General features: G+C 72.9%; 46 protein-coding genes and 2 pseudogenes (2 of these 48 running past the window's edge). 25 read left to right on the top strand and 23 right to left on the bottom strand.

Going from position 1 to position 57,147, the window contains the following annotated elements; genetic code table 11:
- Window positions 1–502, bottom strand: partial view of a DNA alkylation repair protein gene (locus ABTY59_RS19355; RefSeq protein ID WP_352020207.1) — the 5' portion only. The gene continues 146 nt to the left of window position 1, outside the view; only the first 502 of its 648 coding nucleotides appear in the window; its start codon is at window positions 500–502; its stop codon lies off the left edge, out of view.
- A gap of 80 nt (window positions 503–582) precedes the next feature.
- Entirely contained in the window at window positions 583–1,431 is an 849-nt protein-coding gene (locus tag ABTY59_RS19350) for a nitroreductase/quinone reductase family protein (protein ID WP_352020183.1), read from the bottom strand.
- A gap of 153 nt (window positions 1,432–1,584) precedes the next feature.
- Here ABTY59_RS19350 and ABTY59_RS19345 point away from each other — a divergent pair, with 153 nt between their 5' ends.
- On the top strand, window positions 1,585–1,989 hold the full coding sequence (locus ABTY59_RS19345; protein WP_352020206.1) for a MarR family winged helix-turn-helix transcriptional regulator: 405 nt from the start codon (window positions 1,585–1,587) through the stop codon (window positions 1,987–1,989).
- Between the two features lie 41 nt (window positions 1,990–2,030).
- Window positions 2,031–3,137, top strand: coding sequence for a calcium:cation antiporter (locus ABTY59_RS19340; RefSeq protein WP_352020182.1), 1,107 nt, complete (start codon window positions 2,031–2,033; stop codon window positions 3,135–3,137).
- Here the strand turns inward: ABTY59_RS19340 and ABTY59_RS19335 are convergent.
- Window positions 3,127–5,535: a penicillin acylase family protein gene (locus ABTY59_RS19335; RefSeq protein WP_352020181.1), complete on the bottom strand. Its 2,409-nt coding sequence runs from the start codon at window positions 5,533–5,535 to the stop codon at window positions 3,127–3,129. The two genes, ABTY59_RS19340 and ABTY59_RS19335, sit on opposite strands and share 11 nt — an antisense overlap.
- A 156-nt stretch (window positions 5,536–5,691) precedes the next feature.
- Between ABTY59_RS19335 and ABTY59_RS19330 the strand changes: the two genes are divergently transcribed.
- Window positions 5,692–7,200 carry a fatty acyl-CoA synthetase gene (locus ABTY59_RS19330; RefSeq protein ID WP_352020180.1) on the top strand — a complete coding sequence of 503 codons (1,509 nt, stop codon included), beginning with the start codon at window positions 5,692–5,694 and terminating at the stop codon, window positions 7,198–7,200.
- 13 nt (window positions 7,201–7,213) lie between these two features.
- Here the strand turns inward: ABTY59_RS19330 and ABTY59_RS19325 are convergent, their stop codons facing one another.
- The 3 genes from ABTY59_RS19325 to ABTY59_RS19315 form a co-directional block, all read right to left on the bottom strand.
- Window positions 7,214–7,594, bottom strand: a complete 381-nt coding sequence (locus ABTY59_RS19325; RefSeq protein ID WP_352020179.1) for a VOC family protein — start codon at window positions 7,592–7,594, stop codon at window positions 7,214–7,216.
- 23 nt (window positions 7,595–7,617) lie between these two features.
- Window positions 7,618–8,904, bottom strand: coding sequence for a phenylacetate--CoA ligase PaaK (gene paaK / locus ABTY59_RS19320; RefSeq protein ID WP_352020178.1), 1,287 nt, complete (start codon window positions 8,902–8,904; stop codon window positions 7,618–7,620).
- Between the two features lie 226 nt (window positions 8,905–9,130).
- Window positions 9,131–9,283, bottom strand: coding sequence for a hypothetical protein (locus ABTY59_RS19315; protein ID WP_352020177.1), 153 nt, complete (start codon window positions 9,281–9,283; stop codon window positions 9,131–9,133).
- 149 nt (window positions 9,284–9,432) lie between these two features.
- Here ABTY59_RS19315 and ABTY59_RS19310 point away from each other — a divergent pair.
- Together ABTY59_RS19310 and ABTY59_RS19305 are read left to right on the top strand one after the other, a co-directional pair.
- Window positions 9,433–9,843, top strand: a pseudogene (locus ABTY59_RS19310) (Crp/Fnr family transcriptional regulator); the annotation flags it as partial.
- A 58-nt stretch (window positions 9,844–9,901) separates the two neighbouring features.
- The gene (locus ABTY59_RS19305; protein WP_352020176.1) at window positions 9,902–10,678 is read left to right on the top strand and encodes a GNAT family N-acetyltransferase; all 777 of its coding nucleotides are present in this window, start codon (window positions 9,902–9,904) and stop codon (window positions 10,676–10,678) included.
- Between the two features lie 168 nt (window positions 10,679–10,846).
- Here the strand turns inward: ABTY59_RS19305 and ABTY59_RS19300 are convergent, their stop codons facing one another.
- Complete coding sequence (locus ABTY59_RS19300; protein WP_352020175.1) at window positions 10,847–11,188, bottom strand: ArsR/SmtB family transcription factor; 342 nt, start codon at window positions 11,186–11,188, stop codon at window positions 10,847–10,849.
- A 147-nt stretch (window positions 11,189–11,335) separates the two neighbouring features.
- Here ABTY59_RS19300 and ABTY59_RS19295 point away from each other — a divergent pair, with 147 nt between their 5' ends.
- Entirely contained in the window at window positions 11,336–12,340 is a 1,005-nt protein-coding gene (locus ABTY59_RS19295; protein WP_352020174.1) for a zinc-dependent alcohol dehydrogenase family protein, read from the top strand.
- A gap of 3 nt (window positions 12,341–12,343) precedes the next feature.
- Here the strand turns inward: ABTY59_RS19295 and ABTY59_RS19290 are convergent, their stop codons facing one another.
- Window positions 12,344–13,159 carry a pentapeptide repeat-containing protein gene (locus ABTY59_RS19290; RefSeq protein WP_352020173.1) on the bottom strand — a complete coding sequence of 272 codons (816 nt, stop codon included), beginning with the start codon at window positions 13,157–13,159 and terminating at the stop codon, window positions 12,344–12,346.
- Window positions 13,160–13,278: 119 nt separating this feature from the next.
- On the opposite strand from ABTY59_RS19290, the gene ABTY59_RS19285 reads away from it, so the two are divergent.
- Entirely contained in the window at window positions 13,279–14,799 is a 1,521-nt protein-coding gene (locus ABTY59_RS19285) for an alpha/beta fold hydrolase (RefSeq protein WP_352020172.1), read from the top strand.
- 187 nt (window positions 14,800–14,986) lie between these two features.
- Here ABTY59_RS19285 and ABTY59_RS19280 read toward each other — a convergent pair whose 3' ends face one another.
- A complete protein-coding gene (locus ABTY59_RS19280) occupies window positions 14,987–16,609 on the bottom strand; it encodes an acyl-CoA synthetase (protein WP_352020171.1) in 1,623 nt (540 codons plus the stop codon).
- A gap of 174 nt (window positions 16,610–16,783) precedes the next feature.
- Here ABTY59_RS19280 and ABTY59_RS19275 point away from each other — a divergent pair, with 174 nt between their 5' ends.
- The 7 genes from ABTY59_RS19275 (at window position 16,784) to ABTY59_RS19245 (ending at window position 22,376) form a co-directional block, all read left to right on the top strand.
- The gene (locus ABTY59_RS19275; RefSeq protein ID WP_352020170.1) at window positions 16,784–17,584 is read left to right on the top strand and encodes a crotonase/enoyl-CoA hydratase family protein; all 801 of its coding nucleotides are present in this window, start codon (window positions 16,784–16,786) and stop codon (window positions 17,582–17,584) included.
- A 48-nt stretch (window positions 17,585–17,632) separates the two neighbouring features.
- The gene (locus ABTY59_RS19270; protein WP_352020169.1) at window positions 17,633–18,595 is read left to right on the top strand and encodes a Zn-ribbon domain-containing OB-fold protein; all 963 of its coding nucleotides are present in this window, start codon (window positions 17,633–17,635) and stop codon (window positions 18,593–18,595) included.
- On the top strand, window positions 18,592–19,650 hold the full coding sequence (locus ABTY59_RS19265; protein WP_352020168.1) for a thiolase family protein: 1,059 nt from the start codon (window positions 18,592–18,594) through the stop codon (window positions 19,648–19,650). The genes ABTY59_RS19270 and ABTY59_RS19265 overlap by 4 nt, the downstream gene beginning before the upstream one ends.
- Window positions 19,643–20,809, top strand: a complete 1,167-nt coding sequence (locus ABTY59_RS19260; RefSeq protein WP_352020167.1) for a thiolase family protein — start codon at window positions 19,643–19,645, stop codon at window positions 20,807–20,809. Before ABTY59_RS19265 ends, ABTY59_RS19260 begins: the two co-directional genes overlap by 8 nt.
- Before the next feature lie 32 nt (window positions 20,810–20,841).
- Window positions 20,842–21,252 (top strand): ACT domain-containing protein, encoded by a 411-nt coding sequence (locus ABTY59_RS19255; protein WP_352020166.1) that lies wholly within the window; start codon window positions 20,842–20,844, stop codon window positions 21,250–21,252.
- Between the two features lie 242 nt (window positions 21,253–21,494).
- A complete protein-coding gene (locus ABTY59_RS19250) occupies window positions 21,495–21,995 on the top strand; it encodes a hypothetical protein (protein ID WP_024757478.1) in 501 nt (166 codons plus the stop codon).
- 15 nt (window positions 21,996–22,010) lie between these two features.
- A complete protein-coding gene (locus ABTY59_RS19245) occupies window positions 22,011–22,376 on the top strand; it encodes an RNA-binding S4 domain-containing protein (protein ID WP_352020165.1) in 366 nt (121 codons plus the stop codon).
- A 53-nt stretch (window positions 22,377–22,429) separates the two neighbouring features.
- On the opposite strand, the gene ABTY59_RS19240 is transcribed toward ABTY59_RS19245, so the two are convergent.
- The 3 genes from ABTY59_RS19240 to ABTY59_RS19230 form a co-directional block, all read right to left on the bottom strand.
- Window positions 22,430–24,628 carry a terpene synthase family protein gene (locus ABTY59_RS19240; protein WP_352020164.1) on the bottom strand — a complete coding sequence of 733 codons (2,199 nt, stop codon included), beginning with the start codon at window positions 24,626–24,628 and terminating at the stop codon, window positions 22,430–22,432.
- A gap of 159 nt (window positions 24,629–24,787) precedes the next feature.
- Complete coding sequence (locus tag ABTY59_RS19235) at window positions 24,788–26,719, bottom strand: N-acetylmuramoyl-L-alanine amidase (RefSeq protein WP_352020163.1); 1,932 nt, start codon at window positions 26,717–26,719, stop codon at window positions 24,788–24,790.
- 462 nt (window positions 26,720–27,181) lie between these two features.
- On the bottom strand, window positions 27,182–28,309 hold the full coding sequence (locus ABTY59_RS19230; protein ID WP_352020162.1) for an aminoglycoside phosphotransferase family protein: 1,128 nt from the start codon (window positions 28,307–28,309) through the stop codon (window positions 27,182–27,184).
- Window positions 28,310–28,540: 231 nt separating this feature from the next.
- Between ABTY59_RS19230 and ABTY59_RS19225 the strand changes: the two genes are divergently transcribed.
- Window positions 28,541–30,031, top strand: a complete 1,491-nt coding sequence (locus tag ABTY59_RS19225; RefSeq protein ID WP_352020161.1) for a DNA-binding protein NsdB — start codon at window positions 28,541–28,543, stop codon at window positions 30,029–30,031.
- A 180-nt stretch (window positions 30,032–30,211) separates the two neighbouring features.
- Here the strand turns inward: ABTY59_RS19225 and ABTY59_RS19220 are convergent, their stop codons facing one another.
- A complete protein-coding gene (locus tag ABTY59_RS19220; protein WP_352020160.1) occupies window positions 30,212–31,684 on the bottom strand; it encodes a PP2C family protein-serine/threonine phosphatase in 1,473 nt (490 codons plus the stop codon).
- A gap of 380 nt (window positions 31,685–32,064) precedes the next feature.
- Here ABTY59_RS19220 and ABTY59_RS19215 point away from each other — a divergent pair, with 380 nt between their 5' ends.
- A complete protein-coding gene (locus ABTY59_RS19215) occupies window positions 32,065–33,375 on the top strand; it encodes a hypothetical protein (protein ID WP_502995382.1) in 1,311 nt (436 codons plus the stop codon).
- Window positions 33,376–33,483: 108 nt separating this feature from the next.
- A complete protein-coding gene (locus tag ABTY59_RS19210) occupies window positions 33,484–34,692 on the top strand; it encodes a threonine synthase (RefSeq protein ID WP_352020159.1) in 1,209 nt (402 codons plus the stop codon).
- A gap of 107 nt (window positions 34,693–34,799) precedes the next feature.
- Here the strand turns inward: ABTY59_RS19210 and ABTY59_RS19205 are convergent, their stop codons facing one another.
- On the bottom strand, window positions 34,800–35,627 hold the full coding sequence (locus tag ABTY59_RS19205) for a chitosanase (RefSeq protein WP_403538245.1): 828 nt from the start codon (window positions 35,625–35,627) through the stop codon (window positions 34,800–34,802).
- Window positions 35,604–36,029 (bottom strand): annotated as a pseudogene (locus ABTY59_RS19200) (discoidin domain-containing protein); the annotation flags it as partial. The gene ABTY59_RS19205 and the pseudogene ABTY59_RS19200, both read right to left, overlap by 24 nt.
- A gap of 230 nt (window positions 36,030–36,259) precedes the next feature.
- On the opposite strand from ABTY59_RS19200, the gene ABTY59_RS19195 reads away from it, so the two are divergent.
- Both ABTY59_RS19195 and ABTY59_RS19190 read left to right on the top strand, forming a co-directional pair.
- On the top strand, window positions 36,260–36,781 hold the full coding sequence (locus tag ABTY59_RS19195) for a GNAT family N-acetyltransferase (RefSeq protein WP_352020158.1): 522 nt from the start codon (window positions 36,260–36,262) through the stop codon (window positions 36,779–36,781).
- A gap of 87 nt (window positions 36,782–36,868) precedes the next feature.
- Entirely contained in the window at window positions 36,869–37,798 is a 930-nt protein-coding gene (locus ABTY59_RS19190; protein WP_352020157.1) for a carbohydrate kinase family protein, read from the top strand.
- Here ABTY59_RS19190 and ABTY59_RS19185 read toward each other — a convergent pair.
- The 3 genes from ABTY59_RS19185 to ABTY59_RS19175 all read right to left on the bottom strand — a co-directional run bounded on the left by ABTY59_RS19185 (window position 37,776) and on the right by ABTY59_RS19175 (window position 40,181).
- Window positions 37,776–39,065: an ATP-binding protein gene (locus ABTY59_RS19185; RefSeq protein WP_352020156.1), complete on the bottom strand. Its 1,290-nt coding sequence runs from the start codon at window positions 39,063–39,065 to the stop codon at window positions 37,776–37,778. The genes ABTY59_RS19190 and ABTY59_RS19185 overlap by 23 nt on opposite strands.
- A gap of 192 nt (window positions 39,066–39,257) precedes the next feature.
- Window positions 39,258–39,611: a DUF805 domain-containing protein gene (locus ABTY59_RS19180; RefSeq protein ID WP_352020155.1), complete on the bottom strand. Its 354-nt coding sequence runs from the start codon at window positions 39,609–39,611 to the stop codon at window positions 39,258–39,260.
- Between the two features lie 210 nt (window positions 39,612–39,821).
- Complete coding sequence (locus ABTY59_RS19175) at window positions 39,822–40,181, bottom strand: SPW repeat protein (protein ID WP_352020154.1); 360 nt, start codon at window positions 40,179–40,181, stop codon at window positions 39,822–39,824.
- A 394-nt stretch (window positions 40,182–40,575) separates the two neighbouring features.
- Between ABTY59_RS19175 and ABTY59_RS19170 the strand changes: the two genes are divergently transcribed.
- Entirely contained in the window at window positions 40,576–40,983 is a 408-nt protein-coding gene (locus ABTY59_RS19170) for a cupin domain-containing protein (protein ID WP_352020153.1), read from the top strand.
- Window positions 40,984–41,164: 181 nt separating this feature from the next.
- Here the strand turns inward: ABTY59_RS19170 and ABTY59_RS19165 are convergent, their stop codons facing one another.
- Window positions 41,165–41,530, bottom strand: coding sequence for a hypothetical protein (locus ABTY59_RS19165; RefSeq protein ID WP_352020152.1), 366 nt, complete (start codon window positions 41,528–41,530; stop codon window positions 41,165–41,167).
- 153 nt (window positions 41,531–41,683) lie between these two features.
- On the opposite strand from ABTY59_RS19165, the gene ABTY59_RS19160 reads away from it, so the two are divergent.
- A complete protein-coding gene (locus ABTY59_RS19160; RefSeq protein ID WP_352020151.1) occupies window positions 41,684–43,126 on the top strand; it encodes a carboxylesterase/lipase family protein in 1,443 nt (480 codons plus the stop codon).
- 16 nt (window positions 43,127–43,142) lie between these two features.
- Here the strand turns inward: ABTY59_RS19160 and ABTY59_RS19155 are convergent, their stop codons facing one another.
- The gene (locus ABTY59_RS19155) at window positions 43,143–43,649 is read right to left on the bottom strand and encodes a DinB family protein (RefSeq protein ID WP_352020150.1); all 507 of its coding nucleotides are present in this window, start codon (window positions 43,647–43,649) and stop codon (window positions 43,143–43,145) included.
- A gap of 270 nt (window positions 43,650–43,919) precedes the next feature.
- On the opposite strand from ABTY59_RS19155, the gene ABTY59_RS19150 reads away from it, so the two are divergent.
- Together ABTY59_RS19150 and ABTY59_RS19145 are read left to right on the top strand one after the other, a co-directional pair.
- The gene (locus ABTY59_RS19150) at window positions 43,920–52,160 is read left to right on the top strand and encodes a SpvB/TcaC N-terminal domain-containing protein (RefSeq protein WP_352020149.1); all 8,241 of its coding nucleotides are present in this window, start codon (window positions 43,920–43,922) and stop codon (window positions 52,158–52,160) included.
- 115 nt (window positions 52,161–52,275) lie between these two features.
- Window positions 52,276–52,968 (top strand): RraA family protein, encoded by a 693-nt coding sequence (locus ABTY59_RS19145; RefSeq protein ID WP_352020148.1) that lies wholly within the window; start codon window positions 52,276–52,278, stop codon window positions 52,966–52,968.
- A gap of 20 nt (window positions 52,969–52,988) precedes the next feature.
- Here the strand turns inward: ABTY59_RS19145 and ABTY59_RS19140 are convergent, their stop codons facing one another.
- Together ABTY59_RS19140 and ABTY59_RS19135 are read right to left on the bottom strand one after the other, a co-directional pair.
- Window positions 52,989–53,426 carry an OsmC family protein gene (locus ABTY59_RS19140; protein ID WP_123458382.1) on the bottom strand — a complete coding sequence of 146 codons (438 nt, stop codon included), beginning with the start codon at window positions 53,424–53,426 and terminating at the stop codon, window positions 52,989–52,991.
- Between the two features lie 69 nt (window positions 53,427–53,495).
- Complete coding sequence (locus ABTY59_RS19135; RefSeq protein ID WP_352020147.1) at window positions 53,496–54,275, bottom strand: type 1 glutamine amidotransferase; 780 nt, start codon at window positions 54,273–54,275, stop codon at window positions 53,496–53,498.
- Between the two features lie 136 nt (window positions 54,276–54,411).
- Between ABTY59_RS19135 and ABTY59_RS19130 the strand changes: the two genes are divergently transcribed.
- Complete coding sequence (locus tag ABTY59_RS19130; protein WP_352020146.1) at window positions 54,412–54,927, top strand: hypothetical protein; 516 nt, start codon at window positions 54,412–54,414, stop codon at window positions 54,925–54,927.
- A 165-nt stretch (window positions 54,928–55,092) separates the two neighbouring features.
- On the opposite strand, the gene ABTY59_RS19125 is transcribed toward ABTY59_RS19130, so the two are convergent.
- Window positions 55,093–55,452, bottom strand: a complete 360-nt coding sequence (locus ABTY59_RS19125) for a class I SAM-dependent methyltransferase (RefSeq protein WP_352020145.1) — start codon at window positions 55,450–55,452, stop codon at window positions 55,093–55,095.
- 152 nt (window positions 55,453–55,604) lie between these two features.
- Here ABTY59_RS19125 and ABTY59_RS19120 point away from each other — a divergent pair, with 152 nt between their 5' ends.
- Window positions 55,605–57,147, top strand: partial view of a molybdopterin cofactor-binding domain-containing protein gene (locus ABTY59_RS19120; RefSeq protein WP_352020144.1) — the 5' portion only. The gene runs 830 nt beyond the window's last position; 1,543 of the gene's 2,373 nt are visible here — the first part of the coding sequence; its start codon is at window positions 55,605–55,607; the stop codon falls past the right edge of the window.

The raw sequence follows: 57,147 nt of genomic DNA, 5'->3' as shown, positions 1-57,147 counted from the left end.
CGATCCCGATCCGGGCCAGACAGGCGTTCATCGCCCACTGGAGCCGGTCGGGGGCGTCCTTCATCCCGGCCTCGATCTCGTCGAGCAGCGCGTCGAGATCGAGGCCCTCGGACTCCTTCGTCACGCGCGCGCCGGTCAGGGCCCAGCCCGCGCTCGCGACCACCGGATCCGGGTCGGCGAGCCAGGCGACGCGCAGTTCCTCGGCGTGCGGGCTCTTCTTCACCACGTAGTTCACGAGCCAGTCGTGCACCTTGGGGGCCCGGGTCTCGCGCACCATGCGGTCCAGCCGTTCGCGCTCGAACGCCTTCGGGCGGCAGACGAGGAGGGCCAGCAGCCGGGCGGCGGTGTCGTCGGTCTCCCAGAGCAGGAGCGCGAGGTCCTGCTGGGTCTTCAGCCGCTTCGCGAGCGCGCGCAGCTTGCCGAGGTTCACGCCGTGGTCGTCGCCGTGCCGCTCGTTGACCGCGCGTGCCTTGGGGTCGTCGAGCCCGGCCAGCTCGGCCATCACCTCGGCCAGTGCCGTCTGTGTCACCTCGGTCTCCTCTTCGTCGCGTGCGGCGTCCAGCCTAGGGGGTGTCTCGTCGATCAGGCCGGATCAGGGAGCGGGTCCAGGGCCGGGAGCAGCTGGGACTCCTCGTAGGCGAAGTGCTCCTCCAGGCGCGTCGCCAGGCGGTCGACCTCGGTGCGCAGGGTCTCCGGGGCGGCGCCTGAGCCCAGCAGGGCCTCCAGTTCGTCGACGGTGCGGGCGACCACCCGGTGCTCGCGGCGCATCCGGTCCAGGGCGTCGGCGAGGTCGGGGAACTGGCGTTCCAGCAGGTCGAAGACGCCGTCCTCGTTGTGGTGGTGGGCGTGGAGCGCGCCGCAGAAGGCGAGGCAGTGGCGGGCGAGCTGCCGGCCGAGGGTGGGCGCGGGGGAGTCCAGGCCCTCGCGGAGCGCGGCGAGTTCGGCGCGGAGCTCGTCGTGGACCTTCACCAGGTGGGCGGCGACGGCCCGGTGCCGCGCCGGGTCGGCGAGGTCCACCCGGTGCAGCGCGACGACCGGGATGACCCGGTCGGTGCCGGACCGGTAGGCGGCGAACGCGGGGTCCCGGGCGCACTGGTCCGCGTACAGCCGGTCCCGCTCCTCGCCCTCCGTCACCACCGCCCGTGCCGCGAAGCGTTCGACGGTGCCCTCGGGGGTGCCGAGCTCGACGGTGACGTGCGGGTCGGCGCGGAGGTTGTGGAACCAGGCGGGGTGCTTCGGTCCGCCGGCGTTCGAGGCGAAGACGAGGAGCCGCGCTCCGTCGCGTGCGCACACGACCGGGGTGGTGTGGGGGCGTCCGCTGCGGGCGCCGGTCGTGGTCAGGAGGAGTAAGGAGGCTCCTTCGAACATGCCGCCCACGCGGCCGCCGCCGGCGCGGAACTCCTCGATGACCCGCTGATTGACATCGGACATGACGGTGCCCTTCGGTAGCATCGATCACGACAGATCTATTTGCTTTGAAAGCAAAGCTAAATCGGAGGGTGCGGAGTGTCAATCGCGGACAGCGGCGACCGGCATGCCGTCGGGCCGGACGTGGACGAGGCCGTCCGCGCACTGCTGCTGCTCATGCCCCGGATGGTCGGGCGGGTCAAACGCATCAGGATCCCCGACGAGCTGCAGTCCCTCACGCTCGCGCCGCGCCATCTCTCCCTCCTCGCCTATCTGCTCTTCGACGGGCCCCTCGGTGTGAACGAGCTCGCGGCGCGCCTGGAGGTCGCCCCGACCACGGTGAGCCTGATGGTCGGCGACCTCGCCAAGAAGGGCGTTCTGGAGCGGGCCGAGGACCCCGCCGACCGGCGGCGGAAGATCGTCTCCATCGCCGAGGCGCACCGCCCCGCGATCGACGGCTGGCTGGGTCGCAGTGCCGGCGCCTGGCGCGCCGCCCTCGCCCCCCTCGGACCGGCGGAACGGAGGATGTTCGTCGAGACCCTCGCCGCGTACGAGAACGGTCTCGCGGACCACGGCGGCTGAACGAAACGGGCGAAAGGTCCACTTGTGGCAGGATACGGATCATGAGTTCGAGCACGGCGGCATTGACACGGCAGTGGACCACCTGGGGGCCGGTGGTGGCGGCGCTTGTGCTCGGCCTGGCCTGGGGGCGCGATCTCCCGGGCTTCGCGGTGGGGATCGTCGTCGTCTGCCTGTTCGCGGGAGTGCTCTCGGCCGTCCATCACGCCGAGGTCATCGCCCACCGCATCGGCGAACCCTTCGGTTCCCTCGTCCTCGCGGTGGCCGTGACCGTCATCGAGGTCGGACTGATCGTCATGCTGATGATCGGAGGCGGCGACAAGGCGACGAGCTACGCCCGGGACACGGTCTTCGCCGCCGTCATGATCACCTGCAACGGCATCGTCGGCCTCTCGCTGCTCGTCGGCGCGCTGCGCAACCGGATCGCCGTCTTCAACGCGGAGGGTTCCGGCGGCGAGCTCGCGGTCGTCTGCACCCTCGCGACCATGACCCTCGTCCTGCCGACCTTCACGACGAGCCACCCGGGCCCCGAGTTCTCCGCCGCACAGCTGGCCTTCGCCGCTGTCTCCTCGCTCCTCCTGTACGGGGTGTTCGTCGCCGTCCAGACGGTCCGGCACCGCGACTACTTCCTGCCGGTGCCGCGGCCGGACCGGGGCATCCCGGAGTCGGAGGACGAGCACGCCGAGCCGCCGACCGCCCGCGCGGCCTGGTTCAGCCTCGGTCTCCTCGTGGTCGCCCTCGTCGCCGTCGTCGGCAACGCCAAGCTCGTCTCGCCCACCATCGAGGACGCCGTCGCCTCCGCGGGCCTGCCCAAGGCGGTCGTGGGCGTCGTCATCGCGCTGATGGTGCTGCTGCCCGAGACGCTCGCCGCCGTGCGGGCGGCGAGCCGGGACCGCATGCAGACCAGCATGAACCTGGCCTACGGCTCGGCCATCGCCAGCATCGGTCTGACCATTCCGGCGATCGCCCTCGCCTCGATCTGGCTGGACGGGCCCCTGATCCTCGGCCTGGGGCCCCTCCACATGGTGCTGCTCGTGCTCACGGCCGTCGTGGGCGCCCTGACCGTGGTGCCGGGACGCGCCACTCTCCTCCAGGGCAGCGTCCATCTCTCGATCTTCGCCGCCTTCGTGTTCCTGTCGTTCAGTCCCTGACGACCACCACCCGCAGACCGGGCGAGCGCAGGATGTCCTTCTCGCAGAACCTGGAGGTCACCCAGCGCTCGCCCGCGTACAGCCGGGTCTGGTCGCTGTAGTGCGGCGACGCCGGGTTCGACGACTGGGAGTACGCGAGCAGGGTGCGGGCCACCGGGCACCGGCCGCCGTCCCAGCCGACCGCCTGGACGTGGCTGGTCCCGTGCGCGACCTCCACGTAACCGCCGCCCGCGGCGCTCCACACCGGCTCGGCCTTGTTCCAGACGCCGAGCGCCTCGGTCCCGCCGCTCACCGGGATCCGCTGCCCGTTCCGTACGACGAACTGGTGGGCGCCGAGCGGCGCGTCGAGGGCGATGCCCGCCGCCCGCAGCTCCGCCGCCGCGTCCCTGAGCGCCTGCGCGAAGCCGGGCACCTCCGTGTTCAGGGTGTGCGGGGTGCCGACCGGGTCGGCCGCCGAGAACGGCACCTTCCACTGGTCGGCCGGCTTCACCGAGCCCGTGAACCTCCGCCAGAACCGGTCGAAGAGCAGCGCGCCCCGGCTGTCCGTGTCCACCGTCCGGTCCCAGGCACCGATCACCCGGCAGACCTCCGGGTCCTCCGGGAGAGCCGACGCGCAGGCCCGCGCCGTGTCAGTCGCGGCCAGGTCACCGGCCGGCACCCGGTTCGCGAACTGCTGCCGCTGGAGGTCGGCCACCGTGAGCCGGCCCCGGTCCGCCATCGCCGACACGTCCTCGATCCCGCCCCGGGTGCGCAGCGAGCGCGGGGTGGCGACGGTGCCGAAGACCCGTTCGTAGCCGGTCAGCGGCCGGTCGGCGTTGGCCAGCCAGGCGCTGTCGTTGGAGTTCTCGACGTACGGGGCGTCCCGCAGGACCGGCATGCGGGACGGTCCGAAGACACCGGGCTGCACCGCGTCGGGGTCGGAGCCGAGCGCGCAGTCCGACCGCGAGCCGTCGAACACGGCGACGCCCGAGGCCGGGTAGGTCGCCCGGCCGAGCGGGGTGGAGCAGCGCGCGGCGAGTTCGTCCGTGATCCGGGGGAGCACCTGGGACTGGGTGAAGAGCGAGTGCCCGGCGGAGTCCGCCGCGACCGTGTTCACCCAGGGCAGCCCCTGGGTGCGCCGCAGGGTGTCGGCGACGTCCTGGACGGACCGGGCCCTTCCGAAGCCGAGCGCGGTGTCGGAGCCGCGCAGGTTCGCCGCGTTGGGGTCGTTCAGGGCGTACGCGGCGGTCGCGGTCCACGGCAGGGGGAGCTGCGCCCCGAGGCCGCCGACGACCGGCCCGTACCGCGTCCACCACTGGGTACGGGTGACGGGGGCGCCGTCCTTGACCGCCACGGTCACCTCGCGCGGGGCCATCCGCTCCGGCCTGCCGTCCACCAGGTAGGAGGTCGGGTCGCCGGGCACGAGCGTCAGCTGGTGCAGGTTGAGCGGCACGCCGGTGGCGACGGTGTGGCTCCAGGCCACCTTGTCGTTGAAGCCGATGTTGACCACGGTCGTCCCGAGCAGCGAGGCGCCGGAGACGTTCAGCTCACCGGGGATGGTCTGCTGGGACTGCCAGAAGCGGCGGCCGCCCTGCCAGGGGTAGTGCGGGTTCCCCAGGAGGAGTCCGCGCCCGTTCGCGGTCGCGGCTCCGGAGAACGCGACGGCGTTGGAGCCCATGGTGGCGTTCTCGGGCGCGAACAGCTCGCGTGCCGCCTCGGCCGTACGGGCCGGGTCGGGGCCGTCAGGGGCGGCGGCGGACGAGCGGGCGGACGGCGGGGGAGCCGCGGCGGGCGGCCGGGCGGCCGTGATGCCGTCCACCGCCCTGCCCTGCCCGCCGAGCACCGAGACGGCGAAGCCGCGCCGGGCCACGTCGAGCGCGGTCACCGGACGGACCCAGTCGGCCCCGGCGCAGGCCGGGTCGGTGACGCGGTTCCGGCGCAGCCAGGCGTTGTAGCCGGCCGCCCAGCCGCGCATCAGCTCCTTCAGGTCCCGGCTCGGTCCGGCGGGCGCCGGCGTCGCGAGCAGCTCCTCGACCGTGCGCGCGTCCCGCACGCCCCGGAAGTACAGGTCGCTGGAGAGGTTCGTGGTGGCGGAGGACAGCGAGCCGTCGGGCGCGGCGTCCGGCCCGAGGTACCGGGAGCGTTCGCCGTTCACGGTCAGGAAGCCGTCGGCGAGCACACAGACCTGGTCGGCGGCCTGCGCCCAGCCCGTGCCGAAGCCGAGGTTCGCGTAGTCCTTCGCCACGATGTGCGGGATGCCGTACTCGGTGTAGCGGATGACCGCCGACAGGCCCCGGTCGGACGGGTGGCGGTCCCGGTCCCCGGAGTCGGCGGCCGCCGCTCCGGGCAGCGAGGCCGTGACGACGGCGAGGGCCGCGCCGGTGAGCGCCAGATGTTTCAGACGGGTACGGAGGTGCAAGATGCCTCCCAACGGGCTGACGGGCACTGCGGGTCGGACCATGCACGCAGCTGCCCGGCCCCTTGTCAACATCCCGTTCGGTATCCGAGGTCCGGGCATGTACGGCGCGCCGCACGGTACTTGACCTTCCGCCCTCCGCGCGCGGAGGATCACCGCATGGAGCGACTCCTCAGCCGAACCGTCGACGGTGTCCTGCGCGCGAGCGCCCGGCGGGTGCCCGACCGGATCGCCCTCCGGTACGCCGACCGGGCCTGGACCTACGCCGATCTGGACGCCGCCGTCTCCACCGCCGCAGCCGTGCTGCGGGAGCCGCGCCACGGCCTCGCGCTGCCGGAGTCCGCCCGGGTCGCGACGTACGGCCACAACTCCGACGCCTACCTCATCGCGTTCCTCGCGTGCGCCCGGGCCGGCCTGGTCCACGTGCCGGTCAACCATCATCTGACCGGTGAGGACCTCGCGTACCTCCTGGAGCAGTCGGACAGCTCGCTCGTGCTCGCCGACCCCGCCCTCGCCGACCGGATCCCGGACGGTTTCGCGGTCAAGGCGCTGCGCGACGCTCCCGGTTCGCTGCTCGACGCGCTCGCCGAACCGGAGCCGTACGAGGCCGACCGCGACGCCCGCGACGTCGCCCAGCTCCTCTACACCTCGGGTACCACCGCCCTCCCCAAGGGCGCCGTGATGACCCATCGCGCGCTCGTCCACGAGTACGCGAGCGCGATCGAGGCGCTCGACCTGAGCGAGGACGACCGTCCGGTGCACGCGCTGCCGCTCTACCACTCGGCGCAGACGCACGTCTTCCTGCTGCCCTACCTCGCCGTCGGCGCCGAGAACACGATCGTCGACGGACCCGATCCGGCCGTCCTGTTCGACCTGGTCGAGGCGGGCCGCGCCGACAGCTTCTTCGCCCCGCCGACCGTATGGATCGGCCTCGCCAACCATCCCGCGTTCGCCGAGCGCGACCTGTCCGCCCTGCGCAAGGCCTACTACGGGGCCTCGATCATGCCCGTGCCCGTCCTGGAGAGGCTGCGTGCCCGGCTGCCGGAACTCGCCTTCTACAACTGCTTCGGCCAGTCGGAGATCGGCCCGCTCGCCACCGTCCTCGGACCCGGCGAGCACGAGGGGCGGATGGACTCCTGCGGCCGTCCCGTCCGCCACGTCGAGGCCCGCGTCGTCGACGAGGCCGGCGAGGACGTCCCCGACGGCACACCCGGCGAGATCGTCTACCGCTCCCCGCAGCTGTGCGAGGGCTACTGGCGCAAGCCCGACGAGACCGAGGAGGCCTTCCGCGGCGGCTGGTTCCACTCGGGGGACCTCGCGGTCCGGGACGCCGAGGGCTACCTCACGATCGTCGACCGGGTGAAGGACGTCATCAACTCCGGTGGTGTGCTCGTCGCCTCCCGTCAGGTGGAGGACGCGCTGTACACCCACCCGGAGGTCGCGGAGGCGGCCGTCATCGGCCTCCCCGACGAGCGCTGGATCGAGGCGGTCACGGCCGTCGTCGTCCCCCGCGGGAAGGTCACCGAGGCCGAACTCCTCGACCACACCCGCGAGAGGCTCGCCCACTTCAAGGCGCCGAAGCGCGTCTTCCTCGTGGACGCCCTTCCCCGCAACGCCAGCGGCAAGATCCTCAAGCGGCAGCTCAGGGACCGCTTCGGCGCCTCATGACCGTGGGCGGGCCTCAGGCCGCGCGCTCCTCCACCACGCAGAGGATGTTCCCCTCGCTGTCCTTGAACCAGGCGCCCCGCATGGTGTCCGACTCGACCACGCCGTCGACCGTCTTGATGCCGGGCAGGTCGTACTCCTCGAACGTCACGCCCTTGGAGCGCAGCTCCTTCATCTCGCCGTCGAGATCGGCGACCTTCCAGCTCGCCAGGGTGTGCTCGGCCTTGCCGCCGTAGGGCGTCTCATAGAGGCCGATCGTCGTCCCACCGGTCTCGTACCTGGTGTCCTCGGGTGATTCCCTCGTGAGGGTCAGGCCGAGGGTCTCCGAGTAGAAACGCTTGGCACGGCTCATGTCGCTGACCGGAATGATCGCGGCGATGGGGGAGTCCGACAGCATCGCAACCACCTCCTCCCTCCAGGCTACGCGCCCCGCAGGTCCACGATCCGCTTGATCTTGCCCACCGAGCGCTCCAGCGTCTCCGGGTCGACCACCTCCACGGCGACCGAGACCCCGACGCCGTCCTTCACCGCCGAGGCGATCGCCCGCGCGGCCTCCGCGCGGTCCTGCGGGCTCGCGTCCGGACGGGCCTCGGCCCGCACGGTCAGGGCGTCGAGACGGCCCTCCCGGGTCAGCCGCAACTGGAAGTGCGGGGCCACGCCCGGGGTGCGGAGCACGATCTCCTCGATCTGGGTGGGGAAGAGGTTCACCCCGCGCAGGATGATCATGTCGTCGCTGCGTCCGGTGACCTTCTCCATCCGGCGGAACACCCGCGCGGTCCCCGGCAGCAGCCGCGTGAGGTCCCGGGTGCGGTAGCGGATCACCGGCATGGCCTCCTTGGTGAGCGAGGTGAAGACCAGCTCCCCCTCCTCGCCGTCGGGCAGCAGCTCGCCGGTGAACGGGTCCACCACCTCCGGGTAGAAGTGGTCCTCCCAGATGTGCAGCCCGTCCTTGGTCTCCACGCACTCCTGGGCCACACCGGGGCCGATGACCTCCGACAGGCCGTAGATGTCGACGGCGTCGATCGCGAACCGCTCCTCGATCTCCTTGCGCATCTCCTCCGTCCACGGCTCCGCGCCGAAGACGCCCACCTTCAGGGAGGTCGACCGCGGGTCCACGCCCTGCCGCTCGAACTCGTCGAGCAGCGTCAGCATGTACGAGGGGGTCACCATGATGATCTCGGGCCGGAAGTCCTGGATGAGCTGCACCTGCCGCGCCGTCATGCCCCCGGAGGCCGGGATCACCGTGCAGCCGAGGCGCTCCGCGCCGTAGTGGGCGCCGAGCCCGCCCGTGAACAGACCGTAGCCGTAGGCCACATGGACCTTGTGGCCGGGGCGCGCGCCGGCGGCGCGCAGGGAGCGGGCCACCACGTCGGCCCACATGTCCAGGTCGGCCTCGGTGTAGCCGACGACGGTCGGACGGCCGGTCGTGCCGCTGGAGGCGTGGATGCGCCGGATCCGGGACGGGTCGACGGCGAACATGCCGAAGGGGTAGTGGTCGCGCAGGTCCGACTTGGCGGTGAAGGGGAACCGTGCCAGGTCCGCGAGCGTACGGCAGTCGTCCGGGGTCAGCCCGGCCGCCTCGAAGGAGCGCCGGTAGAAGTCCACGTTCTCGTACGCGTGGCGCAGGGTCGCGCGCAGCCGTTCCAGCTGGAGGGCCGCGAGCTCCTCGCGTCCGAGCCGTTCGCCGCTGTCCAGCAGTTCCGTCATGCGCCACTCCTCCGCCGTCGTAAAACGGACTACCGATCATTCGGTTGATCCGTTCCGGGTCAGTAAAACCGGAGGTACCCGGGGCTTGGCAAGGGGCCGGGCCGACCTTTTTCCGCCGACGCGGCCGCCCGGACGGCGGAGCGCGCGGGGCGCTCGCGGGGTGGCCGGCTCCGACCGGCACTTCGGCCCGCCCGCGCCGCACCCGGATGACGTACACCGCCGTGCGTCACATCGGGACACGGAGAGTGACGTAGTCCGTACGCCCTTCGAGAAAGCGGGTCACCAGGTCGGTCGACACCGCGTCGGCGGCCCATCCGCCCGCCATCGAGCTCCGCCGGATCCAGCTCAGCCTCAGCACCGCCGCCGCCAAGGCCGTCACCGCCGTCACCCTCCTCGCCCTGCCCCGCACCGCCTACCAGGCCGTCGCCGAGCAGTACGAGAACCTCCGCGAGCACGTCCGGAGCGCCGGCGCCGACGGCCACCGCCCGCGCGCCACCAACCGGGCCGGCGAGGCGGCCAGGCGCTCGCGGAGCTCCTGGACCGTCAGGTGCAGACGTCTTCGCCCACCCCCGGGCGATCGCCGCGTTCGGCAAGGAGTGCAGCAAGCGCGGTCTCGCGTTCGACTCCGTGGACGTCGACGGGCGCAGGGCACCGGCCTGGCGCGGGGTCCCCCTGCTGCCCTGCGGGAAGATCCCGGTCACCGACCGGCAGAGCTCCTCGATCATCGCCGTCCGCACCGGAGAGGACAGCGAGGGCGTCATCGGCCTGCACCAGACCGGTCTGCCCGACGAGATCGAGCCCGGCCTCAACTGCCGGTTCATGGGCATCGACGAGATGGCGATCATCTCCTACCTCGTGTCCGCCTCCTACTCCGCCGCGATCCTCGTGCCGGACGCGGTCGGCATCCTCGAGAACGTCGAGGTGCGCCCGCGCGCCTGACCGGCCTCGGGGTCAAAACCCGTTGCCCCGGCTCGATCACGGTGCTGGAGTGGCCGCCATGGAACCCCGGCACCTGCGTGACCTGTACGACCTCCAGCTGCGGCGCGAGGCCCGCCCCGACGGGCCCGGCTGCCGCGTCGAGCGCGTCGGCGCCCTCGTCCGCCAGACCGGCCCCGCGCACGCGTGGAACGGCGTGCTCTGGTCGGGCCTCGACGCGTCGGACGCCGACGGCGCGGTCGCCGGGCAGATCGCGCACTACCGCGCCGCCGGCCTGTCCTTCGAGTGGAAGCTGTACGCGCACGACACCCCCGCCGACCTCGGCGACCGGCTCCTCGCGGCGGGCTTCACCCCTGAAGAGCCCGAGACCCTGATGGCCGCCGAGGCCGCCGACCTGCCGCCGGACGTGCCGCTTCCCGAGGGCGTCGAACTTCGCGCGGTCACCGACGAGTCCGGGGTCCGACAGGTCGTCGAGGTCCACGAGCGGGCCTTCGGCACCGACAGCTCCCACATCGGCCGTCAGCTCCTGGACCGGCTCGCCGCCGACCCCGGCACGGTCCCCGCCGTCGTGGCCGTCGCCGCCGGCGAACCCGTCAGCGCGGCCCGCCTGGACCTGTACCCCGGCACGGACTTCGCGGGACTCTACGGCGGCGGCACCGTCGAGGGCTGGCGCGGCCGCGGCCTCTACCGCGCGCTCGTGTCCCACCGCGCCCGCGTCGCGGCCGCCCGGGGCCACCGCTACGTCCAGGTCGACGCGGCGGACACCAGCCGCCCCATCCTCCGGCGCCTCGGCTTCCTGCCGCTGACGACCACGACGCCGTACGTGTACGAGCCCTGAGTCCTAGGGGGTGTTTCGGAAGCCCCGCACAGCACCCGCGGCGCCCGGCACGCCCCCTCGCCGCACCGGCCAAAGACCCGAGTAGCTCCGCTACGAGGGCCTTCGTCCGGCACGCCGAGGGCACGCACCGGACACCGCGGGCACCGCACAGGACTTTCGAAACACCCCCTAGACCTGCTCGTGCGCGCTCACCACGGCCCGCAGGAGACCGGGGAAGCGCTCCTCGAACTCCTCGCGGCGCAGGGCGTTCATGCGGGAGGTCCCCGCGTAGTGCTGGCGGATGAGGCCGGCCTCGCGCAGGACGTGGAAGTGATGGGTGGCCGTGGACTTGCTGACCGGCAGCTCGATCGTCCCGCAGGCCAGGTCCTCGCCCGCCGCGTACAGCTCGGCGACGATCCGGCGCCTGACCGGGTCGACCAGGGCCTCCAGGACCTGCTGCAGACCGATCTCGCCGAGCTCGGGGTGGGGCGGGACGCGGTCCCGCCGGCCGGTGCGTGCCGTTGCTGTCATCGTGGCGACCTCCGGGAGCATCGTACGACAGGCATCGAAGTTTTATGGGCGTCGAAGTTTGACAGCGGTCGAACCTTGCGCTTGGCTGGGGGCACGACGGCGGAGCGGTCCGTGCCCCGCCGACGCCGAGCCGGGAGGGGAAGGCCGATGAGCAGGGCGAGGACGGTGCGGTTCCACGAGTACGGCGGTCCGGAGGTGCTCCGCGTCGAGGACGTCGAGGTGGGCGGGCCGGGTCCCGGCCAGGTCCTCCTCCGCGTGGAGGCGATCGGCCTCAACCGCGCCGAGGCGCTCTTCCGCAGCGGTCACTACATCGAGCCCGCCCGGAGCTTCCCCGCGCGGATCGGCCTGGAGGCGGCCGGCGTCGTCGAGGCCGTGGGCGACGGGGTGACCGGGTTCTCGGCCGGGCAGGCGGTCAGCGTCGTCCCCTCGTTCTCCATGAACGACCACGGCGTCTACGCCGAGCGCGCGATCGTCCCCGCCTCGTCGCTGGTGCCCCGCCCGGAGGGGCTCGGACCCGTCGAGGGCGCCGCCGTGTGGATGCCGTACGTCACGGCGTACGGCGGCCTCGTCGAGGTCGGGGGGATGCGCGCCGGGGACACGGTCGTCCTCACCGGGGCCTCCAGCAGCGTGGGACTCGCCGCGATCAGGACCGCCCACCGGATCGGCGCCACCCCCCTCGCCACCACCCGCACCCGGGCCAAGAAGGACGCCCTGCTCAAGGCGGGCGCGGCCGAGGTGATCGTCACCGAGGAGGAGGACGTCGCCGAGCGGATACGGGAACTCACCGGCGGGCGCGGCGCCGACCTCGCCTTCGACGGGGTCGCGGGACCCGGTGTCACCGACCTCGTCAGGGCCGTCGCCCCCGGCGGCACGGTGCTGCTCTACGGGGCCGTGAGCGGGCTGCCCACCCCGTACCCCGGCTTCGACCTCGGGATGCCCGCCGTCTCCCTCCGGACGTACACGATGCCGGAGACGACCAGGGACCCCGAGCGGCTGCGGCGGGCCCGCGCCTTCGTCGAGTCCGGGCTGCGCACCGGCTTCTTCGAAGCGGCCGTCGACCGGACCTTCACGCTCGACGAGATCGTCGCCGCGCACCGGGCCATGGAAGCCGGCCACCAGGTGGGCAAGATCGTCGTGACCGTGCCCCAGTAGGCGTCAGGCCGTCCAGTGCGCGGGGCGGTCGAAGCCCTCCGGGAGACGCGTCGCCGCGTTCCCCCGCGCCGAGTTCAGCTGGGGCTGCGTCAGGAAGAGGGCCCCCGTGAGGTCCGCCCCCGACAGGTCGGCGTCGCGCAGGTCGGCGCCGATCAGGTCCGCGAGCGACAGGTCCGCCCCCGTCAGGTCGGCGGCGATGAGCAGCGCCCCGCGCAGGTCCGTGCCCCGCAGCTTCGCCCCGCGCAGCCGCTTGCCGATCAGGTCCGCGCCGCGCCGGCTCTTCGGACGGCCGCCCGCGGTGGCCCGGACCAGCTCGCTCGTCCGGAGCAGCAGCGGGTTCACCTCGGCCCGCACCGCGGCCACGTCCAGCTTCTCCAGGGCCTCCGGCGTGCCCCCGGCCAGCTCCTCCACGCGGGCCAGCGCCGCCCGCAGCTCGGCGTGGACGGGACGCGCCGTCCGCAGGGCCAGCGCCTCCGTGAGGTAGCGCAGCAGCTCGTGCAACTGGCGCACCACCGGGAACACCTCGTACATCTGGTGGGCGGTCTCCGGAGCCTCCCGCCAGGACACTCCGCCGAACGTGACCTGGGAGACCCGCTGACCGGCGCCGAAGCAGTCGTACACCGTGCAGCCCTGGAAGCCGCTCGGCCGCAGCCGCGTGTGGATCCCGCAGCGGAAGTCCTCCTGGAGGTTCCGGCAGGGGTCGCCCGACGACTTGTTCACGGCGAAGTCGGCCGACTTCGCGAAGGGCAGCGCCACGCAGCACAGGCCGAAGCAGTTGGCGCAGTCGCCGCGGAGGGCGGGATCCCTGGTCTCGGGCACGGGGGAACGGTTCCTTAGCGGTTCGGGGACGTCGTCCCACGGTATCGCGCCGCCGCCGCCGTCCCGCCCACGGCGAAACCCCTTGCGACGATCCACCGGGGCCGGTGAGGATCGGGGCCATGCCGACGTTCACCAGCCATGACGGGACCGAACTCGCCTACCGCGTCCAGGGGGAGGGAGAGCCGCTCGTCTGCCTCGCGGGCGGGCCGATGCGCGACGCCGGCTACCTCGGGGACCTCGGCGGACTCGCCGCCCACCGCACCCTCGTCCTGCTCGACGCCCGCGGCACCGGGGCGAGCGCCGTGCCCGCCGACCCCGGCACGTACCGCTGCGACCGGCAGGTCGGCGACGTCGAGGCCCTCCGCGCCCACCTCGGCCTGGAGCGGATCGACCTCCTCGGCCACTCGGCCGGCGGGAACCTCGCCGTCCTGTACGCCGCCGCCCACCCCGAGCGGATCCGCTCCCTCGTCCTGGTCACCTCCGCCGGACGCGCCCTCGGCGTCGTGACCACCGACGAGGAGTGGGACAAGGCCGCCGAGGTCTTCGCCGACCGGCCCTGGTACCCCGAGGCCAGGGCGGCGCTCGACGCCCTCGACGCCGACACCCCACTGCGCCGCGTCCACGAGATCGCCGCCCCCTTCGGCTACGGCCGCTGGGACGCGCACGCCCAGGAGCACGCGGCGGCCGGCGGACGGGAGACGAACTGGGAGGGCGCCCCCCTCTACCACGGCGAAGGCGCCTACGACCCGGACGCGACCCGCCGCGCCCTCGGCGCGCTCAGCGCTCCCGTCCTCGTCGTCGCGGGAGAGCACGACGCCGGGCCGACGCCCGCCAAGGCCGCCGAGGCGGCCGCCTGTTTCCCGCACGCCGAGGTCGTCGTCCAGCCGGGCGCCGGGCACTTCCCCTGGGTCGACGACGCGGAGGCCTTCGTCCGCCCGGTCGCCGCCTTCCTCGACCCGGCCGTCCGCACGGTCACCGTCGACGGCGTACGGCTCTCCTGCCGGGTCGCCGGACCCGAGGACGCCCGGCCCGTCGTCCTCGTCCACGGCCGCGGCGAGAACAGCGGGACCTGGACGGAGATCGCCGCGGACCTGGCGGCCGATCACCGGGTGTACGCGGTCGACCTGCGCGGCCACGGACTCAGCGACCGCCCCGGCCGCTACGGCTTCGACGACTTCCGCGACGAGCTCGGCGGCTTCCTGAAGGCCCTCGGACTGACCGGCGCCGGCGTCGTCGCCCACTCGATGGGCGCCGGCGCCGCGTACCTCCTCGCCCAGCGCGAACCGGGCCTCATCGGCCGCCTCGTCCTGGAGGAGGCCCCGGCCTTCGTCCCGCTCGACCCGCAGCGCCCCGAGGCGGAGCGCCCCGAGGGGCCCCTCGCCTTCGACTGGGACATCGTCCCCGCCACCGACGCCCAGCTGAACGCGCCCGACCCCGCCTGGCGCGCGGGTGCCTCCGCGATCACGGCCCCCACCCTCGTCCTGGCCGGCGGCCCCTCCAGCCACGTCCCCCAGGGCGAGCTCGTCCGCCTCGCCGACGACATCCCCGGCGCCCGCCTCGTCGCGATCGACGCCGGCCACCTGATCCACGAGACCCGCCCGGCGGAATTCCTCGCCGCGATCCGGGAGTTCGGGATCTAGTGCTGTGACCGGAAAGGTTCACCGGGTCGCGACGCCCGGCACGGCACCTCGCCGCGTTGTCGGCCCTCGCGAACGCGTCCAGTACGAGCCGAGGCCCTCCGCCTTGCGATGCACCGCACCGGACGCCGCGACCCGGCAAACCTTTCCGGCCACAGCACTAGGCGGTGCCTTGCCGGTCAGGCCCGGATCAGGGCGTGTCCGCCTCCACCGCCACCGCGCGGGCCCAGCGGTAGTCCGCCTTGCCGCTGGGGGAGCGCTGGACCCGGTCGGTGAGGACCAGCTGGCGGGGGACCTTGTACCCCGCCAGCTGCTGCCGGCAGTGGGTCTGGAGGGTCTCCAGGTCCAGGGGCTCCGCCCCGTCCCTGAGCTGGACGACGGCGGCGACGTGGTTGCCCCACCGGGCGTCGGGCACCCCCGCCACCAGTGCGTCGTACACGTCGGGGTGGGACTTCAGGGCCTGCTCGACCTCCTCGGGGTACACCTTCTCGCCGCCCGTGTTGATGCACTGCGAGCCGCGCCCCAGGACGGTGACCACCCCGCTTCCGTCGACGGTCGCCATGTCGCCGAGGAGCACCCACCGCACCCCGTCCCGCTCGAAGAAGGTCTCGGCGGTCTTGGCCGGGTCGTTGTAGTAGCCGAGCGGGACATGGCCGCGCTGGGCGAGACGGCCGGTCTCGCCCGGCGCGACGGGGACCCGGGTCGCCGGGTCGACGACCTGGGTGCGCTCGTTGACGTGCAGCCGGAATCCCCTGGCCGGACCCGAGTCGTCGGTGGCGCGTCCGTTGGAACCCGACTCGGTGGAGCCGAAGTTGTTGAGCAGCAGCACGTTCGGCATGAGCTCCTGGAGCTGGGCCCGCACCGTCTCGGACATGATCGCCCCGGACGAGGAGAGGCTGAACAGGGCGGACAGGTCCGTGTCCTTGAGCGGTCCGCGCAGCGCGTCCACGAGCGGCCGGAGCATCGCGTCCCCCACCAGGGAGATGCTGGAGACCTTCTCCTTCTCCAGGGTGCGCAGCACCTCCTCGGGCACGTACTTGCGGTGCAGGACCACCCGCTGCCCGTAGTTGAGGGCGATGAACGCCGTCAGCGTGGACGTGCCGTGCATGAGGGGCGGCGCGGGGAAGAAGGTGATCCCGGCGCCGCCGGCCGCGACGCGCTCGGCCAGTTCCTCGGGGCGCTTCACCGGCTCGCCCGAGGGGTCGCCGCCGAACAGCCCGGCGAAGAACAGGTCCTCCTGGCGCCACAGGACGCCCTTGGGCATGCCGGTGGTGCCGCCGGTGTAGATGATGAACAGGTCGTCGGGCGAGCGGGGGCCGAAGCCGCGCCCGGAGGAGCCGGCGGCCTCCGCCTCCGCGAACGCCACGCAGTCGAGCGCCGGGGCGTCCTCGGGAGGGGTCCCCACCCTCACGAGGTGCCGCAGCTTCTCCGTCTGCGGCAGCGCCGCCGCGACCCGTCCGGTGAACTCGGCGTCGAAGACGAGCGCGGCCAGGTCGGCGTCCCGGTAGAGGTAGACGAGCTCCTCCTCCACGTACCGGTAGTTCACGTTGACCGGCACGATCCGCGCCTTGAGGCAGGCGAGGACCGTCTGCAGGTACTCGACGCCGTTGTACAGGTGGAGGCCGAGGTGCTCGCCGGGCCGGACGCCCGCGTCGATCAGGTGGTGCGCGAGCCGGTTGGCGGCGGCGTCGAGCTCGGCGTAGGTGAGCCGTCGCTCGGCGCCGGTGCCCGGATGGTCGACGTACACCAGCGCTTCCCGGTCGGGGACCACGTCGACGACCGATTCGAACAGGTCGGCAAGGTTGTACTCCACCGTTCCTCCTGACCCCGGCTCGCGCTGACTCACATGGACGTGGCGGTCATTAGAGCGCCGACCGGTCACCGGGGGAAGGGGGTGCGCAGAAGAATCTGACTGAGTGTCAGAAAACTATTGAACTGGACCCCCGGCTCCTGCAACCTGTTCCAGAACTGGAGACGGGAGACCCCCATGGGCGGCACCGAACACCTCAGCGTCCGGCGCGAAGGCGCCACGCTCGTCCTCACCTTGAACCGGCCCGAGGCCAAGAACGCCCTCTCGCTGCCGATGCTCGTCGGCCTGTACGACGGCTGGCTGGAGGCCGACGCCGACGACGGCATCCGCTCCGTCGTCCTCACCGGCGCGGGCGGTTCCTTCTGCGCGGGCATGGACCTCAAGGCCCTCGCCGGAAAGGGCATGGCGGGCGAGGAGTACCGGGACCGGCTGAAAGCCGACCCCGACCTGCACTGGAAGGCGATGCTCCGCCACCACCGCCCCCGCAAGCCCGTCATCGCCGCCGTCGAGGGGTACTGCGTCGCCGGCGGCACCGAGATCCTCCAGGGCACCGACATCCGGGTCGCCGCCGCCTCCGCCACCTTCGGCCTCTTCGAGGTCCGGCGCGGACTCTTCCCCATCGGCGGCTCCACCGTGCGGCTGCCCCGGCAGATCGCCCGCACCCACGCCCTCGAAATGCTCCTCACCGGCCGCCCCTACAGCGCCGAGGAGGCCGCCGCGATCGGACTCGTCGGGCGCGTCGTCCCCGACGGCACCGCCCTGGACGCCGCCCTCGACATCGCCGAACGCATCAACGCCTGCGGACCGCTCGCCGTCGAGGCGGTCAAGGCCTCCGTGTACGAGACGGCCGAGATGACCGAGACGGAGGGGCTCGCCGCCGAGCTCAAGCGGGGCTGGCCGGTCTTCGACACGGCGGACGCGAAGGAGGGGGCGAGGGCGTTCGCGGAGAAGCGGCCGCCGGTGTACCGGCGGGAGTGACCATCCTCCTCCGCCCCCACGCCCACCACCCCACCAAGGAGCCGTCCCATGACAGCCGTCACCCCACCGCCGGAGGCCCTCCGCGCGCCCCTCGTCGTGGAGTTCCCCTTCACCCGTTCCCTCGGCCCCGTCCAGTCCGCCTTCCTCACCGGACTGCGCGAGCGCACCGTCCTCGGCGTGCGCACCGAAGCCGGCGAGGTGCTCGTCCCGCCCGTCGAGTACGACCCGGCGACCGCCGCCGAGCTGCGCGAGCTCGTCGAGGTCGCCGCCACCGGCACCGTCACCACCTGGGCCTGGAACCCCGAGCCCCGGCGCGGGCAGCCCCTCGCCACCCCCTTCGCCTGGGTCCTCGTCCGCCTCGACGGCGCCGACACCGCGCTCCTGCACGCCCTCGACGCCCCCGGACCCGAGGCCGTCCGCACGGGCATGCGGGTGCGGATCCGCTGGGCCGCCGCACGCTCCGGCGCCATCACGGACATCGCGTGCTTCGAGCCGTACGAGAGCACCGAGGGCCATGAACCGGCCCCGCACGACGGACGGTTCGACGCCCCGGTGACCGGCATCGTCGCCGCCGCGCGCCTCGACTACACGTACAGCCCCGGCCGCGCGCAGACGCGCTATCTGCACGGGCTCGCCGAGCGCCGCACCGTCGGCGAGCGCTGCCCCTCCTGCGCCAAGGTGTACGTGCCGCCCCGCGGCGCCTGCCCGACCTGCGGCGTCGCCACCACCGACCGGGTCGAGGTGGGCCCCCGCGGCACCGTCACCACCTACTGCATCGTCAACATCAAGGCGAAGAACCTCGACATCGAGGTCCCCTACGTCTACGCCCACATCGCCCTCGACGGCGCCGGACTCGCCCTGCACGGCCGGATCGCCGGCATCCCCTACGACGAGGTCCGCATGGGCCTGCGCGTCGAACCCGTGTGGAGCGAGGACGGCCGCTACCCCGACCACTACCGGCCCACCGGCGAGCCCGACGCCGACTACGACACCTACAAGGAGCTGCTGTGACGCCGGACCGAGAGGTGGCGATCGTCGCGTTCGCCCAGAGCGACCACCGGCGGCGCACCGACGACCTCTCCGAGGTCGAGATGGTGATGCCCGTGCTGCACGAGGTGCAGCGGCAGACCGGTCTGAAGGCCTCCGAGATCGACTTCACCTGCTCCGGTTCCTCCGACTACCTCGCCGGGCGCGCCTTCTCGTTCACCATGGCCCTCGACGGCGTCGGCGCCTGGCCGCCGATCTCCGAGTCCCACGTCGAGACGGACGGTGCCTGGGCGCTCTACGAGGCATGGGTGAAGCTGCTCACCGGCGAGGCCGACACGGCCCTCGTCTACTCCTACGGGAAGTCCTCGCCCGGCTCCGTCCGCGACGTCCTCACCCGCCAGCTCGACCCGTACTACCTCGCGCCGCTCTGGCCCGACTCCGTCGCGCTCGCCGCCCTCCAGGCGCAGGCCCTCGTCGACGCCGGGGACACCGACGAACCGGCCCTCGCCGCGATCGCGGCCCGCAGCCGGGAGGCCGCGCGGACGAACCCCCACGCCCAGCTGCCCGGCGCCCGCCCCCAGGGCGACTACGCGGTCGGGCCCCTCCGCACGGGCGACTGCCCGCCCATCGGCGACGGCGCCGCCGCCGTGATCCTCGCCGTCGGCGACCGGGCCCGCGAACTGTGCGAGCGCCCCGCCTGGATCCGGGGCATGGACCACCGGATCGAGGCGCACTCCCTCGGCGTCCGCGACCTCACCGATTCGCCGTCGACCCGCCTCGCCGCCGAACGCGCCGGAGCCTTCGACCGACCCGTCGACACCGCCGAGCTCCACGCGCCCTTCACCTCCCAGGAGGTCGTGCTGCGCAAGGCCCTCGGCCTCGACGAGAGCGTGACGGTCAACCCCTCGGGCGGCGCCCTCGCCGCCAACCCCGTCATGGCCGCGGGACTCATCCGGCTGGGCGAGGCCGCCGCCCGCATCAACCGCGGGGAGTCGGACCGCGCCCTCGCCCACGCGACCTCGGGACCCTGCCTCCAGCAGAACCTGGTCGCCGTCCTGGAAGGAGACAACCGTGCCTAAGGAGCCCGTGGCCGTCGTCGGCATCGGCCAGACCAAGCACGTCGCCGCCCGCGGGGACGTGTCGATCGCCGGACTCGTCCGCGAGGCCGCCGTCCGCGCCCTGGAGGACGCGGAGCTGACCTGGGCGGACGTCGACGCCGTCGTCATCGGCAAGGCGCCCGACTTCTTCGAGGGCGTCATGATGCCGGAGCTGTACCTCGCCGACGCGCTCGGCGCGGTCGGCAAGCCCATGCTCCGGGTGCACACCGCCGGCTCGGTCGGCGGCTCCACCGCGCTCGTCGCCGCCAACCTGGTCTCCGCGCGCGTGCACCGGACCGTGCTCACCCTCGCCTTCGAGAAGCAGTCCGAGTCCAACGCCATGTGGGGCCTCTCCCTGCCCGTCCCCTTCCAGCAGCCGCTCCTCGCCGGCGCCGGAGGCTTCTTCGCCCCGCACGTCCGGGCCTACATGCGCCGCACCGGCGCCCCCGACACGATCGGCTCCCTCGTCGCGTACAAGGACCGGCGCAACGCGCTCAAGAACCCGTACGCCCACCTCCACGAGCGCGATCTCACCCTGGAGAAGGTCCAGGCCTCGCCGATGCTCTGGGACCCGATCCGCTACTCCGAGACCTGCCCCTCCTCCGACGGCGCCTGCGCCATGATCCTCACCGACCGCGCCGGAGCCGACCGCGCGCCGCGCCCGCCCGCCTGGGTGCACGGCGGCGCCATGCGCAGCGAACCCACGCTGTTCGCGGGCAAGGACTTCGTCTCCCCGCGCGCAGGCAGCGACTGCGCCGCCGACGTCTACCGGCAGGCCGGCATCACGGACCCCCGGCGCCAGATCGACGCGGTCGAGATGTACGTGCCGTTCTCCTGGTACGAACCCATGTGGCTGGAGAACCTGGGCTTCGCCGAGGAGGGCGAGGGCTGGAAGCTCACCGAGGCCGGGGTGACCGAGCTCGACGGCGACCTGCCCGTGAACCCCTCGGGCGGGGTGCTCTCCACCAACCCGATCGGCGCCTCCGGCATGATCCGCTTCGCCGAGGCCGCCCTGCAGGTACGGGGCGACGCCGGCGAGCACCAGGTCGAGGGCGCACGCCGGGCGCTCGGCCACGCCTACGGGGGCGGCGCCCAGTTCTTCTCCATGTGGCTCGTCGGGGACACCCCGCCCACCGGCTGAGCCGCAGCCGGACGACGCCTACCCTGGCCCTCATGAACGCGGAACGCGACCTGACCAGGCTCCTCGCCGGGATGCGCCCGGACCTCGACCCCGGCCGCTACGTCTTCACCACGGTGGACGGCCCCGCCCCGGCCGGGGTCGCCCCCGTCGTCACCGTCGCCGAACCCGAGGGCCTCACCCTCGTCGTACGCCAGGAGGAGGCGGACGCCGCCGGGCTCGCGTACGACTACGTGGCGGGCCGGATCACGCTCCGCGTGCACTCCGCGCTCGACGCCGTCGGACTCACGGCGGCCGTCGCCGGCGAGCTCGCCGCGGCGGGCATGAGCTGCAACGTGGTGGCCGGATTCCATCACGACCACCTCTTCGTCGAACACGAGCGCGCATCCGAGGCGTTGGCCCTCCTGGGCGCGCTCTCGCGGAGGTCGGCCGACTCGGCCGCGTGAGGCGGCGCACCCGGCTCCGCCCGGCGCCGGGCGCGCACCCTCCGCGACCGGCACGGCGCCCCGGGTGACCGCGTGCCCCACCGGCGAAGCTCCGGCGACCGCTCCGGACCGCCCGGGAACGGCATCGCCGGCGCAGGCCCCGCCCCTGCACCGCGGGCCGCCGGAAGTCCTGGCGAGAGGGGCCGGCCCGAGGCGGCCGCCCGGCGCGTCGCGCCGTGCGCCGGGGCACGTACCATGGCCGTATGTCCTTCCTCCGCCGCCGCAGCGCCGCCACACCCGCGGGCCCGGACTTCGACGTCCTGGCCATGGATCCGGGGGACTGGCCCGGCAATCTCGGCGCCGGTCTGCTGCCCGCACCCGACGGTTCCTGCCAGGGCGTGTTCCTCCGCTACGACCTGTTCGGCGGCCGCGGACCCGCGATGATCATCGGCAACCTCCCGGAGGGCTCCCCGGCGCGCGAGCTCGCCGACGGCCAGATCCCCTTCGAGGTGGCGCAGCTCCTCGCCGCCCTGGAGAACGACGAGCCGGTCGAGGTCCTCGACACCGAGGACGTCCCCGTCATGCAGGGCGACAACCTCCTCATCGTGCGCCGCCTCAAGCTCTCCGAGAGCCGCATCTCCTGCGTCCAGTTCGACCGCAGCGACAACGTGCTCGTGACGATCGCCAGTTGGGACCGGCCGATCACCGACGACCTGTACGCACTGCTCAAGCCGCTGCCCGCCGAGCTGTTCCAGCAGGGCTGACGGGGACGGGGGCCGATGAGCGCGCGCGTGGACGCCTGGATCTGGGCGGTCCGGCTGACCAAGACCCGCTCGCAGGCCGCGGCCGCCTGCCGGGCGGGACACGTCAAGGTCAACGGCGAGCGGGTCAAACCCGCCCAGGCCGTGAAGCCCGGCGACGAGGTCCGGATCTTCCACGGCGGCCGGGAGCGGATCGTCGAGATCAAGGAGCTCCACGTCAAGCGGGTCGGCCCGCCCGTCGCCGCCGAGGCGTACCTGGACAACAGTCCGCCCCCGCCGCCGCGTGAGCACGTGGCCGTCGCCGCCGTGCGCGACCGGGGCGCGGGACGCCCCACCAAGCGCGAGCGGCGAGAGCTCGACGACCTGCGCGGCCGGCGCCCCTGACGCGCCCCGTCCGAAGGCCTCCGGGAAGCTCCCCGGAGGCCTTCGGCGTCTGCTCAGCGCGGTCCGGCGCCGAGCAGCTCGGAGATCCGCGCGGCCGAGGTCCCGAGCCCCCGCGGCCCGCCCCGCAGAAGCGTGCTGCCGCTGCCCGCGCGCACGTCCTCGGAGCCGTAACGCCGCACGCTCCGGTGCCAGTTGAGGACGCCCGCGAGCCAGTCCTCCAGACCCCGGAGATACGACTCGAAGGCCGCCCGGTCCGCCGCCCCGAGCCCGAAGTCCTCGTAGAGCAGCGGGACCTCACGCTGCTTCAGGTTCTCGTACTGCCGCAGCCGGCCCCGCATCAGCTCGTCGACCATCGACACGGCGGTCGGGTAGTCGCAGTCGAAGAACTTCTGCAGCACCAGGACCCCGTTGTGCACCTCGCCCTCCACCTCGATCTCCTTCTGGTACGAGAAGAGGTCGTTGACGAGCGCTCCGTAGTCCATCACCGCGTTCTCCAGGCTGCGCACCGTGCCCGACCGGAAGAGCTCGGGCGGCAGCGTCGCCTCCTGCCGCAGCCGGGACAGCAGCATGGTCAGTTGGGAGCCGAAGGTGCTGCGGCGCATCTCGATGTAGTCGACGGGGTCGGGCACCCGGTGCTGGAGCACGTTGTGGAGCTCCCACAGCCAGCTGTCGAGCATCACGTCGATCGCGCGCCGCACCTCGTCCCGCGCCCGGGGCGTCATCGGCGTGGCGGTCCGCCTCCAGACGTCGGCGAGCGCACGCTCCAGCGGGTTCACCGCGAAGGCCGCTCCGGCCGCCGGCTCGTCGACCGGCACGCACGCCTTGAGCCGGTCGGTCTGCTCCTTCGCCGCGGCCAGACCGCCGGCCCGCCCGAAGACCGCCGGGTAGTAGTCGTCCGCGTACGTTCCCCAGGTCAGCCAGTCGGCGCTGAGCTTCAGCTCCTCGGGCGAGGCGTCCGGGTCGAGGCCCGCCGCGCACAGCGCCAGGTCGAAGCCCTCCGCCATCGCCCGGTCCCACAGGTCGTCGAGCAGCCCCGTCCGCTCCGCCCAGTCGACCGTGTGCCGCGCCGCCTCCCCGTGGTGGGGGTTGACGGTGAGCGGGTACGGCAGGTCGAACCCGGGCAGCAGGGACGGGCCCACGTGCTGGTGCGGCACGTGGGTGAACGCCCGGTGCCGGGCCGCCGCCGGCCGCCCGAACAGGGAGCGGACGTCGAGGGCGGAGGTGCCGATGATCCCCTCCAGGTGCGAGGGTCCGCCGACCATGCCCTCGTTCATGTAGCGGCTGGAGCGCATGTGCCACTCGTGCCCGCCGGACTGCCAGTCCTGGAGCCCCTTGGCGTACGCCGCGACGGCCGCGCACTCCAGCGGGCTCAGGCCCTGCTCGGCGGCGAGCAGCGGCACCTCGGTGAGCGCCGTGTGCTCGAACTGCTGGACCCGCGAGGTCAGCAGGTCGTTGACGGCGTTCGCCGCCTCCTGGGTCGTGCAGCCGAGGAACCGCTCCAGGACCAGGACGCCGTTGCTGTTCTCTCCCTCCTCCTCCACCTCGCGCTGGTACGAGAACAGGTCGTTGCGCAGGTGCACGGCGTCCGAGAAGGCGTCCCTGAGTACCCGCAGCGGCCGGGAGTGAGCCACCCGGTCCGGGACCTCGGCCCCCGCCGCGTACTCGACGAGCCCGGCCGACCAGGGCGCGCCGCCCACCTTGCGGCGCATCTCGATGTACTCCAGGGGGTTGGCGACCCGTCCCTCGTTGATGTTGTCGAGCTCCCAGAGCGACTCGTACAGCAGGTGCTCCGTGGCCTCGGCGAACCGCACCCGCCAGCCCGCCGACATCGAGGGGACGGTCCGCCGCCAGAGGTCCGCGAGGCCCGCCTCGACGGGGTTCGTGGGCTCGGGCATGCCCACCGCCGGGTCCGCCGGCATGAACAGCGGCAGCCGGTCCAGATAGGCCTTGCTGCCCGCCCGGTCCTGGGTGCGCTTGAAGACCTCCAGGAAGTGGTCGTCGAAGAAGAAGACCCAGGTGTACCAGTCGGTGACGAGGTTCAGCACGTCCTCGTCGCAGTCCGGGTGCGTGTACGAGCAGAGCAGCGCGTAGTCGTGGGAATCGAGGTCGTGCTCCTCCCAGACCCCCGAGCCCTCCAGCATCCCCATCGCCCGCGCCCAGTCACGCGTGTGCGTGCGGGCGGCCTCCACATGGGGATTGAGCCGTGCCGGATACGGAACATAGAAATCCGGCATAACGAAGGGCTGAGGCATTTCCTGGAGGGCCTTCCGGTGAGCTGGGGCTCTGACCGGCCCAGCCTTACCCGTCGCCCGGGTGGCGCACGCGGCCTCCCGAATAGTCGTATGAACGCCGGAAGGGTGGTGCCGGACCCCACGCCCGGCACCACCCCGCACCTTTCGGCCGACTCTCCGTCAGGCCTTGGAAACCCGCACGTCAGAGGCCTTCACAAAGGCGACCCGATGGCCGAACTGGATCTGGTAGTACTCCTCCTGGCCCCGGACGACCGTGTGCCCGCTCGGGTCGAACACCGGCGCGAAGTAGTACTCGCCCGGGGTGCGGCCCCCGACCACGTACCGCTGACCGGCGAGCAGCCTGTACGGCAGGGGCGACACCGACTGCACCGGCACGCCCGCCGGATAGGCCGAGGCCTCCGGATACGCCCGCCCGTACACCGGCACCTCCGCCAGCCCCTCCCGGGGCGTCAGGACCAGGCCCCGCGCGTTCACCGCCGTCGGCTCCTTCACCGGGTTCGAGAACCACGCCTTCTGCCCGAGGTACCAGACGGCCGTCCAGTCCCCCCGGCGCTCCGCCACCGCGAAGCTCTGCCCGGTCGAGGCCCGCGCCCCCGTGTCGTTGACACCGGTGGTGGAGTCCTGCCCGCCCGGCCGCAGACCGATGTCCTTCACCAGGGGCGCGTCGGCGCTCGGCGCGGTGTGCAGGCGCACCGCACCGCTGCCGTGCGGCGCGCACGCCTGCCCCGCCGTCACGCAGTCCGTGTAGACCGGCCGGTGGGTGTCGTAGTCGGGCCGGATCGTCACCACGCCCGCGCGCGGACCCGCGCTCGGCGTGATCGGGCGTCCGAGCAGCCGGAAGTAGTGCGCCCAGTCCCAGTACGGCCCCGGGTCCGTGTGCATGCCCTTGATCGAGGACGTCACCGTGCCCGGCACGTTGTCGTGGCCCAGGACGTGCTGCCGGTCCAGCGGGATGTCGTACCGGGCGGCGATGTACCGCACCAGGCGCGCCGACGACCGGTACATCGCCTCCGTGTACCAGGAGTCGGGCGAGGTCAGGAAGCCCTCGTGCTCCAGACCCACCGACTTGGCGTTCACGAACCAGTTGCCCGCGTGCCAGGCCACGTCCTTCAGCGGCACGTGCTGCGCGACGTGCCCGTCGGAGGAGCGCAGCGAGTACTGCCAGGACACGTACGTCGGGTCCTGCACCAGCTTCAGCGTGGTGTTCCAGTCGGCCTCGGTGTCGTGGATCACGATGTAGTCGACCGACTGCGAGACCGGCCGGTTCGCCTTGTCGTGGTTGCCGTAGTCGCCGTCCCCGAACTCCTCGTACGGCGCGGGGACCCACTCGCAGGCCACCGAGGCCGGGCACTCCACGGGACCGTCGGCGGGCCGGCGCAGCCCGAGGGCCGCCACCTGACCCGTGACGGGGCTGACGGCCGGGGCGGCGGGGAGCGTGACGACCTGCCCGCTGTCCGTCGTCCGCGTCTCCCCGGTCCGGATCACGTCGAACACGTCGTCCGCGTACGTCGCCGCCGTCGCCGAGTCGTCGGCGCCCGAGTACCGGGCCACCGCCCCGTACCAGTCGGCCGGGTCCGCGCTGGCCGGCAGGCCGGCCTCGCGCTGCGCCGCCGCGAGCAGCGCCGCCCCGCCCTCGATGTTCGCGGCCGGTACGGTACGCAGCTCCTCGGCGGGGATCCCGGACAGCGCTGACGCCCGCTCCAGGGTCCGCAGCCGCCCGGGCAGGTCGGCCGGAGCGGGCACGGGGGCGTCGCCCGCCGTGCGGGCCGGGCGCGAGGAGTCGCCGCGGGCGTCCTCCTCGCCCTCCGAGTGGTGCGGGGCGCTCCGGGTGAGCGCGGTCGCCGCGTCCGTCAGGTGCATCGGCCCGTAGCCGCCGGTCACGCTCGGCGCACCGCCGTGGGTGTCCCACCGCGACTGCAGGTACGCGACGGCGAGCAGCACGCTCTCGGGCACGCCCTGACGCTCGGCGGCCCGCGCGAACTGCTCCTGGAGGACACCCGCCTCGGGGACGTCTGCGCCGGCGGGCGGCGCGGCGGACAGCAGGGGGACCAGCAGGGCGACGGACGCCAGGGCGCCCACCGCCCCCGGCACTCGGATCGGTGAAGGACGTCTGCGGGACGCGGAACGGAGCAAGGCAGCCTCCAGAGGCAGGGGGTGACACGGGGGCGTGCGGGGCCGAACCCGTACAGGGGTATCGGCTCCCGGACGTCTCGTCAATCACACCTGCGCAAAAGGAAGTTCCCACGTCAGGACGGGAATGGAGGCCATGTGGCGGAGTTTCGCCGAGACGGGTCCCGGGCCTGGGACGCGTCACTGGAGTGGACCAATGGAGGCGTTCGGCCCGTCCGGCTTCCCTTGCTTCCGGCTTCCCTGCTACCGGCGTACCGGCGTACCGGCGTACCGGCGTACCGGCGTACCGGCGTACCGGCGTACCGCGGGACAGGGAGGGACAGGGAGGGCCAGGGAGGCGGACAAGCCGATGCGCCGCGTCCCGGTGTGTCGGCACCGGGCTCACGGCGCACCGCCCCCGTGTGGTCGGTCGGGCCCGCCCCTTCAGCGCGTCCCGACCGCCGCGCGCACGGCCCGCCGTGCCATGGCGCAGTCGTCGTGCAGCCGCCTCAGCAGCAGCCGCTGTTCCTCGCCGGGCGCGAGCGTCCCCGAAGGGACCGGCACGGAACCGGCCGGCGGAGCCTCCTTCATCGTGCGCTGCACCGCCGTCTCGTAGGTGCGGATCTCCCGCGTCAGCACGATCATCAGGTTGACCAGGAAGGCGTCCCGAGAGGCCGGGCCCGCCTGCTGGGCGAGCTGACTGATCTGCCGCCGGGCGAGCGGCGCGTCACCGAGCACCGCCCACAGGGTCGCGAGGTCGTAGCCCGGCAGGTACCAGCCGGCGTGCTCCCAGTCGACGAGGACCGGTCCGGCGGGCGAGAGCAGGATGTTGGACAGCAGGGCGTCACCGTGACAGAACTGGCCCATGCCCTGCCGGCCGCCGGCGTGCGCCAGACCGTGCAGCAGCTTCTGCAGGTCGTCCCGGTCCCGGTCGGTGAAGAGACCGAGCTCGTGGTAGCGCGCGATCCGGGCGCCGTAGTCCAGCGGGGCGTCGAAGGTCCCGGCCGGCGGCCGCCAGGCGTTGAGCCGGGCGATCGCGCCGAGCGCGGCCCGCACGTCGGCCCGGGGCGGAGCCTCGACGGGGTGGCGCGACAGCGCCGCCGCCCGTCCGGGCATCCGCTCGATCACCAGCGTGCAGTTCTCCGGATCCGCCGCGATCAGCCGCGGCGCCCGCACCGGCGGACGGTGACGGACGAAGGAGCGGTAGGACGCTATCTCGTGCCGGAACCGCTCGACCCAGGCGGGCGAGTGGTCCAGTAAACACTTCGCGACCGCCGTGGCCCGCCCGGTCGTCCCGACGATCAGTACGGAACGGCCGCTGCGCCGCAGCACCTGCACCGGGTTGAACTCCGGGCAGATCCGGTGGACCGACGCGATCGCCATCTTCAACTGCGCCCCCTGGGGGCCGGACAGATCGATGCGTCCGCTGACCGGCTGGGTACCGGTGCCGCCCGCCCAGCGCCGCGGCCGGACGGCCTGCGGCGCGGGGGCGAGGTACGGTCCGGCGCCGGCGGGGACGACGCGGTGCTGCGGCCGGGGCGGGGCGGACACGGAGGACGATGCTGTGTACATGGAGGACAGATCCCTTCGTGTGCCGACGAGTTGCGTGCGTCGCCCCGCCCGCCCCCGGTCCGCACCCTGGGGAATGAGGGCCGGTCGACGGGGCGGGGTGGCGCGTTCCTACCTGACACCCGGGCGCGGGTGGCGGAACATCTCGCGCACCCTGGCGAAGCCTGGCGAATTGTCGCCAGGCCTATGACAGGGGGTTAGTGTCAACTCAGCCGAGAACCTGGGGGCTTAGACGTGACCGAGCAAACCAACACCCGCCTGGCAGACCTGTTCGGCCTGGCCGGCTGGTCCAAGGGCGAACTCGCGAGACTGGTCAACCGGCAGGCGGCGGCCATGGGCCACCCCCAGCTGGCGACCGACACCTCGCGGGTGCGGAGGTGGATCGACCGGGGCGAGACCCCGCGCGATCCCGTCCCCCGGGTGCTGGCAGCACTGTTCACCGAGCGACTCGGCCGTGTCGTGACCATCGAGGACCTCGGGTTCGTACGACACGGGCGCGCCGGAAAGAAGCAGGACGTCAGGAAGACGGAGAACCCTGACCGGCTGCCCTGGGCACCCGATCGTACGGCTGCGGTCCTCACCGAATTCACGGGAATGGACCTCATGCTCAACCGACGCGGCCTGGTGGGCGCGGGTGCCGCGCTTGCCGCCGGCTCCGTACTCAGCAACGCCATGCACGACTGGCTCCAGACCGACCCCGCACGCAAGGGCGCCGCCCCGCGGGCCACCGATCCCCTCCACGCCGACCCCGCTGGGTTCGACCGCTACGAGGCCGCCCCCATCGGGTCGGAGGAGATCGAGGCCCTGGAGCACTCGGTGGAGGTGTTCCGTGCCTGGGACGCCTCCCGGGGCGGCGGTCTCCAGCGCAAGGCGGTCGTGGGCCAGCTCAACGAGGTGGGCGGCATGCTCGCCTACCGTCACGCCGACCACCTCCAGCGGCGCCTGTGGGGCGTCGCCGCCAACCTGGCGGTCCTCGCGGGCTGGATGTCCCACGACGTCGGTCTCGAACCGACCGCCCAGAAGTACTTCGTCATCGCCGCCCACGCGGCCCGCGAGGGCGGCGACCGGCCCAGGGCCGGCGAGGCGCTCTCCCGGGCGGCCCGCCAGATGGTGCACCTGGGCCGCCCCGACGACGCCCTCGACCTGATGAAGCTCGCCAAGGAGGGCTCGGGCGAACGGGTGCTGCCCCGCACCCAGGCCATGTTCCACACCATCGAGGCCTGGGCGCAGGCCTCGATGGGACGGGGGCAGGCCATGCGGCGCACCCTCGGCGAGGCCGAGGAGCTGTTCGTGTCCGACCGGCAGGACGAGAAGCCGAGCTGGATGCAGAACTTCGACGAGGCCGACATGCACGGCATGCAGGCCCTCGCCTACCGCACCCTCGCCGAGCACGAGCCGACGGCGGCGATCCCCGCCCAGCGGCACGCCAAGCTGGCCCTGGAGCTGCGGCGCGGCGGGCACGACCGGTCGAAGCTCTTCGACCACATCTCGCTGGCCTCGGCCTGCTTCATCGCCGACGACCCGGAGCAGGCCGACCGGTACGCGCGGCTCGCCCTCATGTCCATGGGGGACACCTCGTCCCACCGGACCTGGGACCGGCTGCGCGAGATGTACCGGCTCACGGGCCAGTACGCGGGCTATTCGAGGATCGAGAGCCTGCGGGAGGAGATCGAGCTGGCCCTCCCCAGGTCGCCCGTCAACCGCCCCCGGACCGGGCAGGCCTGAGCCGCCCCGTCCGTGGGGCGGGAAGGCTCATCGGTGGGGCGGGAAGGTCCGTCCGTGGGTCCGTCCGTGGGGCGGGAAGGTTCAGGAGACACCCGTCAGCGATTCCCTCGGCGGTTCCCGCCGTGGTGTCGCGAGCGGGATCCCGGGGTGTCCTCGACGGCGGCCCGTCGCGGGCCGCAGTCAGCGGGGGATCCGGACCACCATCACGCAGGCGTCGTCCTCGCGTGACTCCTCGCCGAACTCCTCCACCACGGCGCGCACGCAGTCCTGCGCGTCCCGCGCCTCCGCGAGCCGGGGACCGAGGGCGAGCAGCCGCCGCGCGCCCGTGTCGTCGTGCCTGCCGCCGCCACGGGTCAGTCCGTCGGTGTGCAGGACCAGCAGGTCCTCCGGGTGCAGCCGGGTCTCGGCCTCGCCGTAGGCGCCACCGGTCGTCGCCCCGAGGAGTACGCCCTCGGGGCGCCGGAGCGCGTGCCCCGTCCCGTCGCGGAAGAGCAGCGGGGCGGGGTGTCCTGCCTGCGCCCACACCAGGGTCCGGGTCACCGGGTCGAACCGGCAGCACATCGCGCTGCCGAGCGCGGGCTGCCCCGAGGTCTCCAGGAGCTGGTTGAGGTGGCCCATCAGCGCGGCGGGCCGGATGCCGGCGACGGCCATGCCCCGCAGCGCTCCGAGGAGCATGGCCATGGAGGAGGTCGCGGCGACCCCGTGCCCCGTCAGGTCGCCGACGGTCAGCAGCGCCTCGCCGCCGGGCAGCGCGAGCGCGTCGTACCAGTCGCCGCCGATGAGTCCGGTACTGGCGGCCGGCAGGTAGTGCGCGGCGACGTCGAGCGGCGCGGGGCCGTCGTGGGCGAAGCGGAGCGGGCCGCGCCACGGCGGGAGGACCGCCTCCTGCAGCTCGACGGCGACCCGCCGCTCGGTGCGTTCGATGTGGCGGCTGCGCTCCAGGCTGTCCCGGCTCTCGCGGACCGCCCGCTCACTGCGCCGCAGCTCGCTGACGTCCCGGATGACGGCCCACATCGAGGCCGTGCAGCCGTCGGTGTCGAGCACGGGCTCGCCGGTCATGTGCACCGTGCGCACCCGGCCGTCCGTCCGTACGATCCGGAACTCGCCGTCGATCGGCTTCCCGTCGATCAGGCAGTCCGTCACCATGGCCTGCAGGACCGGCTGGTCCTCGGCGAAGACCATCGTGGGCATCTCGTCGAGGGACATCGGGCCGCTCTCCAGGGGCCGTCCGAAGATGTCGAACAGCTCCTCGGACCAGCTGACCTCGTCGGTGAGCAGGTTCCACTCGGCGCTGCCGACCCGGGAGAGCAGCGAGCCGGTGCGGGGCGGTGCGGCCACGCCGTACGCCGTGCCGGGGGCGGTCGCGAGCGAGGTGTCGACGACGACGTCGAGCTCCTCGGCCTCGGGTGCCGCGCCGGCCGGGACCCCCGCGCGGAGCTGGCCCAAGTGGGCGCGCAGGTCGTCGAGTTGGCTCACCGCGAGGTCGCACAGGGCGCGCTGCCACCGCTGCTGAGGGTCGTCGTCGTCGGCCACGGCGTCCCGGCGCACGGCGTCCACCCCACCGCGCAGGCGGCGGGTCTGCGAGATCAGCGCGTCCACCGCGCCCGGCTCCGGCGGCTGGGCGGGGCGGTCCGCGAACAGATGGGACGGCATGTCGTACTCCGATGCAGGCGCGGCGCGGCCACGTGTGGAAGGCGGCCCGTAGACGACTGTTGCACAGCCCGGGACAGGCCGTAAGGGATTTGGCAACACTCGATCCGGTGGTGCTTCTGGCATATGTCAAAGGCCCGGCGATTATCGGACAGGGCGCGACGCGTTACGGTGCGGGGGTGGTGAACGACGACGGAAACGGCACGGTGGGCGCGGGTACGACGGTCACGGACGGGGTGGTCGCGGGGGAGTCGGACATGCGTACGGAGGCGGGCACGGCGGTAGCGGCCGACGGTTCACGGGGTGTGGGCGCGGGCGCCGGAGCCCCGGGTGTGGGTGTCGCGGATGTCGGTGCTGCGGTGGCCGGACCCGGACCCGGACCCGTGACTTCGGGCGCGGGTGTCGGTGCTGCGGGCGCCGCCGCCGGGAGCACGGTCGCCGGAGCCGCCGGTGCGGGCGCCCCGGCCTCCAGTGCCGTGGGTACGGCCGTGCTGCTCGCCGCCGCGCCCGCCGGGCGGGGCCGCGCGATGGACGCCGCCTCCGTCCTGCCGGCGCTCGCCGCCGTACCGCCCGGAGTCCTCACCGGCGCCGCGGCCGCCACGGTCGTCGAACTCGCCGACCCCCTGGACCCGCAGACCGTCCTCACCCGTCTCCGCGCGGCGGCCGCGAGCCCGGGGCCCCTGGTCGTCTGCCTCGCGGGCCAGCTCCACCTCGACCGCCGGCAGCAGCTGCCGCACCTCGCGCTCGCCCGCACCACCCCGGCGACGCTCCGCTACACGGCGCTGCCCTGGCACTGGCTCGCCGGCGAACTCGGCGTCCGCCCACCCGGCACCACGACCGTCGTCGCGGACCTCGCGGTCGACCCGGAGCTCTGGCAGCGCCTCACCGCCGCGCCGGGCCTGCTCCACCTGGGGCCCGGCCCCCTGCTCTACGCGCGCGTGGTGCCCGCCCCGCGCAGGGGCGAGCCCACGACGCCCGCGTACCTGCGTGCCTGGGCCGAACTCTGGCGCTCCGGCGCCCGCCTGGCCCCGGCGGCGGCGCACGCGGAGGCCGCCGCGCGCGCGGTGACGGTCGCCCCCGCCCCGGCCCCGCTGTTCCTGACCCCCGCGCCCGTGCCGACGCCGACGCCGGCGCCCCCGGACCGAACGGCACCCGAGCCCGCGCCGGTGACGGGTGCGGTGCGCGTCCCCGTGGCCGGGCCCGCCCCCCTGCCCCGGATCCCTCCGGAGTACGTGTCCGCCGGGCCCTCCGGCTCGACGGCCCCGGCCGCGGTCCCGGCCCTGGTCCCGGAGGACCCCCACCCCGCGATCCTCGCCGCCGCCATGGCCGGACGGCACGGGGAGGCGGCGGCGGTGGCCGCGGCCTGGGAGCACGAGGCGCTGCGCCGCCACGGACCCCGGTCGGTGGAGGCCGTGCACTGGACGGAGGTGCGCGCCGACCTCGCCCGCCTCGCCGGGGAACCGGCCCGCAGCTGCGAACTCTGGCTCGCCGCCGCGGAGGCCCGGCTCGGGCTGCTCCAGCGCCCCGACGACCCCGACGTCGAAGGAGCCGTGGACCGGGCCCACCATCAGTGGGAGCACATCGGCGACCCCGACCGCGCGCGGGCCCTCGGCCCCGCCCTGGTCGACCTCAGACGACGGGTCCCGGGCCGCCGCCCCGGCGCCCTGGCCGCGCTCACCCGCCGCCTGGGCTGAGGGACCCGGACGGGCGCGGGCGGCGGCGCACCGGCCCACGTCCGTACGACCGCCGTGCGCTCGCCGTCGACCGACCCTTCCGAGCCCCGTTCCCGAAAGGCCCGACACGTGACCTCGCTCGCCACCGCCCAGCGCTCGCTGGCCGATCCGTCCGTGCGTCACCCGCTGTGGCCGCCGCTCACCCGGGGCTGCCCCGTCACGTCCACCGAGGACGTCGCGTACCCCCTCGACATCGACTACGCCTACGACCGGGTCCCCGCCGATCTGTTCACCCGCCCGGCCGCCCACGGTCTGGAGCGCTGGGCGCCGCTGCTCCCGCCCCTCGCCGCGCCGGGCCTCGGTGAGGGCAACACCCCCCTGGTCGCGCTCCCGGACGGCGTCTGGGTGAAGGACGAGTCCCGCAACCCCACCTGGAGCCACAAGGACCGGCTCAACCGGGTCGCGGTCAGCGCCGCCGTGGCCTCGGGCGCGCGGGGCGTCGTCGTCTCCTCGTCGGGCAACCACGCGGCGGCGGCCGCCGCCTACGCCGCCCGGGCCGGGCTGCCGTGCGCCGTCTTCACCTCGCCGTACGCCCCGCCGGCCGTCGCCTCCCACCTGCGCGCCTACGGCGCGACGGTCCTGACCGTCCCGCCGGCGTCGGTCCGCCCGCTGATGCGCCGCATCGTGGACGAGCTCGGCTTCCAGAGCGTCAGCAGCGTGACGGACACCGCCCACACCGGGCACCCCTTCGGGCCCGAGGGCTACAAGACGATCGCGTACGAGATCGCGCTCGACCTCGGGCGCGCCCCTGCCGAGGTGCATCTCCCCACGGGGTACGGCGAGTTGCTGTTCGGTGTGGCCAAGGGGTTCCAGGAGCTCGCCCGGCTCGGCGTCACGGACTCCGTCCCCCGGATGTACGCGGCGGAGCCCGCGGCGGCCGGGGCCCTCACCGAGGCCCTGCGCACCGGCAGGCCCGTGGCCCGCGTTCCCGTCGCGCCGACCACCGCGTACGCCATCGACTGCGAGATCAACAGCTACCGCGGCGTCCTCGCCGTCCGTACCACCGGGGGCGCGGCGCACACAGTGACCGACGATCACATGGCGCTGGCACGCGCGGAGTTGGCGGCGCAGGGCATCTGGTGCGAGACCTCCTCGGCCGCCGGCCTCGCCGGACTGCGTGCCCGCGGGCGCGGCGGGAGCGACGGCCCGGTGGTGTGCGTGGTCACGTCCAGCGGCTACAAGGACATCGCCACGGCGACGGAGGCCTTCGCGCCGACGGCCCCGGACTGGGAGCCGATCAGGGCCGCCCTGACGGCCCGGGAGACCGAGCCGCGCTGAGGCCGTCGCCCCGGGACCTGTCCGGACGGGTCCCGGGGCGACGGCCGGAAACAGGATCCGACGCCGCGGTGGTCGGGGCCGGTGCGCGGCCCCGTACCACCGGGGGCTCAGCTGGTGATCGAGAAGGCCTCGCCGTAGACGCTCCAGTACAGCGGGACGTTCAGGTCGAGGTTGCCCTCGTTCAGGAAGCGGCGCTGGGCCGTGCTGACCCGGGTGGTGTCGCTGTGCGCCTCCTCCTTGCGCATCTCCTCCTCGCGGGCGTCGAGGAAGGCCTTGAGATAGGCCTTCTCGTCTCCGCCCCTGGACGGCGGCAGGGCGCGGGAGAGGGCGACCGAGCGGATGCTCCGGAAGCCCGACTCGCCGTGCATGACGGCGGCGTCGTAGTAGGCGAACTGCCCCAGCGCGCGCAGGCCGTCCTGCTTGGCCTGCGAGACGGCGGGAGCGAAGTAGACGCGGTCGCGCTCCTCCTCCTGGGTCTGCTGGAACACGGTGTCCTGTGCCGCCTGGCGCCAGGCGTTCGTGAAGCCCGGGTCCAGGCCCTCGTGGGAGTCGGTGCCGTCCACCGCGCGCAGGGCGCCGAGGTAGCGGGCGAGCGGGTTGCCCGGCTTCTTCGCCGTGTAGCGCTCCACCAGTTCCAGCATGTCGCCCGTGCCCGAGCAGAAGCCGATGATGCCGGCGGTGTAGCCGCGCCCGTCGTCGATGTCCTCGATGTACGCGAACTGGGCCCGCCAGTCGAGGGAGGAGTTCTCGAAGGACGACACCAGCTTCATGGCGACCTCCTTCTTCCGCGGGTCGTCGAGGCCGGTGCCGGAGGACGGGGGCGGGGTCGTCGAGCCCGCGCCGTACGCCTCGACCTCGTAGAGCGAGTAGCCGTACGGAGTGCCGCGCTGTGTGCCGAAGACGCGGAGGTAGCGGCCGCTTCCGGTGACGCTCAGGTCGTCGGTGCCGCCGTCGCCGGAGGTGGTGGCGTGGATCTGGCGCCAGGTCGAGCCGTCGTCCGAGAGTTCGACGCGGTAGGCCTTGGCGTAGGCCGCCTCCCACTTCAGCACGACCCGGTCGAGCGTCGTCGACGAGCCGAGGTCTATCCGGATCCACTGGTTGTCGACGCCTTCGGCGCTGGCCCAGCGGGTGGACGCGGAGCCGTCGACGGCCTTGGCGCCGCCCAACGAGCTCGACTCGGTGGAGGAGGTGGTGACGGGGCGGTTCGCGGCCAGGTTGACGGCCGCGGCGGTAGCGGACGAGAGGCCGGCCAGCACGGGGAGCAGGACGCCGGTGGCCGAGGCGACGACGAGGGCCGCCAGGCGGCGGCCGCGCAGCGCGTTGATCGTGGGGGGCATGTCACTCCAGGGAGGGGAATCGCCGGGACTTCGGATCGGTGCAGCGCCAGACTGATAGGAAAGCTTCCTATTGTTTGGTGGACGTGACGCTAGAGGGCGCGCGGAGACGGCGCAAGAGCCTTGGAAGAAAAGGGAGTTGAGGGCACGCGGAGGCCTCGCCGGTCGCCGGATGCCCGCCCCTGCGCTACCGGGGCCCCCGGTTCCGTCCCCGGGCTGAGATGATCGGAGGTGTGACCGCCTCCCCGCATGCCTCCCCGCCCCCGACCCCGGCGCCGCCCGCCCGCCCGCTCGTCACCGAGCGGCTCGTGCTGCGGCCCGTCCGGAGCGTCGACCTGCCGGCGGTGACCAGGCTGTGGACCGACCCGGAGGTACGGCGCCACCTCGGCGGCCCCGTGATCGACTCGGTCGTCCGGATCCGGCAGCGACGGATCGTCGGGGCGGCCGGACACCACGTGGTGGTCCGGGCCGAGGACGGGGTCCTGCTCGGACTCGTCACGGTGGAGGAGGGCGGCCGGGACGGCGAGACGGAGGTCTCGTACCAGTTCCTGCCCGAGCACTGGGGCCGCGGCTACGCGCGCGAGGCGGTCGGAGCGGCCGTGGCGCGGGTGCTGGAGAGCGCGCCGAGCGTCGTCGCGGTCACCCAGGAGGCCAACCACCGGTCCCGCCGGCTCCTGGAGGCCGTGGGCCTGGAGCACGCCGAGTCCTTCGTGGAGTGGGACGCCCACCAGGTCCTGTACCGCCGGAACCGCTGACGTCCTCGCGCCGTATGCGCCGGACGCCGCCGCCGCGTACGATCTGCGGACCGGCCGGCAGGACGCCTACGCCAAGGAGCTCCGACCATGTCCTTCCTGGTGATCGGCGAGTGCGTCGCCGACATCGTGCGCGGCGCCGACGGCACCGAGCGGGTCCACCCGGGCGGCAGCCCCGCGAACGTCGCCCACGGCCTCGGCCGCCTCGGCCGGGAGGTCACGCTGCTCACACAGCTCGCCGACGACCCCGCCGGGCGGCGGATCGCGGACCACCTGAAGGGCGCGGGCGTACGGATCGAGGTCGCCGGCGTCCCCGCCCGCACCCCTTCGGCCGTCGTCGGACTCGACGCCCGGGGGCAGGCCACGTACACCTTCGACATCGCCTGGACACTGTCGAGCGGGGAGCCGCCCGTGGCGCGGCCCGCCCATGTCCACATCGGTTCGATCGCCGCCGTCACCGCTCCCGGCGCTGCCGCCGTCCTCGCCGAGGTCGAGCGGGTCCGTGACCGGGCCACGGTCAGCTACGACCCCAATGTGCGGCCGGCCCTGATGGGGGAGCACGGCGAGGCCGTCGCGCGCGTCGAGCGCTGCGTCGCCCTGAGCGACCTCGTGAAGGCGAGCGACGAGGACCTGGCCTGGCTCTATCCCGGCCAGGATCCGCGCGAGGCGGCCGCCCGCTGGCTCGGCCTCGGCCCCGCCGTCGTCCTGGTCACCCGGGGCGCGGCCGGCTCGCTCGCCCTCACCCGGCGGGAGACGGTCTCCGCCCAGGCCCCGGAGGTCACCGTCGTCGACACGGTCGGCGCGGGCGACTCCTTCATGTCCGCCGTCCTCGACACCCTCGCCGGACGGGGACGGGAGGACCTCTCCGGGCTCGACGCCGGGTACCTCGCGAGGCTGCTGCGGAGGGCGGGCGCGGCGGCGGCCGTCACCGTCTCCCGGGCCGGCGCCCAGCCGCCCGACCGGGCGGAACTGGACGCGGCCGGGGAGCGGTTCGCGCTCAGGTACGGGCGTGTGTCGTGATGTCCGAGGCGAACTGCTCGACCATGTCCGGCGTGACCGTGGGCCGGCACTCGGCGATGGCCTCCAGGTAGTCCGCCGTGCTCGCGCCGGGCGCCTGGGCCTCCCCGCCGCGCCCGCCGACGGCGACGAGATCGCGCTCGAAGGAGGCCTGGGCGGCGATCCGGGCCGCGTGCTCGATGTCGGCGGGGGTGAACAGCTCGCTGGCGAGGACCAGTTCGTCGATGTCGACGTCCGGCCGTCCGTCGGTGTAGCGGGACCAGATCGCCGCGCGTGCCGCCTTGTCCGGCGTACCGATCGGAATGAGGTAGTCGAAGCGGCCGGGGCGCAGGAACGCCGGGTCGAGGGAGCGGATCGAGTTGGTCGCGCAGACGAGCAGCCGCTCGTCCCTCTCCCGGAAGCCCGGTATCAGCTTGAGGAGTTCGTTCGTCACGCCGTGCATGCCGCCGGGCTGGGCGGGCTCCGAACGGACCGGGGCGATCTCCTCGACCTCGTCGATGAAGACCAGGACCCGTTCCAGCTCGCCGATCCGGGCGAACGCCGACCGCAGGGCGGCGGCGAGGTTGCCCTCGTCGGCGAGCCGGGACGGCAGGATCTCCACGAACGGCCAGCCGAGCCGGGAGGCGATGCCGCGCGCGAACGTGGTCTTGCCGGTGCCGGGCGGCCCGAACAGACAGACCGCGCGCGGCGGGCGCACGCCGTGCCGGGTGGCGCGCTCCGGCTCGGCCAGGGGCAGCACCACCCGGCGTTCGATCAGGTCCTTCTCCCGCTCCATGCCGGCGACCTTCGCCCACAGGTCGCCGGGGAGCAGCCGGCCGCCGAGGTCGTCGAGGAGGCCGGCGGCGGGGCCGTGCAGCGGCTCCACCTTCTCGAAGTACGCGACGGCGGGCTGGCGGGTGTACCCAGCGTTCAGCAGGCCCTCGCCGAGGAGTTCCTCCTCCGGCAGGACGTACGCGATGCGTCCGACCCGGGCCGCGACGAGCCGCCGCTCCAGCTCCACGAGCAGGGCGCTGGCGAGGCCTCGGCCCCGCCACGCCGAGGAGATCGCGATCCGCATGACCCAGGCCCGCTCGCCGGAGACACAGGCGAGCGCCGCCCCGATGGGCACGCCCTGGTGCACGGCGACCACGGCCGGCTGGCGGGTGGTGAGGGCGCCGATGCACTCGGCGAGCGAGAACACGGACTCCTGCCCGAGTTCGGCGGTGGTGTCGATCAGATGGACGACGGCGGCGAGATCGCTCTCGCGGTAGTCGTGGATGTGCCAGTTCACCGGTGGTACCGCCCCTCGTTCGTGCTGTTGCGGCGAGGCTAGGCGGGGCCGTCGGAACCGGTCGTGCGCCATCCTGCACAAGCCGACGAGGGGAAACGCGCCGAACCGGCACTGGGCAGGAGAACGGGAGCGGCCCCCGGAGGAGACTCCGGGGGCCGTGTGCGTGAGCGGTGCCGTCGGCGGCGGGGACCGTCAGTAGGCGGGCGCCAGCTTCGGGTTCGGGCCGTGCTCGTTCTGGTGCTGGTCGCCCTCGGTGGCGGCGAAGACGATGAGCACGATGAAGCCGACGAGCGGCACCAGGCTGATGAGCACCCACCAGCCCGAGCGGCCGGTGTCGTGGAGGCGGCGGACCGTCACGGCCAGGGACGGCAGGAAGATGCCGACCATGTAGATGAGGCTCAGGAGCTGAATGTCGAGCGACATGTCGATGACGTTCAGGACGATCGAGATGATGATGTTGAACAGCTCGAACATCCAGAATTCCTTGCGGCGCGCGCGTCCGTTGAACACCGCGTACTTCTTGAGAACGTCGAGGTACCAGTTCACTTTGTCCCCCCAAGGACTGGGTGTGCGAGCGGGAGCCTGTCCCTGTGGAGCAAGCTTTACGCAGAACTTAGGTGGCTGAAACCACATGGGTCAATTCGTTACCGGGAGATTGCCGTTCACACATGACAGATGTGAACGGCGGCATCTCCGGTGAGGGGAGATGCCGCCGTTCCGGGAGAGGATCGACGAGAGTGCGGGCGGGTCAGGACATCACGTCCTTCGCTTGCTCATGAGCAGTCCGCCGGCCGTGAGGGCGAAGAGGCAGACGCACGCACCGGTGATCACGTTGCTGAGGATCGTGCCCGTGCTGGGGTTCCGCGAGACCACCCACGGCGCCACGATCAGCCACGCGCCCAGGAGCAGGACGACGAAGTTCAGGTCCTGCGACCGCTCGGGGACCATCGACATGCACAGGCCGAGCACGGCCAGGGAGATGCCGACGATCAGGTTGCTGATGGCGAGCTCCGGTCGGGCGGCGGCGAAGTGGACCGTCCACGCGGAGATCGCGGTCCACACGCCGGCGAGGATCACGAGCTCCTCGACAGCTGCGACACCTCGGGTCTGGAGCATACGGGCATATCGGTCCCGCATTTCCGGCGCATCGGGGTGTCCTGCGATATCACCGTGGCGGTGAGAGACGTCGGCCATGTGACTCGCCTCCTTCTGGCGTCATGCATGTCCGGCCGAACCGCGGCAATCACGCCGCTGCTTCATTGTGCGCTTATCTGGCCTTTATGTGTAGGTCTGCCCGGTAAGGGATGCGCACAGAAATGAGCCCGTTGATGTGCAGGGATCCACCAAAGGGCGATTTCTGTTCAACAAAAATTCAATGCAAGTCTGAACGATTCTTCGTATCGCTATGCATTGCGCCCTGCATCGCTATGCATCGTGCGCGTGTGGTGTCCCGGCGTAACCTGGAAGAGGACTCGGGGAACCGGACCCTTTCCATCGCCGGGAGTGCGTGATGGGCGGAATCGTACGGAAGAGCTTCGACTCGGCGGACGAGACGCGTCCCTTCGAGGGCGACAAGGGCAGGCTCGATCTGCTCATCGGTGACGGCGGCTCGGTGGGTCGCGCCGTCTTCGAGCCGGGCTGGCAGTGGTCCCAGCATGTCAAGCCCATCGCCGGCACCGACAGTTGTCAGGCCTCGCACGTCGGCTACGTGGTCAGCGGCCGCATGAAGGTCGTCATGGACGACGGCGAGACGGCCGAGTTCGGCGAGGGCGACTACATGGAGGTCAAGCCGGGCCACGACGCCTGGGTCCTCGGGGACGAACCCTGCGTCGCCCTCGACTGGACGGGCTTCACGAACTACGCCCTGCCTCCCTCGGGCGAGCCCGCCCCCGCGTCGCCGCCGAGCGGCCGCGGCTGAACGTCCGGCCGCACCCGGGGCAGCGGTGCGGGAGTCCCGTACGCGTCGATGACGTCGGCCTGAGCTGTAGCCGTATGCGTCGGTGACGGGGCCTGCGCCGCACACGTACGCATCGGTGACCGAGCGTGGGTCGCGCCCTTACCCATCGGTGACCGTACGCCTCGGTGACGGCGTGCGCGTGCTATCCGTACGCGTCGGTGACGCAGTCCGCGGCGCAGCGCCCGTGCTCGAACCGGCGGCGGAGCGCCGCCGCCGCGTGCCGCCGGTCCACCTCGGCGTAGCCGTACCGCTCCTCGGTCGTGCGGCGCACGGCCTCGACGGTGACGATGGCCGGTTCGCCCTCGCCGGCGGACCGCCGCGCCGCCGCGATCACGTGGTCGGCCGCCCGCTGGAGGTCGCGGGCGTACTCGCGCTGGGCGATCGACCGTGCCCGGCCTGCGGCGAAGGGCCGCACGGCCCGCCCCTTCCAGACCGTCCCGGCGGCGATGAGCCCGGCCCCGGTCAGGGCGACGAGCACCCCCACCACGACGTCGAGGTCCCACGCCATCGCCGCCCGCCTTCCCCCGGACCCGCGGGGGTCCTGCGCGAGCCTCCGAGTCTAGGGGCGGGGGCCGGGCCGGCGACGTGTTGACACGTGTAACTAAATGGTGTCAGGCTCCTTCTCCGGCCCCGTGTGCCCGCGCAGAAGGAGCAGCACCCCATGAGCACCCTCGTCACCACCGCCCGAGGACCCGTCCGCGGCGAGCGCCGTGCGGACGGCAGCCTGCGGTTCCTCGGCATTCCGTACGCACAGCCGCCGGTGGGCGATCTGCGGTTCGCGGCTCCGGTGGAGCCGGAGGCGTGGACGGAGCCGCTGGACGCGACGGCGTACGGGCCGACGGCCCAACGGCGTCCGTTCGCCGAGGTCACGACGATTCCGGAGCCGTCGATCCCGGGGGAGGGGGTGCTGAACCTGAACGTGTTCACGCCCTCCACCGCTCCGGACGCGGGGCTGCCGGTCCTGGTGTGGATCCACGGCGGCGGGTACGTGGCGGGGTCGGCGGCGAGTCCCTGGTACGACGGGGCGGCCTTCAACCGGGACGGCGTGGTGCTCGTGTCGGTGGGGTACCGGCTGGGGATCGAGGGGTTCCTGCACGTCGAGGGCGCTCCGGACAACCGTGGTGTACGGGACTGGGTCGCGGCCCTGGAGTGGGTGCGGGACAACATCGCGGCGTTCGGCGGTGATCCGGCGAAGGTCACGATCGCCGGGCAGTCGGCGGGCGGCGGCGCCGTCCAGACGCTGCTCGCCGTCCCGTCGGCCAAGGGCCTGTTCCGGGGCGCGCTCTCCGTCTCCGGCGCCGTCCTGCGGCCCGACGGCCCCGAGGTCGCCCGCGCCGCGGCGCGCCTGCTGACCACCCGTACCGGCGTCCCCGCCACCGTCGCAGCCCTGCGCGACCTGACCGACGACGAACTCCTCGACCTCCAGGACCGCTTGTCCGAGCCGGGCCCCGACCGCGAGGGACTGCCCCCGATGCTGGCCCTCGCCCCCTTCGCCGACGGCGAGCTGATCCCGGAACCCGTCCTGGACGCCCTGACGGAGGGCGAGGCGGGTGCCGACGTCCCGCTGATGCTCGGCTTCACCGAGGACGAGTTCTCGATGTTCCCCGCCCCCGGCCCCGACGGGCCGCCGCTGTCCGTCCTCCTGGGCGGTCTCGGGCTCGACCCCGCGAGGGCCGAGGACTTCGCGGAGACGTACGCGGCGGCGGGCGAGGAGCGGTACTTCGGCCAGGCCCTGACCGACACGGTGTTCCGCGCCCCGAACCTCGCCGTCGCCGACGCCCGCGCCGCGCGGGAACGGCCCACCTGGTTCTACGAGTTCCGCTGGCGCTCGCCGGCGCTCGGCCTCGCCTTCCACTGCCTGGACCTGCCCTTCGCCTTCGACCTCCTCGAAGCCGAAGGCGTGACGGCCGTGGCCGGGGCCGAGCCGCCGCGCGCGCTCGCCGACGCGATGCACCGGGCGTGGGTCGCGTTCGTCACCGACCAGGACCCGGGCGCCGACTGGCCGCGCTACACCGCGGCCGAGCGTGCCACGAAGATCTGGGACGCGGAGCCCCGGACCGTCGCGGACCCGGTGCGCCGGGTCCGCGAACTCTGGCTCGACTGAGCGGTCCGGCCGCGTCTCAGTCCCCGGTCGTGCCGTCGAGCAGCTCGCGCAGGATGTCCAGGTGACCGTTGTGGCGGGCGGTCTCCTCGGTGAGGTGGAGGAGGATCCAGCGCAGGTCGACGCGGAGTCCGTCACGGACGGTCCGCTCGGCCTTCGCGTCCAGGTCGCGGGCGGCGACCAGTTCGCGGAAGGCGGCGCTCTGCGCGGCGTACTCGTCGAGCAGCTGCGGGAGCGGGAAGTCCACGGCGATCCGCATCTCGCGGTCGGGGTCCTCCTCGGTCCACGGCCCCTGGTCCTCCTCCCCGAGGAAGACCACGCGGAACCAGTAGTACTCGACCCAGCGGAGGTGGTTGATCAGTCCGCTCAGGGTCATCAGCGGGGAGCCCGGCAGGAGCGCCTTGCGGGCGTTCTCCGCGGAGACGCCCTCGCACTTGGCGCGGGCGGTGTCACGGGCGTAGTCGAGGAACGTGGTGAGCTGGGTGCGCTCGTCCCACGCGGGCGGTGTGTCGTCGGTTCTGGTCATCGTGCGAAGCGTCGCCGATCACCGTGAGCGCTGTCGAGGCAATTACGGCTTCGCGAACCGGTCGATCCGCAGGCCCGTGCACGTCTGCGCCCCCACCGGCTTCCGTTGCCGGATCGTGACCGCACCGGGCGGGTGTTGTCCGGAAAGCCTGTGGGAGCGATCCGGCCGCCGATCTACCGTTCGGTAACGCAGGGGGCGGGGGTCGTCGGACGACTCGTGCTCCAGGAGGAAGTCCGGTGATACGGGGGCCCTTTGATGACTGTTCGGCGCGTGGTCCGCAGACGGACGGGCGCGACCGTCGCCCTGGCCATGGTGCTCACCATGTCCGGGCTGACCGCGCCCGCGCTGTTCCCCAGCGCCGCCGCGACGGTGCCGGACGCCGGTTCGGCGGTCAAGGGGCCGGAGGGGCCCGAGGGCACGTCGTTCAACCCGAACCAGATCAAGGACGTCAAGGCGGCCGATCCCGGCTCCGGGGTGAATCTGGTCGAGGCGCCCTCGGTGAACAACAGCGGTGACGCGCGGTTGTCGTATCCGCTGGAGGTGCCGAAGGGCCGCGCGGGCCTGGAGCCGAGCCTGGCCCTCACCTACGACTCGTCGGGGACGAACGGGTGGCTCGGCGTCGGCTGGGACGTCACCACCCCGGTCGTCACGGTCGACACACGGTGGGGTGTGCCGCGCTACGACGCCGGACTGGAGACCGAGACCTATCTGCTCGACGGCGAGCAGCTGACCCCGGTGGCGCACCGAAGCGAGTTGCAGGCGCGCACCGCGGAGAAGGTGTTCCACTCCCGGGTGGAGGGTCGCTTCGACCGGATCGTGCGCCACGGCGACAGCCCGGCGAACTACTGGTGGGAGGTCACGGACAGGAAGGGCGTCCGGACGCTCTTCGGTGGCACGGCCGACAGCACGCTGGCCGACGGCAAGGGCCGCGTCGCCACCTGGGCGGCGCGGGAGGTCCGCGACGGCAACGACAACCTCCTGCGCTACCGGTACGCCAAGGTGGCCGACGGCGGCACGGCGAACTCCGCGGTGCCGGGCAGCGACCTGTACCCGCAGAAGATCACCTACACCGGTCGCGGCGACACCGACGGCAGGTACTCGGTGACGTTCGTCCGGGACCGTGAGCGTGGCGAGCCCCGCCGGGCGGACGTGCGGGTCGATGCCCGGTACGGGTTCAAGAGGGTCACCGCCGACCTGCTGCGGCGCGTCGAGGTCAGGCTGGACGACCAGCTGATCCGCGCCTACGAGCTGAACTACCGGACCGGCGCGTTCGCCAAGACGCTGCTCACCTCGGTGTCGCAGTTCGGCGAGAACAACCAGCTGTTCCACACCCACACGTTCGACTACTTCGACGACGTGCGCGACCCGTCGGGCACCTACAACGCCTTCGCCACCGCCGCGGGTTGGTCGGTGCCGGATGACGACCTGGGGGTGAACATCCGCGAGGGCGAGGCCAGTGCGATCTCGGCGAACACGTCGGCCGGCTTCGGCGCGCACCTGTTCGCGGGCTACAACGTGCAGGGGCTGCCGTCCAAGGAGGGTTCCGTCGGGTTGAAGGTCGGGTTCAGCGCGGGCCAGTCCGATGGCCTGTCGACCCTGGCCGATGTGAATGGCGACAACCTGCCGGACAAGGTGTTCCGCAAGAACAAGGACGTGTTCTACCGGCCCAATCGGGCGACACCGGGGGGTGAGCCGAAGTTCGGCGACACGCCGGTCAGGCTCACCGGCCTCCCGGGAATCTCGACCGAGCGCACGCTGTCCGGCACCATCGGCATCGAGTCGTACGTCCTCACCACCTCGGCCCAGCTGGACTTCGTGGGCACCACGACCACCTCGGACCGGTTCTTCAGCGACGTCAACGGCGACGGGATCACCGACCTGGTGAACAACGGCGGCGTGCTGTTCGGCTACCTGGACGCGCAGGGGCAACCCGCGTACAGCGCGGACTCCACCCGCACCCCCGTGCCGATCGGGGACGGTGCGGTGACCGGCGCGATCGTCGGCGACCAGACCGCGCAGTTCGACCAGCAGGTGGACAACTCGCCGCTGCTGGACACCGTGCGCCGCTGGGTCGCGCCGTTCGACGGCACCGTCCGCGTGGACGGCCGCGTGCAGCTGACCCAGGACCCCTCCCCGGCGCGTGCGGCCTACACCAAGGCCGACGGCGTGCGGGTCACCATCCAGCACAAGGACGCCGAACTCTGGGCCCAGCGGATCGGCCCCGACGACCACACCGAGTTCACCCCGGGCAACGTGGCGTCGATCCCGGTGAAGAAGGGCGACGCGCTCTACTTCCGCACCCAGTCCGTTCTGGACGGCAAGTACGACACCGTGGCGTGGGACCCGGCGATCACCTACACCGACCTGCCGGCCGGCACGGACGCGAACGGGCTGGCGAACACCGTGTTCCGCGCGTCGACCGACTTCACCTTCGGCGGCCGGCCGTCCCTGGTGACCGTGCCGGTGAACGGCACGCTGCGGCTGACCGGTGACGTGGTCAAGTCCGCGGCGACCTCGGACGACGTGACCGTCGTGATCGAGAAGGGCAACGGCGTTCACCCCGGTACGGAGGTGTTCCGCAAGGTCCTGCCCGCGGCGTCGACCGGCACCACCGCGATCGACCTGAGCATTCCGGTCAGAACGTTCGAGAAGATGTCGTGGAAGCTGAAGACCGACTCCCCCATCGACGCCTCGGCGGTGAGCTGGGCGCCGAAGGCGCACTACACGGCCGCCCAGGGGGTCGAGTCCGTCGTCGACGCCGACGGCGACCCCACGCTGGTGATCGACCCGCCGTACGACCAGAGCATGTTCCCCGCGGACACCCTCACCGCGCCGCAGCAAACCTACAAGGCGACCAAGACCGGCCAGTTGAAGGTCCGGCCGAAGATCTCCTTCAACTTCAACCTCCTCGGTGACGCGAAGATCGCGCTCACCGTGAAGAAGCGCGGCGGACAGCTGCTCGGGAAACGGATCTTCCAAGTCAAGGACACCTCCCCCTTCGGCGGCCCGAACCTGGACCTGACCGTGCCGGTCACCGCCGGCGACGACCTCTACATCGACTACTCCACCACGGAGACCGGACTCCTCGGACTGCTCGTCGACCAGTCCGCGTCGGTCACCTACGACGTGACCTCCAGCTGGCCGGCCTTCACCCCGGCGCCCAGCGCCCTGCACGCCTCCGTCGGGCAGGGGGCCTTCGCCCAGCCCTACCGCGGCTGGGGCGTGATCGGCTACCAGGGCAACCGCGACCGCGCCACCCAACCGCTCAAGCAGGCCGAACTCACCCTGGACCAGAGCTTCAAGAACGCACTCCCGAAGGAGCCCAAGGAAGCGGACATCGCGCCGTTCACCGCGAATCCCCGGCTCACCATGCCACGTCTCGCGGTGTTCGCCCCCGTCCCCGCCAAGGGCGGCTGGGCCGCTCAGGACGACTCCTCCTGGGCCACCCCGACGATGGCGACCAGCTCCCGCCTCGGCGCGGACACCATCGACATCGTCACCGACGCCGACGTGGCGGGCGACCGCGCGGTGATGCGCCGCGGTGTCACCGGCCAGGTGTCGGCCACCCTCGCGGCCGGACCGTTCGGCGGCACCGTGGTCGGCGGGATCACCGCGGGCTCGGTCGACTACCTCGACCTCAACGGCGACAGCTACCCCGACGTCGTGGGCGCCAAGGAGATCCAGTTCTCCGACATGACCGGAGCGCTCGGCGCCACACGCGGCACCCTCGGCGGCAACGTCCGCGAGGCGGACAACGTCTCCGGCAACGTCTCGCTCTCCGCGGGCAGCGAGACCGCCACCATCGCCAGCGCCCTGGGCATGGCCGCGCCCGACGCGGGCACCAGCGCCAACACCGCCACCACCGGCGCGGTCCAGCCGTCGCTCGGCATCGGCGGCAACCTCGGCGGCGGCGAGTCCGACGCCCGCGTCGACCTGATCGACATCAACGGCGACGGACTGCCGGACAAGGTGTACGGCAACGGCGACGCCCAGTTGAACCTGGGCTACTCCTTCGCGGCCCGCGAACCCTGGTCGGCCGGACCGATCAACGACGCGTCCACCCGCAACGTCGGCGTCAACCTCGGGTTCAACGTCGACCGCTACGGCTTCGCGGGCGGCGTCTCCGCCGAGCTGGGAACCTCGTACACCAGCGCGAGCATGACGGACGTCAACGGCGACGGCCTCACCGACCGGGTGTTCACCGACGGGGCGAACCCGATCAAGGTCGCGGTCAACACCGGCACCGGCTTCACCGCGCCCGCCCCCTTCCGCGGCAGCTTCCCCGAGATCGCCGTCGACAAGAACGCCAGCCTCGGCGCGGGCGTCTACTTCACCGTCGGCCTGCCCACTCCCGTCGGCGTCTTCGTCTTCAACCCCGGCGTCAACGCGACCACCGGCATCAGCCGGGCCGAGACCAGCCTGCGGGACGTCAACGGCGACGGACTCGCCGACCACGTCCGGTCCACCCGCGACGACGAACTCCTGGTCGCCGTGAACAAGACCGGCCGCACCAACCTGCTCCGCTCGGTCGACCGGCCCATGGGCGCCCGCATCGACCTGGACTACACCCGGGCGGGCAACACCGCCGCCATGCCGGGGAGCCGCTGGGTGCTGTCCCGCGTCTCGGTGTTCGACGGACTCGCGGGCGACGGAACCGACACGCGCCTGACCACCTTCCGCTACGAGCAGGGCCACTACGACCGGCAGGAGCGCGCGTTCCTCGGCTTCGGCCGCGTGGTGACCGAGGACCGGGACACCGGTGCGGGCGGCGCCGTCCGCCGCACGCTGACCGACGAGTACCGCACCGACGGATACGTGAGCCGCGGCCTGCTCACCCGCACGCTGACCGAGGACGGCGCCGGCCACCCGTACCGCGAGACACTCCACACCTACCGACTGATCGACACCGCCACGAACGAGGAAGCCGACCCGAAGAACCGGACCGCCACCGTCTTCCCCCGGCTCACCCGCATCGAGGAGAAGCACTACGAAGGCGCGGCCACCGCCGGCGCCGCCACGACCACCCAGCTCTCCTACGACGCCCACGGCAACGTCACCCGCGTCTTCGACACCGGCGGCGAGGGCGCCGCCGACGACCTGGAGACCACCTACGCCTACACGGCCTCCCGCGCGCAGTGCCGCGACGCGAACCGCACCGGCATCGCCGAGGAGATCTGGCAGAAGGACGCCACCGGGAAGCTGCTGCGGCACCGTGCGACCGACGTCGATTGCGCCACCGGCGAGATCCGCCAGGCCCGCGAATACCTCGACGGCGACACCGCGGCCGTCACCGACCTGACGTACCACCCGGACGGAAACCTGAAGTCGGTGACCGGCCCGGCCAACGCACGAGGGCAGCGCTACGAGCTGGAGTACGGCTACGACACCACCGTCGGCGTACACATCGAGTCCGTCCAGGACAGCTTCGGCTACCGCTCCACCGCCGCCCATGACCTCAGGTACGGGGTTCCCACCCGCACCACGGACCAGAACAACCAGTCCGTGACGATGACGTACGACAGCGTCGGCCGGCTCGACACGGTGACCGGGCCCTACGAGAAGGACGGCGACCGGGCCACGATCACCTTCGGCTACCACCCCGAGGCGACCGTCCCGTACGCGACGACCCGGCACCTCGACCGCGCCGCCACGGGCCTGCGCGACGACACCATCGACACCGTCACCTTCAGCGACGGCCTCAAGCGTGTGGTGCAGAGCAAGAAGGACGCCTCGGTGTCCGCCGGGCCCGGGGTCTCACCCACCGACGTGATGACGGTCTCCGGCCGCCTGAAGTTCGACGCTCTCGGCCGCACCGTGGAGACGTACTACCCGGTGACCGAGGACAAGGGAGACGTCAACACCACGTTCAACGCCTCCTTCGACCCGGTGGCGCCCACGAAGGAGACCTTCGACGTCCTCGACCGGCCGCTGAAGACCGTGCGACCGGACGGCGTCAGTACCAGCACCGCATACGGCTTCGGCGAGGACCGGTCGGGCACGATCCGTTTCGAGCGAACGGTGACCGACGGCAACGGCAAGGAGCGCCGCACCTACACCGACCTCCGGGGCGCCACCACCTCGGTGAAGGAGTTCGACGACTCCTCGCAGATCTGGACCAGCTACACGTATGACGCCATGGGCCGGATCACGACCATCACCGACGCCGAGGACAACGTCACCCGGGCCGGCTACGACGCGCTGGGACGCCGTATCTCGTTCGACAGTCCGGACGCCGGACGCCTTGAGACCCGCTACGACCTCGCCGGGAACGTCACGTCGAAGGTCACCGCGAACCTGCGGGCAGCGGACAGGGCCGTCGAGTACGACTACGAGTACGCGCGGCTGAAGGCCGTCCGCTACCCGGCGTTCCCGGAGAACGACGTCTCCTACGCGTACGGAGCCCCCGGAGCACCGGACAACGCGGCCTCGCGCGTCACCGAGGTCCACGACGCGGCGGGAACGGTGAGACGCTCGTACGGAGCACTGGGCGAAGTGACCGGGGAGACCCGCACGATCACCGCGGTGGGCGGGTCGCCACGCGCCTACACCACGCTGTGGCGTTTCGACTCGTTCAACCGTGTGCTCCAGATGACCTATCCGGACGGCGAGACCCTGACCTACGACTACGACTCCGGTGGCCAGGTCCGCCGCGCCACCGGTGTGAAGGGCGATACCGAGTACACCTACCTGCACCGCCTGGACTACGACGAGTTCGGGCAGAAGACCTTCCAGCAGACCGGCGACGGTGTGCGCACCACGTACACCTACGACTCCGAGGACCGCAGGCTGGCGACCCTCAAGGCCGCGGGCCCGAGCGGGACGCCGTTCCAGGAGCTCGGCTACACGTACGACAACACCGGCAACGTCACCGGCCGCACGAACAGCGCGCCACGGAACTCCGTCATCGGCGGTCCGAGCAGCCAGACGTACGCCTACGACGACCTGTACCGGCTGACCAGTTCGTCCGGGCAGTACACGGACAAGGACAATCAGCTCAACCGGTACACGCTGTCGCTGGCCTACGACTCGATCGACAACACGACGACCAAGACGCAGCACCACGAGATCACGGGAGGAACCCCCGCATTCCCGGCCGGCACCGGGTCACCAGGGCCCATGGAACCCGTGGAGGACCCGGCCAACCCGGTCGACGTCCAGGATCGCACCAGCTACACGTACGCCTACGAGTACGGCAACGGGAAGCCGCACGCGCCGAACAAGGTCGGGCCGATCACGCAGACCTACGATGCGAACGGCAACCTCACCGACACGGTGAACACCGCCACCGGAGCGCGCCGCCAGTACGTCTGGGACGAGGAGAACCGCCTCGCCTGCAATGCCGACGGCACCACGGCGGTCACCCAGGACCCGGCGGGCTGCGCGAGCGCGGCCGTCCGCTACACCTACGACGCCGGGGGCGACCGGGTCGTCAAGGCCGGTGACGGGGTGTCGGTGTACCCGAACCGCAACTACAGCGAACGCGACGGCACCGGCTTCAAGCACGTGTTCGTCGGGGACAGCCGCGTGGCCACCAAGACGGTGTCCGGGGGTGTGGAGGGCGACCAGTCCTTCTATCACGCCGACCACCTGGGCTCGTCCGGCTACGTCACCGACGAACAGGGCACGGTCACCGAGCACCTGGAGTACTTCCCGCACGGTGAGACCTGGGTCGAGGAGCGCTCCGGGCAGCACGACACCGAGTATCAGTTCACCGGCAAGGAACTCGACGCCGAGACCGGGCTCTACTACCACGGGGCGCGCTACTACAACCCGCGCACACAGCTGTGGGCGAGCGCGGACCCGGCGCTGCCGAAGTACCTGGACCAGGACCTCGCGGGCGGCATCACCCAGCCGCGCAACCTCGCCGCGTACACCTACGTCCACAACAACCCGGTCAAACTGACCGACCCCACGGGCGAATGGCCGTGGGAGAACCAGCCGTGGAGCTACGACTACACCATCCACGCGGAGGGCGACGCAGCCGACACCTACGTGCTGGTCGATCCGACCACCGGCACGTACTTCTCCCAGGTCGGTGCGAGTGGCGCGTCGAACAAGGTGGGGAAGGCATCGGAGATCGTCACGGTCGGGGACGCCTGGAACGCGCTGAAGTCCTGTTACAACTGCACGTTCCCCATCAACGGTGCTCCCAAGGAGATGCCGAAGGTCGGTGACAAGCTGCCGCTGAAGGTGGGACCGAAGGGGTTCCCGGTCGAGGTGACGCAGATGGACTTCGACGGCAAGGAGATCAACATCGAGTACTCGACGCTCGACGGCCACATCGACGGCGTGGGCAGCACGATCCACTTCCGGATCTTCGAGGACCAGAACGGCGAACTCGCCTTGCAGGCCTCCGCCGAGATCATCGGCGGCATGGGTGCCCGCGGCGGCGCGCCTGCCAGGGGTGTGTACGGCGGGGTCGCCCAGATCACCTGGCAGCCCTTCATCGACCGCTTGGTGACCAACGGCATCAAGCAACACTACGGCGACCGATGGGGTGGGGCGAAGTAGGCGGATGAAGGCGCCGGCAGGGATCACGGTCCGCGGGATGAGGTGATCCGACGGCATACGGTGGTGGACTCGGACCGGTGCCCCAGCGCACCCGCCACGGACGGATCGGAACGCCATGCTCAAGGACTTCGCCGACCTCTCCACCCCGCTGATCGCCGACGCGTGCGTACGGCTCGGGGAACCCCTGCGGGCCGCGCCCGCCGGGATCCTGCCCGTCGTCGCCGGACAGCGCGTCGCCGGACGGGTGCTGCCCGCACGCCACTACGGAAGCGTCGACGTCTTCCTGGAGGCCTTCACGCACGCCGCCCCCGGAGACGTCCTGGTCGTCGACAACGCGGGCCGCCGCGACGAGGCCTGCGTCGGCGACCTCGCCGTCCTGGAGGCCGAGGCGGCGGGGGTCGCAGGGGTCGTCGTCTGGGGGCTGCACCGGGACACCCCGGACCTGGTGGCGATCGGACTGCCCGTCCTCTCGTACGGACGGCACGCGCCCGGCCCCGTGCGCCTCGACGAGCGGGACGCGGACGCGCTGACCGCCGCGCGCTTCGGCGAGCACGAGGTGACCGCCGCCGACGTGGTGTTCGGCGACGACGACGGCGTGGTCTTCGTGGCGGCCGACCGCGCGGACGCCGTCCTCGACACGGCCCGGGGCATCTTCCGCACCGAGCGGGAACAGGCCCGCCGGATCAGGGCGGGGGAGACCCTGCGGGCGCAGACCCGGTTCGACGCGTACCTGGCGGGCCGCGCCCAGGACCCCTCGTACACCTTCCGCCGCCATCTGCGCCGGATCGGCGGCGCGATCGAGGAGTGACCCGCGGGCCCGCCGCCCGGTCAGCCCTCGAAGCCGACCGTGCCGTCCGGCAGGATCGCCTCCACGCGCGCGCCGTGCTCCACGGTCCGGCTGACGGTGCAGAACTTCTCGTGCGTCAGCCGCACGCCCCGGGCGAAGACCTCCGCCGCCTTCGGGTTGTTGTCGGGCAGGTCGAACTCGTAGCTCACCCGGATCCGGCCCACCCGGCCCTCGTCCTCCGGGCCCGACACCGACTCCACCACGATCCGCAGGTCGTCGTGGTCCACCGCCCGCGCCGTCCGGTCGATGACGAGGCCGCCGCAGCCGCCCATCGCCGCGAGCAGCAGCTCGACCGGCGTGAACGAGGGCTGCGCGTCGGCGTCGTCGGCGGCGGCCATCCGGACCTCCGCGCCCCGGTCGTTGCGGGCGGTCCAGTTCCGGTACCCGGTGCGGACGGTCTCGATCCGGTAGTCGGCCATGGCGGCGAGGCTCCTTCGTTCACGTGCGTGTCCTCGTACGGTACGCGCCGGAGCGGCGGAGTCCGCGGCTCAGTCGCCCCGCGACGCGCCCGCGTGGGCGCGGACGACCGCACCCCAGGCCTCGGACACCGCTCCCCAGACGGCGCGGAGTTCCGGCTCCGCGGCCCGTACCGACGCCACCGTGTCCCCGGCGTCGACACCCGCCGCGCGCAGGGGCTCGGCGTCTTCCGCCGCCCACGCCGCGACCGTCTCCGCGCCCACCTCGGGATGGAACTGCACCGCCCAGCCCGCGCTCCCCACCCGGAACGCCTGGTACGGGCAGTCGTCGCCGGTCAGCAGGGGCACGGCGCCGGCCGGGAGCCGCTCCACCTCGTCCCAGTGCCACTGCGCCGCCGGGGCGCCCTCCGGCACCCCGCCGAGCACCGGGTCCCCCTCGGCCGCCGGCAGCCTGCGCAGCGGTACGGCACCCAGCTCGGGCCCCTGGGTCCGCCGCGTCACCGCACCGCCCAGGGCGTGGGCGACGATCTGGCCGCCCAGACATATCCCGAGCAGCGGCACCTCCCCGGCCACGGCCTCGCGGACGAGCGCACGGACCCGGGGCAGCCAGGGTGCGGCCCCGTCCTGCTCGCAGTTGACGGAGCCGCCGAGGACGAGGAGACCCGCGTGTCCGCTCAGGGTCTCCGGCAGTGCCCCGCCCTCCCACGCGCGTATCACGTCGAGGCGGAGCCCGGCCCGTGCGAGGTGCTCGCCGACCAGGCCGGGACCGGCCTCCTCCTCGTGCTGCACCACGAGCACGGCGGGCGCGCCGGCCGTCGCCGCCCTGGTCTCCACGTCGTTCCGGGTTCGCATTCCCCGAGGATCTCCGAAGGAGCGCCCGTCCGGGAGCCCCCGGGCGCGGGTGCGTGATCACATCTGAGTAGCGGGGTACGGGCGGCTGAGTACGCCGACCGATACGGGCGCCGCCGCCCGCTGGTGGACTGGGGTCATGACCTTCGACGCCCGGCGCGCCCGCCGCCTCCAGCACGTCACCGCCACCGGCACGGCCCTCGCGGTGGCCCTCGGCCCGCTGGTCCTGGGCGCGCTGCTCGCCAAGTCGGTCGGCGGGGACCCGATGGCCTCCGTCAACGCCCTGATCGCGGGCGGCGGCCAGCGCGCCCGCATGTCCCGCGCCCAACTCCGCACGGGCGCCCGCCTTCGCCGCCCGGCTGTCCGCTTCCGCCGGGGCGGGCCGCGGCGCCCGCGCGGCTCCGGCGCCCGCCCCGGCTCCGTCACGCGTCCGGCGCCGGCGGTGCGCCCCGGGCCGGCCGTGCGCCTCGACGCGTCCGTACGGCCTGAGGCCTCGGTACGGCCAGAGGCGTCCGTGCGGCCCCGCTCAGTCGCGCGGTCGGCGCGCCAGAAGGAAGGCCTGCGGCGTCTTCTCCCCGGGATCGGGCTCCCGCACCAGACGGGCCGACTCCACCAGGCCCGCCGAGGACAGCAGGCCCGCGAGACGGTCGGGTGACCAGCGGTACACGTCGAGGCTGACCTCGTGCCCGTACGCCCGCTCCAGCCGTACCCGCTCGTCGCCCACCTTGAACGCGACGAGGGCGTACCCGCCCGGGGTCAGGACCCGGCGGAACTCGGCGAAGCAGACGGCGAGTTCGTCCTCGGGCAGATGGACCGTCGACTACCAGGACAGGATGCCGCCGAGTGAGGCGTCGGGCAGGTCGAGCGCGGTCATCGACCCGACGTCGAAGCGCAGGCCCGGGTAGGCGGCCCGGGCGACCGTGATCATGCCGGGCGACAGGTCCAGGCCGAAGGCGTCGGCGCCGAGGTCCCGCAGATGGGAGGTCACCCGACCCGTCCCGCAGCCGAGGTCGCCGATCGTGCGGGGCCCGCCCGCCGCCTCCACCTTCTCCACGAAGCCGGCGATCACCCCCCGGTCCAGGGGTGCGCTCGCCAGCTGGTCCGCGAGCAGCCGCTCGTAGGCGACGGCGACGGTGTCGTAGGAGCGGCGGGTGGCGGTGACATGCGGGGCCTCGGTCATGGCCGGACCCTACGGCGACTCCCCGTCCTCGTGCCCACACGAGACCTCCGCCGTCGAACGGCTCCCGCGGGGGCCCCGTATGCGCGATGATCGTCGCCTCTGGTGAGAATACCCGGCAGTAGCATCCGGGTTCGCGGCGAAAGGCACACCGAATGGCGAGGCGGCACCCCGCACGGGACGAGCGGCACACGAGCGGTTCCGGGGACGGCGGCGCGAGCGGGCCCGGGATGGGGAGGCGCCGGTTCCTCGGGTACGTCCTGGCCGCACCCACGCTCACCGTCGCCGCCCAGCTCGGCGCCGAGGCGCTCGCCCCGCGACAGGCCGCCGCGGCGGCGCCCGCGCTCATCCCCTCGCTGCCGGGACCGGCCGAACTCATCGACCTCAACGAGCTGCTCACGCTCGCCGCCCTGCCCACCAGCAACCTCATCACCATCCGGATCGACACCGACGGCACGGCCCACTTCGCCCTGCCGCGCGCCGAGGTCGGCCAGGGCGTCACCACCTCCAGCGCCATGATCGTCGCCGAGGAACTCGACCTGCCCCTGGACAAGGTGAAGGTCACCCTCGCCGACGCCCGCCCCGAGCTGCTCTTCAACCAGCTCACCGGCGGCTCCAACACCACCTACTCCACCTACACCCCGATCCGGGTCGCCGCCGCCCTCGCGCGCGGCCGGCTGCTGCACGCCGCCTCCCTCGTCCTCGGCGACGCCGTCGAGACCCTCACCACCAAGGCCGGGGCGGTCCTCTCCCCGGCCGGGGCGCTCCTCGGCTACGGCGAACTGGCCGTGAAGGCCGCCGCCGTCGCCGACGCCGCCGTGGAGGTCACGCTCAAGGACCCGGACCGCTTCCGGGTCATCGGCACCGCCCAGCGCCGCGTCGACGCCCTCGAAGCCGTCACCGGGCGCAAGAAGTTCGCCATGGACCTCCAGGTCCCGGACGCGCTGCCCACGATGGTCTGCCGTCCCCCCACCATCAACGGCACGGTCCGCTCCGTGGCCAACCTCGCCGAGGTGCGGGCCATGCCCGGCATCACCGACGTGGTCACGGTCTCCACGGGCGTCGCCGTCCGCGGACGCACCTTCGGGCAGTGCGTCGACGCCGTCCGCGCCCTGCGCGTCGAGTGGGGGCCCGGCACCGCCGAGGGCGCGTCCGACGCCACCGTCCTGGAGAAGCTCCGCCGGGCCGAACTCCCGCTCGTCGTCCCGGCGCTGCCGCTCCTCACCAAGGCCGTCGACGCCCGCTTCACCTTCCACTTCGCCAGCAACGCAGCCCTGGAGACCAACTGCGCGATCGCCGACGTGCGGCAGGACTCCGCCGAGGTCTGGGCCTCGCTCAAGGCGCCGGTCGTGGCCCAGGAGCAGATCGCCCTCAAGCTCGGGCTGCCGCCCACGGCCGTCCGCGTCCACGTCACCGAGGGCGGCGGCTCCTTCGGCCGCAAGCTGTTCTCCGACGCCGCCCACGAGGCCGTCGAGATCTCCCGGGCCCTCGGCAAGCCGGTGAAGCTGATGTGGCACCGTACCGACGACTTCCGTCAGGGCCGTACGCATCCGATGTCCACCTCCCGGGTCCGGGCCACCTACTCGCTCGGCGAGGTCCTCACGTACGAACAGCGCCACACCTCCGTGGCCACCGACTTCGGGCACGGCATCGGCGAGGTCCTCACGGCCGAGGCGGCCCGGCTGCCCGTCGCCGACG

It is taken from the genome of Streptomyces sp. NPDC096079, assembly GCF_040303145.1.
Taxonomy (GTDB): Bacteria; Actinomycetota; Actinomycetes; order Streptomycetales; family Streptomycetaceae; genus Streptomyces.
This window is presented reverse-complemented; position numbering and strand designations above follow the sequence as displayed.

Bases quoted from the DNA above. Each gene is read 5' to 3' on its own strand.
- ABTY59_RS19140 (WP_123458382.1), bottom strand. From the start codon at position 53,426: ATGGCCGACTACCGGATCGAGACCGTCCGCACCGGGTACCGGAACTGG.
- ABTY59_RS19245 (WP_352020165.1), top strand. From the start codon at position 22,011: ATGAGCGCGCGCGTGGACGCCTGGATCTGGGCGGTCCGGCTGACCAAG.
- ABTY59_RS19305 (WP_352020176.1), top strand. From the start codon at position 9,902: ATGGAACCCCGGCACCTGCGTGACCTGTACGACCTCCAGCTGCGGCGC.
- ABTY59_RS19160 (WP_352020151.1), top strand. From the start codon at position 41,684: ATGAGCACCCTCGTCACCACCGCCCGAGGACCCGTCCGCGGCGAGCGC.
- ABTY59_RS19255 (WP_352020166.1), top strand. From the start codon at position 20,842: ATGAACGCGGAACGCGACCTGACCAGGCTCCTCGCCGGGATGCGCCCG.
- ABTY59_RS19295 (WP_352020174.1), top strand. From the start codon at position 11,336: ATGAGCAGGGCGAGGACGGTGCGGTTCCACGAGTACGGCGGTCCGGAG.
- ABTY59_RS19250 (WP_024757478.1), top strand. From the start codon at position 21,495: ATGTCCTTCCTCCGCCGCCGCAGCGCCGCCACACCCGCGGGCCCGGAC.
- ABTY59_RS19135 (WP_352020147.1), bottom strand. From the start codon at position 54,275: ATGCGAACCCGGAACGACGTGGAGACCAGGGCGGCGACGGCCGGCGCG.
- ABTY59_RS19345 (WP_352020206.1), top strand. From the start codon at position 1,585: ATGCCCCGGATGGTCGGGCGGGTCAAACGCATCAGGATCCCCGACGAG.
- ABTY59_RS19220 (WP_352020160.1), bottom strand. From the start codon at position 31,684: ATGCCGTCCCATCTGTTCGCGGACCGCCCCGCCCAGCCGCCGGAGCCG.
- ABTY59_RS19300 (WP_352020175.1), bottom strand. From the start codon at position 11,188: ATGACAGCAACGGCACGCACCGGCCGGCGGGACCGCGTCCCGCCCCAC.
- paaK (WP_352020178.1), bottom strand. From the start codon at position 8,904: ATGACGGAACTGCTGGACAGCGGCGAACGGCTCGGACGCGAGGAGCTC.
- ABTY59_RS19155 (WP_352020150.1), bottom strand. From the start codon at position 43,649: ATGACCAGAACCGACGACACACCGCCCGCGTGGGACGAGCGCACCCAG.
- ABTY59_RS19240 (WP_352020164.1), bottom strand. From the start codon at position 24,628: ATGCCTCAGCCCTTCGTTATGCCGGATTTCTATGTTCCGTATCCGGCA.
- ABTY59_RS19270 (WP_352020169.1), top strand. From the start codon at position 17,633: ATGACAGCCGTCACCCCACCGCCGGAGGCCCTCCGCGCGCCCCTCGTC.
- ABTY59_RS19285 (WP_352020172.1), top strand. From the start codon at position 13,279: ATGCCGACGTTCACCAGCCATGACGGGACCGAACTCGCCTACCGCGTC.
- ABTY59_RS19340 (WP_352020182.1), top strand. From the start codon at position 2,031: ATGAGTTCGAGCACGGCGGCATTGACACGGCAGTGGACCACCTGGGGG.
- ABTY59_RS19125 (WP_352020145.1), bottom strand. From the start codon at position 55,452: ATGACCGAGGCCCCGCATGTCACCGCCACCCGCCGCTCCTACGACACC.
- ABTY59_RS19330 (WP_352020180.1), top strand. From the start codon at position 5,692: ATGGAGCGACTCCTCAGCCGAACCGTCGACGGTGTCCTGCGCGCGAGC.
- ABTY59_RS19165 (WP_352020152.1), bottom strand. From the start codon at position 41,530: ATGGCGTGGGACCTCGACGTCGTGGTGGGGGTGCTCGTCGCCCTGACC.
- ABTY59_RS19350 (WP_352020183.1), bottom strand. From the start codon at position 1,431: ATGTCCGATGTCAATCAGCGGGTCATCGAGGAGTTCCGCGCCGGCGGC.
- ABTY59_RS19325 (WP_352020179.1), bottom strand. From the start codon at position 7,594: ATGCTGTCGGACTCCCCCATCGCCGCGATCATTCCGGTCAGCGACATG.
- ABTY59_RS19275 (WP_352020170.1), top strand. From the start codon at position 16,784: ATGGGCGGCACCGAACACCTCAGCGTCCGGCGCGAAGGCGCCACGCTC.
- ABTY59_RS19170 (WP_352020153.1), top strand. From the start codon at position 40,576: ATGGGCGGAATCGTACGGAAGAGCTTCGACTCGGCGGACGAGACGCGT.
- ABTY59_RS19230 (WP_352020162.1), bottom strand. From the start codon at position 28,309: ATGTACACAGCATCGTCCTCCGTGTCCGCCCCGCCCCGGCCGCAGCAC.
- ABTY59_RS19130 (WP_352020146.1), top strand. From the start codon at position 54,412: ATGACCTTCGACGCCCGGCGCGCCCGCCGCCTCCAGCACGTCACCGCC.
- ABTY59_RS19175 (WP_352020154.1), bottom strand. From the start codon at position 40,181: ATGCTCCAGACCCGAGGTGTCGCAGCTGTCGAGGAGCTCGTGATCCTC.
- ABTY59_RS19145 (WP_352020148.1), top strand. From the start codon at position 52,276: ATGCTCAAGGACTTCGCCGACCTCTCCACCCCGCTGATCGCCGACGCG.
- ABTY59_RS19190 (WP_352020157.1), top strand. From the start codon at position 36,869: ATGTCCTTCCTGGTGATCGGCGAGTGCGTCGCCGACATCGTGCGCGGC.